A 42,807-nucleotide genomic window follows, 5' to 3' on the forward strand; every position below is an offset into this window, starting at 1 on the left:
GGAGGCCGGCCGATGAGCGCCCGTACCGACAAGCCGCACGAGGTCGTGGAGCGTGCGCTGGAGCTGTCGCGGGCCGACGGCTGTGTCGTGATCGCCGACGAGCGGTCGACCGCCAATCTGCGCTGGGCGGGCAACGCGCTGACCACCAACGGCGTCACGCGCGGGCGCACGCTCACCGTGATCGCGACCGTCGACGGCAAGGAGGGCACCGCCTCCGGGGTGGTGTCGCGGTCCGCGGTGACCGCCGGCGAGCTGGAGCCGCTGGTGCGGGCCGCCGAGGCGGCCGCGCGCGGGGCCGCGCCGGCCGAGGACGCGCAGCCGCTGGTGACGGGTGTGGCGCCGTCGCCGGAGTTCACCGAGGCGCCCGTCGAGACCTCGTCCGCGGTGTTCGCCGACTTCGCGCCGGCGCTGGGTGAGGCGTTCGCCCGCGCGCGTGCGGGCGGGCGGGAGTTGTACGGCTTCGCCAATCACGAGCTGGTGTCGACGTACCTGGGCACGTCGACGGGGCTGCGGCTGCGGCACGACCAACCCAACGGGACGCTGGAGCTGAACGCCAAGTCGCCGGACCGTACGCGTTCGGCGTGGGCGGGCCGCTCGACGCGGGACTTCAAGGACGTCGACCCGGCGGCGATGGACGCCGAGCTGGCCGTACGGCTGGGCTGGGCGGAGCGGCGGATCGAGCTGCCCGCGGGGCGCTACGAGACGCTGCTCCCGCCGACCGCGGTCGCGGACCTGATGATCTACCAGCTGTGGTCGGCGTCGGGCCGGGACGCGGCCGAGGGGCGGACGGTGTTCTCCAAGCCGGGCGGCGGCACGCGTCTCGGCGAGCGGCTGTCCGAGCTGCCGCTGACGCTGCGCAGCGACCCGAACGAGCCGGGCCTGGAGTCGGCGCCGTTCGTCGTGGCGCACTCCTCGGGCGGCGACCAGTCGGTGTTCGACAACGGGCTGGCGGTCCCGGCGACGGAGTGGATCAGCGGCGGCGAACTGAAGCACCTCACCACCAGCCGGCACAGCGCGGCCCTGACCGGCCTGCCGGTGGCTCCCGGCGCCGACAACCTCATCCTGGACGGCGGTTCCGACCGCTCCCTGGACGACATGGTCGCGAGCACCAGGCGCGGGCTGCTGCTGACCTGCCTGTGGTACATCCGCGAGGTGGACCCGGCGACGCTGCTGCTGACCGGGCTGACCCGGGACGGCGTCTATCTCGTCGAGGACGGCGAGGTCGTGGGCGAGGTCACCAACTTCCGGTTCAACGAGTCCCCGGTCGGCCTGCTGGGCCGGGTCACCGAGGCGGGGCGCACGGAGAAGACGCTGCCCAGGGAGTGGAGCGACTGGTTCACCAGGTCCGCGATGCCCGCGCTGCGGGTGCCGGATTTCAATATGAGTTCTGTCAGTCAGGGCGTATAACCTCGTAGCCGGTGGTCGCTCGACCGCCGGAAGATCATCAAGGAGATACGAGAACAGTGACGGACATCGTCGACGAACTGAAGTGGCGTGGGCTGATTGCTCTCTCCACCGACGAGGACGCATTGCGCAAGGCGTTCGCGGACGGTCCTGTCACGTTCTATTGCGGCTTCGACCCGACGGCGCCCAGCCTGCATCTCGGCAACCTCGTGCAGATCCTCACGATGCGCCGGATCCAGCAGGCGGGCAACCGTCCGCTGGGCCTGGTCGGGGGCGCCACCGGTCTGATCGGTGACCCGAAGCCGAACTCCGAGCGCACGCTGAACGCCCCCGAGGTCGTCGCCCAGTGGGTCGAGCGGCTGCGCGCGCAGATCGCCCCGCTGCTGGACTTCGAGGGTCCGAACGCGGCGGTCATGGTCGACAACCTGGACTGGACGCAGGGCCTGTCGGCCATCGAGTTCCTGCGGGACATCGGCAAGCACTTCCGGGTCAACAAGATGATCGCGAAGGAGGCCGTGTCCCGGCGGCTCAACTCCGACGCGGGCATCAGCTACACCGAGTTCAGCTACCAGATCCTTCAGGGCATGGACTACCTGGAGCTGTACCGGCGGTACGGCTGCACGCTGCAGACCGGCGGCAGCGACCAGTGGGGCAACCTCACCTCGGGCACCGAACTGATCCACAAGGTCGAGCCCGACGCCGTGGTGCACGCGCTGGGCACGCCGCTGATCACCAAGGCCGACGGCACCAAGTTCGGCAAGACGGAGTCCGGCACGGTCTGGCTCGACCCCGAGATGACCCCGCCGTACGCCTTCTACCAGTTCTGGCTGAACGCGGACGACCGGGACGCCTCGAAGTTCCTGCGCATCTTCAGTTTCCGCTCGCGCGAGGAGATCGAGGAACTGGAGCGCCAGACCGAGGAGCGCCCGCAGGCCCGTGCCGCGCAGCGCGCGCTGGCCGAGGAGCTGACGACGCTGGTGCACGGTGCCGGTCAGACGGCCGCCGTGACCGCCGCGTCCAAGGCCCTCTTCGGGCAGGGCGAGCTGGCGGAGCTGGACGAGAGGACGCTGGCCGCGTCCCTCTCCGAGGTGCCGCACATCCAGGTCTCCGAGCTGGGTCTCGTGGTCGACCTGCTCGCCGAGGTCGGCCTGGTGGCCAGCAAGTCCGCGGCCCGGCGGACGGTGAAGGAGGGCGGGGCCTACGTGAACAACGTGAAGGTCACCGCCGAGGACGCCGTGCCGGCGGCGGAGGATCTGCTGCACGGGCGCTGGCTGGTGCTGCGGCGGGGCAAGAAGAACCTGGCCGCCGTCGAGGTGACCGGGGCGTAGCCGCACCGAGGGGCGCGGGTCGGCCGCTCGGGCCGCGGGTTCTTGCCGGTCGTGCGTCGGCGCGCGCCCCCTCTGACGCTCAGGTGCGCTGCTTGCGCTTGCCCAGCGTCGCCATGTACAGCATGTCGCCGAAGGCCACGATGATGACCGCGGCGATCAGCTGGAAGATGTGCCGGCTCCAGTCGATCCCATTGGTCTCGTCGACTCCGAATCCCCGGGCGACGGCATTGCCGACGATCGCGCCCAGGATGCCGAAGATGGTGGTCAGCCACAGTGGGCTGTGCTGCTTGCCCGGAATGATCGCCTTCGCGATCAGGCCCAGCACGAATCCCACGATGATCGCCCACAACCAGCCCATGGCTGCCTCCTCGTACGGCTCTTCGCCAACAGTGATCTCAGTGTCGGCCCGGCCTGCGTACGCCGCATGTCGGGTGGCGCCGTACGCGGTACGACGCAGCGCGTTCGCCAGGACCGGTGGCGACCCGGTCTCCAGGGCGGCCCGGCCGCGGCGTACCGTGGAGGACGGGGAGTGTTCGAGCGGGCGGATGGTGGAATGTGATGCGGAAGCAGCACGGCGGCGGCGACGTCCAGGTGTTCCGGATCACCGGGGCACGTCAGAGCCTCCAGGACGATGTGCGGGGCCGGCAGCGGCGGTACGTGATCTCGATGTCGGTGCGGACCGTGGCGGTGATCCTGGCTGCGACGCTGTGGAACGTGGAACGGCATGTTGCGGTGGTGGCGCTGGTCCTCGGCGTGGTCCTGCCGTACGTGGCGGTGGTGATCGCCAATGCCGGGCGGGAGAACGCGCCGGGGCTGCCGTCGACGTTCGTGACCGCTCCCGTGCCACCGATGATCACTCCGCCGCGTGCGGAGGAAGCGGAGGAACGGACGGCGCAAGAGGAGCCCTTCGCGGAATCCGCGCGTCAGGAGCCTTCGTCCGCGCGGATGCGGAGCGAGCCCCAGTCGGGGGACGCGGAGGCCGGTCCGGCCGAGCGGCGGCCATGAGTCGGCCGCACGCCGAACCCGAGAGCCGAGCCCAATAAAAGCTGTAGTTCCAGTGCCGTGGCGCCGGGTCGCCGTGACATACTTCCTACGCGCTCCGCATCCCCCGTCGGAGCGACGGACCGACGCCGGGCAGCTCCCCCCGTGGCTGCTCGGCGTCGCCTTTTTCAGCGCACTTGTGAGAAGAAACCTGTGAGTGACGAGACCCCGGTCTGCTCCGCGAAGAGCTGCCGCAGCGACGCCGTGTGGGTGCTGGCGTGGAACAACCCGAAGCTCCACACGCCGGAACGCCGCAAGACGTGGCTGGCGTGCGAGGAGCACCGGGAGCACCTGTCGCAGTTCCTCGGGGTGCGCGGTTTCCTCAAGGACGTGGTCCTGCTGACGGAGTGGGAGTCCCCCGAGGGATCCACCGGGGGCTCCGGCTCCGCGCCGGGCGGTTCCCGGCAGGGTTAGCCGCCGATAGCCGACATCGGGCGGTCCGGCTGGACGAAGGTCGGGTCGTCGAGGCCCGCTCCGGCCTTCTTGCCCCACATGGCCAGGCGCCAGATGCGCGCTATCTCCTCGTCGGGGGCGCCGGAGCGCAGGGCCGCGCGCAGGTCGGTCTCCTCGCGTGCGAAGAGGCAGGTGCGGACCTGGCCGTCGGCGGTGAGGCGGGTGCGGTCGCAGGCCGAGCAGAACGGGCGGGTGACGGAGGCGATGACGCCGACGCGGTGCGGGCCGCCGTCGACGATCCAGCGTTCGGCCGGGGCCGAGCCGCGCTCGGCCGAACCCTCCTCGGTGAGGTCGAAGCGGGTGCGCAGGGCGGCGAGGATGTCGCCTGCCGTGACCATGCCGTCGCGTTTCCAGCCGTGCTGGGCGTCCAGCGGCATCTGCTCGATGAACCGCAGTTCGTAGTCGTGCTCGACGGCCCAGGCGAGGAGGTCGGGGGCCTCGTCGGCGTTGAGTCCGGGCATCAGGACCGAGTTGACCTTCACCGGGGTCAGGCCCGCGTCGCGGGCTGCCTGGAGGCCCTCGAGGACGTCCTTGTGGCGGTCGCGGCGGGTGAGGGTCTTGAAGACGTCCGGGCGCAGGGTGTCCAGGGAGACGTTGACCCGGTCCAGACCGGCCGCCTTCAGCGCGGTCGCGGTGCGCCTGAGGCCGATGCCGTTGGTCGTCAGGGACATCTGCGGGCGCGGGGCCAGGGCGGCGACCCGCTCGACGATGGAGACCAGGCCGGGGCGCAGCAGGGGTTCGCCGCCGGTGAAGCGGACCTCCTCGATGCCGAGGGAGGTGACGGCTATCCCGATCAGGCGGACGATCTCGTCGTCCGTGAGCAGGTCCGGCTTGGCCAGCCACTGCAGGCCCTCCTCGGGCATGCAGTACGTACAGCGCAGATTGCACCGGTCGGTCAGTGAGACGCGCAGGTCGGTCGCGACCCGGCCATAAGTGTCGATCAGCATGTCCCGTCAGACCGTTCCCGCCCCGTGCCCCGCTGTCTCCGGCACCGCCCCGGAATCGCGGTGGATCGGGCCGCTGACGCGGACGAGGGGCAAGCCACTGCCTCGGCCGGCGTGGGCGATGATCTCCGCGGTGATCGAGATCGCCGTCTCCTCGGGCGTGCGGGCGCCGAGGTCGAGTCCGATCGGGGACCGCAGCCGGGTCAACTGCTCCTCGGTGACGCCGACTTCGCCCAGGCGGCGGAGGCGCTCCTCGTGGGTGCGCCGAGAGCCCATCGCGCCGACGTAGCCGACCGGCAGGTCGAGTGCCAGCCGCAGCAGGGGGATGTCGAACTTGGCGTCGTGGGTGAGCACACAGACGGCGGTACGGGCGTCCACGGCCGTCCGCGCCAGGTAGCGGTGGGGCCAGTCGACGACCACCTCGTCGGCGTGCGGGAAGCGCGCCTCGGTGGCGAAGACGGGACGGGCGTCGCACACGGTGACGTGATAGCCGAGGAACCGGCCGGCCTGGGCGAGGGCGGCGGCGAAGTCGATGGCGCCGAAGATCAGCATGCCGGGACGGGTGGCGGCCGCGTGGACGAGGACGGAGAGCCTCTCGGGGCAGGTGTCGGCGTCTCCACCGAGGACGAGGAGCGCGGTACGTCCGGTGCGCAGCTGGGCGGTGGCCCGGTCCGCCACTGCCCGGCCGGTCGGCCCGTCGCCGAGCGCCATGTCGGCGATCCAACTGTCGCCGAGGACACTCAGCGTGGCCCCGAGCATGCTCTCGGGCCCGTCCACGACCTGGGCGACGGCGGCGGGCCGGCCCCGAACCGCCTCGGCGAGTGCCGCGCCGAGATGGGGCTGGGCGGCCGGATCGACACGCCGCACGAGCACGTCGAGTTCGCCACCGCAGGTCAGGCCCACGGCGAAGGCGTCGTCGTCGGAGTAGCCGAACCGGGCACGCTGGGGAGAGCCCTGCTCCTGGAGCACCTGTCGGCACAGTTCGTACACAGCGCCCTCGACGCAGCCGCCGGAGATGCTGCCGACCGCGGTGCCGTCCTGGTCCACCGCCACCGACGTACCGATGGGCAGGGGCGCGCTGCCGGTGACGTCGACGACGGTGGCCAGGGCGAAGGGGCGTTCCTCGCGGCACCAGCGGTGCAGTGTGTCCGCGATGTTGAGCATGGGGTCTCCAGAGCAGACGGTCGCTGTCACAGAACGTGGGCGGGCCGCCGCCGCGGTCGACGGGGGGCGCATGCGCGGCGGCGGCCCAGGGGAGGGTCCGGCAGTCGTACGGGGGTTCGGCTGCCGGACCCGTCTAAGGAGGCGGTGGTGTCAGAGCAACGCCTCGGCGGTGATGGGAAGTTGGCGGATCCGGCGGCCGGTGGCGTTGAAGACGGCGTTGCCGATCGCCGCTGCCACGCCGACCTGGACGACCTCGCCGAGTCCCTTGACGCCCAGCAGGTTGCCGGCGTTGTCCTCGCCGTCGAGGTAGATCGCCTTGAGGTCGGGGACGTCGGCGTTGACGGGGACGAGGTAGTCGGCGAGGCTGGAGTTGACGATGCGGCCGTCGCGGTGGTCGGTGACCGTGTGCTCCAACAGCGCCTGGCCAATGCCGCCTACGATGCCGCCGAGTGCCTGGCTGTCGGCGAGCTTGGGGCTGATGATCCGCCCCGCGTCGTACACGCCGAGCATCCTGCGCACCCGTACCAGCCCCAGGTCCGCGTCGACCGAGACCTCGGCGAAGGTCGCGCTGTAGGCGAAGTAGGCGGACCGGTCGGAGCCGGGTCCCTCGTAGGAGCCGTTCGCCTCCAGACGGGAGCGGTCGTGGCGGGCCAGCAGGCTCTTGTACGTCTCCCCGCGCGCCGTGTTGTTCCGGTCGTACAGTCGGCCGTTGCGCACGACGACGTCGTCCGCGTTCACCCCGTACAGCGGCGACTCGCGGTCTTCCACGGCCAGCTTGATCGCCTGCCGGCGCACCTTGTTGCAGGCGTCGACGACGGCCGAGCCGACGCTGGCCATGGTCGACGAACCGCCGTGCGGCGCGGTGAACGGATACTCCGAGTCCCCCAGCCGGAACGTGACCGTGCGCATGGTCAGCCCCAGGGCGTCGGCCGCGACCTGGGTCTGGGAGGTGTACGTGCCCGGCCCCATGTCGGTGGTGGCCGCCTCCACGACCGCCGTGCCGTCGGCATCCAGCCGCGCCCTGGCCTGCCCCGGGTACCGCCCGCAGTCGTAGGCCCCGGCGGCCATGCCCAGGCCGATCAGCAGGTTCCCCTCCCGTGTGGAGCGCGGCTCGGGGTTGCGGCGGTCCCAGCCGAACTCGCGGGCGCCGACCGTGTAGCACTCGCTCAGCCGGCGGGTGGAGAACTGCTCGTTCGTCGACTCGTCCTCGGCCGGTTCGTTGCGCCGGCGCAGCTCGATCGGATCGATGCCGAGCTCGGTGGCGAGCTCGTCCATGGCGGACTCGATGACGAACGACGCGGGGGCGAAGCCGGGCCCGCGCATCCAGATCGGGGTGTTCACGTCCAGCGGCACCTGCCGGTACGCCTGGCGGACGTTGGGCATGCTGTACATCATCTGGCCCGCGCCCAGGACGGCCTCGGAGAACGTCTCGTACGACGACGTCTCATGGTCGATGTCGTGGATCGCGGCGTTGAGCCGGCCGCGCCGGTCGCTGCCGAGGCGCAGCCGGTACTCGTACGCGGGCCGGAATCCGGTGCCGAAGTACATCTGCTTGCGCGACAGCACCAGTTTCACCGGGCGCCGGGTCACGCGGGCGGCCAGCGCGGCGACGATGGTATGCGGCCAGCAGCGCAGCCCACTGCCGAATCCGCCGCCGACGAACGGGTTGATGACCCGCACCGCGTCCGCGGGGAGGTCGAAGACCGCGGCGATCTCGTCGTGCGTGCCCATCACCCACTGGGTCTTGTCCCACACGGTGAGCCGGTTGCCGTCCCACTGGGCGACGGTGGCGTGCGGCTCCATCGGGTTGTGGTGGTTGCGGGCCAGCTCGTACTTCAGGTCCAGTCGTACGGCCGAGGAGCTCAGCCCCGCTTCCGCGTCCCCACGCGCATAGGGGGTCGGCTCGCCGGGTTCGGCCTTGGTGATGTCGGTCGAGGGCTTGTCGGCGTCGTAGCGGACCTTGACCAGGCTCGCCCCGTGCTGCGCGGCCTCCAGGGTGCCGGCGACCACGACGGCGACCGGCTGGCCGTGGAAGAACACCCGGTCGTCCTGGAACACCCGAAGCCTGCGCCCCTGCGGGTTGTTGGACCCGGCATTGTCGCGGTACGGGAGCTTCGGCGCGTTGCCGTGGTGGATCACCCGCAGCACACCGGCGTGCTTCTCGGCGGCGCGCGCGTCGATGGCGGTGATACGGCCGCGGCCGATGGCCGCGTCGACGATGACGGCGTGCACGACTCCCTTGAGGTCGTGCTCGGCGGCGTACTCCGCCTGGCCGGTGACCTTGAGTCGGCCGTCCACCCGGGACAGCGGTGCGCCTACGGCTGCCTGCGGCTGAGGGCTCATTCCATCTCTCCTACGGTGCGCAGCTGGCGTTCGACGGTCCGCTTGAGCAGCTCGACCTTGAACCGGTTGTGCTGAAGGGGGCGGGCGCCGTCGGACGCGTGACCGGCCGCCTCGGCCCACAGGCGGTCCGAGGGACGCTCGCCGATCAGCGCCTGCTCGACGGCCGGCAGCTTCCACGGCACCGTCGCCACACCGCCGGCGGCAACCTTCGCCTCCCGGATCACACCGCCCCGGATGTGCAGGGCGACGGCCGCCGAGGCGAGCCCGAACGAGTAGGACTGCCGGTCCCGGAGCTTGAGGTAGGCCGACTTCAGCGGACGCGGATACGCCGGGATCTCGACCGCCGTGATCAACTCGCCCCGCCGGATGTTCTGTTCGCGCTGAGGGGTGCTCCCAGGACGGAGCAGGAAGTCGGCGAAGGGGAGGCTGCGGTCCTTGCCGTCCGGGGCCTGCAGACGGACGGTCGCCTCCAGGGCGGTGAGGGCGACGGCGAAGTCGGAGGCATGGGTGGCCACGCAGTGGTCGGAGCCGCCGAGGATGGCGTGACCGCGGTTGTAGCCGCCCAGGGCGGCGCAGCCGGAGCCGGGCTCGCGCTTGTTGCAGTCGGCGGTCACGTCACGGAAGTACGTGCAGCGGGTGCGCTGCATGATGTTGCCGCCGATGGTGGCCATGTTCCGCAGCTGCGCCGAGGCGCCCCGCAGCGCTTGGGCGGCCACCGGGAAGAGGGAGTTCAGCTTGGGGTCGGCGGTGGCCACGGCCATCGGGACCAGGGCGCCGATGCGGATGCCGCCGCCCGCGATGGCGGTGATCTCGCTCAGGGGCAGGGCACTGATGTCGACGAGCGTCTCGGGCGTTTCGACGGTCTCGCGCATGAGGTCGACCAGCGTGGTACCGCCGGCGATGTAACGACCGCCGCTTCTACCGGCGTCCAGGGCTTCCCGGACGCTGCTGACGCGGGTGTAGGTGAAGGGATGCATCGGGGCCGCTCCTTACTTCCGCGCGGCGGTCTGCTCGACCGCGCGCACGATCTTGACGTAGCAGCCACAGCGGCAGACGTTGCCGCTCATGTACTCGCGGATCTCCTCCGGCGAGTTGGTGTGGCCCTCCTGGATGCAGCCGACGCCGGACATGATCTGCCCCGGAGTGCAGTAGCCGCACTGGAAGGCGTCCTCGTCGACGAAGGCCTGCTGCAGCGGGTGCAGCTTGTCGCCCTTGGCCAGGCCCTCGATGGTGGTGACCTCGGCGCCCTCCAGGCGCACCGCCAGCGTCAGGCAGGAGTTGACCCGCTGCCCGTCGACCAGCACCGTGCACGCCCCGCAGGCCCCGGCGTTGCAGCCCTTCTTCGAGCCGGTCAGCTCAAGGTGCTCGCGCAGCAGATCCAGCAGTGAGGTCCGGTTGTCGACCGTCACCGTCCGCCGGGTGCCGTTCACCGTCAGGGACACACGGCTGGAGGGGGCGGCAACCGTGGCGGCCGCTTCCTCGGCGCCGGCCAGGAATGTTCCGCCGGCCACCATGACCCCGCCCACCGCGGCACCGGTGGCGATGACGGTGCGCCGGCTGGGGCCCGAGGTGGACTCACCGGCTCCGGTGGGCGGAGAAACAGCAGAATCAGAGAGTTCAGAGGACATACATTCGCCTTTGCATGACGGACGGATCAGTCGTGTACACCAGCGGGAGACCAGGCATGAGATCGACGGCGCCGCGGGAAACCGGGTGACCGCTCGCCTCGACGGGGCGGCTGATCACGCGGTGAGTCTTGCACCGCAGGCACCACCCATGGCAGGGAGAGTTTTGTCCCCCCATGCTTTTCCTTGGCTTTTCCTTGGCTCTTTTGCCCGCAGGTAAGCACTGAGTAAAGGAGAAAGAGTGTTCATAGTCCCCTCGCTTCCCCCTACGCTCGACACATGACCGAGAACGAGATCCAGCTCAAGGCCATCGCGGCACTCACGGCCCTGCGCGGTGGCGTCGGGACGGAGTACGCCTCCGACCTGCTCGGCGAGGTCATCCCCACGCAGTTCCTCGTCCCTGACACCGAGGACCCGGCGGAGGTCGGCGTTGCCGTGCTGAACCAGCTCTCCGAGCCGCTGAGCGCCCTGATCAACGGCCTCCTGCTGGCCTTCGAGACTGTCGCGGAGGCGTACGACCGGACCGAGCCCGAGACACCCACCGACGAGATTCTCCAGGCGCTCGCGCTGGACATCGCGCGGAGCACGGGCTGATCCCCGTGTGCCTCTCCGACGCGGCGCCGAACGCGAACTCTGAGGGCGCTCCCGGCACAGCCCCTGCCGGGATACGACGTGTGGGCCAGGGATGTGTTGACGATGAGCGAGCGTGGTCGGGCCAGTCGTCGGGCCGATCACAGGAGGAGAATCCCCGGCGGCCGTGGCCGCCGCGCGTGCGGTGACTGCCGCCGCCTCCTACGAGGTCCGGCGAGCCAGGCGGAACAGGACTCGGGCGTACACGAGGGTCGCCGTCGTGATGATCGTGGGGATGACCGCCAGCGCGAGTATGCCTACCGGGGCGCGGCTGTCTTCGATGCGTTCGAAGCGGCCCCGGTTGTCGTCCATCAGGGACCGGTAGCCGAACCATGCCCACATCGCCAGCGACAGCAGCAACCACCCGAGCGAACACTTCTCGATGTGGTGCCCGTCCTGGCGCAACTGCTCTGCTTCTGCCGTCATTTCTCCCCTGCACCGCTGCTGATCAGCGGTCAGTTCATCACAGCGTGCAGGTGTCGACGGCATGGGGTTCCGGGTCCCCAGGCCTCCGGGGCGTTCCGGGTAGGCGGCTCGGTCAGGCGGGCCTGTGCCCGGACGTGGAGTCGATGGCAGCCTGTACCGCTTCCAGTAGCGCGGCCAGGCCACGGGCCTGCTCCCATTCCGCGGCCGTGTACCTCCAGATGTGGCTCCCGCCTGGGAGTTCCGGCCGGCCATGCGTGATCTGCACGATCCACTTGCCCTTCCGGTCGGGGCCCGTGACGCACAGGTGCAGGTGCCGAATGTGGAAGCGGATAGGGGCACCGCCGAAGATCTCCAGTATCCGACCGTCGAAGGAATAGAAGTCTCTGCCGACCGTGGTCGTGATCTCGTCGTTCATGGGGGAACCCTATGCACGGTGACGAGAGGAGAAGGAGATTGGGCTGGATCGGTGCCGGTGAGGTGGCCGACCCGAAACAGGCGGTCGTACTTGTCGGCGACGACCGGATCGGGCCCCGTCGCCCTCCGGACTCGCCGTCCTGAACCGTGACCCGGACTTCTCGCCTGGAGGGGCCCCGCCTGCGCTGCGGGTGAGGCGGAGCTGGGGGAGTTCCTGGCGGCGCGGGTGTGATCGTCGTCGGGTGACGGTTCTTGTGAGCCCTCGCCGTGTTTCAGAGGGATACCCGCGCTGTTCTGCCAGCGGCAGAAGAGCGGCCGGACCGGGCTCGACGATCACTACGGTCCAGTCTCATGACGGCGATGACGGCGATGACGGCGATGACGACGCGTACGGTCGAGTATCCGGCGGACGGTTTGACGATGATCGGGCACCTGGCGTTACCGGCCGGTGTCGACCGCCGGCCCGCGGTGCTGCTCGGACCGGAGGGCATGGGGCTCAGCGACGTCGAGCGCCGCCGGGCCGATGCTCTCGCCGAGCTGGGATACGTAGCGCTGGCCTTCGACCTTCACGGCGGGCGCTACTTGGGTGACCCCGAGGAGATGCTGGCCCGTTGCCTGCCGCTGCTCGCCGACCCTGACCGGATGCGGGGTATCGGCCATGCGGCGCTCGACGTGTTGCGCGCCGAACCGCGGACCGACCCCGACCGGATCGCCGCCGTCGGCTACGGCACCGGGGGCGCCGTCGGGCTGGAACTCGGGCGCGACGGCGTCGACTTGCGCGCGATCGGGACAGTGCAGCTGAGGCCAGGCGGCACCGGCCGGCGCCCGGCACAGCGACGTCCTCGGCAGCGCAGTGACGCAGTGCCCGGCGCCGGCGTGATCAACGTACGGTGCAGGGCACTTTCTGAGCAGGGGATCGAGCTGCACGGGTGAAGCGCTGCCCCGATGTGCGCCACTCGCACCGGTCGCCCCGACGCCGTCGGCTGCAAGCGACTGGCGAGGTTGCGCCCTCAGGGCCGGCGCTCGCTCGGTTCTTCCTCGCAGGTGATTTCGTCGCGGGGCTTGTAGCGCGTGTGGAACGGCTCCCGCCTCACTTCCCGGCCACCGTCGCTGAAGACCCGTTCGACGGTGACGTCGAAGCCGTCGAGCGGGGTCTGCGGTACGCACTTCTCAGAGGTGCTCACCTTCTCCGCCGACTTCCGCACGCTGGTGCGCGGCCCCTTGACCGATGTGATCTCGTCGTACTTGTCGGTGCCGAGGAAGGTGATGGTCACCGAGGTGTCGGTGGACTCGGCCTGGATGTAGATGGCGTTGCCGGAGTCGTTGCTGAACCTCAGATCGAGACTGCCCCAGGCGACGGTCGCCTCGCGGCCCTCGGGGTAGCGCTCGATGTAGAAGGAGTGAGCGCCGTACTCGACGGGCTTGACGCCGGCGAAGAACATCGCGTTGAAGACGGTCGTGGCCACCGCTGAGACACCGCCGCCGGGAGCCTTGGTGTACTGGTCGTCGAGGATCATGATGCCCTCGACGAAGCCGTTCGCCTCGGTGCGCTGCCCGACGGTCCGGTTGAAGCTCCAGGTCTCGTTCGGCATGACGACGGATCCGTTGATGAGCTCCACGGCCCGGCCGATGTTCGTCGTGCGGTAGGCGGCCGGTTCGAAGTTGACGGTGAAGGAAGACATCTTCTCGGTCAGCCCCAGACGCGCCGCGTTCTCGCGGGTGACCTCCGGCTGGATCTGCCGCGTGGCCACCTTGCCGCTCCGGGCGGCGGCGTCCGACTTGGTGAGCAGGGGCAGGACAGCCTTGCTCAGGGCTTTGCCGGTGACCTCTACGCCGTATCTGGCGTCGGCGGCCACCACGACCTTGTCGCCATCGAGCTCCAGCCGGGCGTTTCGGGGAGTGGTGGGGAGGCCGTTCAGAGCGGCGGTCACGGAGGGGGCGGCGCGCAGGCTCTTGCCGTCGAGTTTCGGGGTGAGCCTGCCCGCGTCGTCCGGCCGCATCGTCAGGGACTCGCCCAGCACGGCCGGGGTGATCGTGAACCGCCTGCCACCCGCGCTGAGTGTGACCGGTGCCGACATGGCAGGCTGCGCGAACTCACGCACCGCCCGTCGTATCTCCGCCGCCGTGACTCTGGGCTTGGTCTCGCGTGCGGGCAGCACCGTGACCGAGTCAGCGTCGCCGCGGAGGAAGGGGGCGCGCAGAGCGCCGATCGCGGCGTCCACGTCCAGCGCGTACCCGGTGCGCGGGGCGGTCCGTACGACGCGGCCTTCGTCGAACGCGACGGCACCGTCACGGACCTTCTCATCGAGGGTCTCCGCCAGTTTCCAGACGGCCGCACGGGCCTTGTCCCTGTCGACCCGCACGACCGGCTCGAGGTCACCGCCCGAGCGGAACAGCCCGCCGATCAAGCTGACCGGATCGGTGCCGGTGGACGTCGCCCGGTCAAGGGTTTCCTCGATGTCGAAGGTGAGCCCCGCCTGCCGCGGATCGATCGCGCCCCTGCGGTCGCCGACCTGTACGGCCAGCTTCCGCGGGCCGGCCGCCGGCAGGTGCTGCTCCAGCTTGCGGGCGGCTTCCGCATGGGTCAGGCCCCCTATGGCCACACCGCGCACCGTCGTACCCGCCTTGATCTCACCGCCGGTGAGGAGCAGCGCGGCGACATACAGGCCGCCGACGCCCAGGGTCAACGCACCGCCCGCCAGAGCGACGGGCGGCAGGGAAACTATGCGAGGGAGGGAGGGTACTCGGGGACGCACAGGTCTCCTGAAGGATCGAGGGAACGTGCACCAGCGCCGCGCCACTGCAGACGAGAGCAGTCGGTCAGGCTACGCACAATCGGGTGCCAATGCGTATATCCCAGGTCACACAGGATGGTCTGTCTCCATTTTCGGTCGGTCTCCCAGTGCGTCCTTGAGTGCTCGTGCCTGTCGGCGCCAGAACTCCCGCGAGACCTCGGCCTTGGGAAACACCAGGTCGAAGCCGTGGAAAGCGCCGGGGACGACGTCGAGGTCGCAGGGGACGCCGCTGTCGCTGAGCCGGCGCGCGTACTCGACGTCTTCGTCGTGGAAGAGATCGAGGGTGCCGACGCCGATCCAGGCCGGAGGGAGACCGGTGAGATCCTCGCGGCGGGCCGCGGCCGAGTACGGGGAGACGTCGGGGCCCGCGACGGCGTCGCCGAGGTAGGACGACCAGCCGTACCGGTTGCTCTTGGGCGTCCAGACGCGCACGTTGCGGGTGTCCAGGTCGCCTCTCGTCGTCGTGCGGTCGTCCAGCATGGGGTAGAGGAGCAGTTGGAACGCCGGGCGGATCTCGCCCCGGTCATGGGCGAGCAGGGCGAGGGCGGCGGCGATTCCGCCGCCTGCGCTGGCACCTCCGATCGCGATGCGTTCGACGTCGATGTGCAGGTCGCTCGCGCGCTCGGCCAGTCCGCGCAGTGCGGCGTAGGCGTCCTCGACCGCGGCGGGCGCGGGATGGTCAGGACCCAGCCGATAACGGACCGCGGCGACGGTGATGCCGAGCTCGCGGGCGAAGGCGATGTTCGTACGGTCGTCCTGCTCGGGTGCGCCGAAGATCAGCCCTCCTCCGTGCACCCAGAGCAGCGCCGGAGCCGCCGCCTGCAGGCCGGTCGGCCGGAAGACGCGCAGCGAGACGGACGGCGCGCCCTTCGGACCGGGCACGACGATCTCCTGGACCGTGACATCCGGCCCCGGATCGGTCGAGCGCCACCTCAGGCTGCGCACGATGCGCGACGACAGACGCCCGTAGGACACATTGGGGATGAAGCGACCTCGTCTGAGATCGGGGTGGAAGGCACTCATGGGTCCTCGTTCTTTCCCCTCACCCGAGGGCGTGTGAAATCGTCTGGCCGGCCGTGTCGGACCGGACCAGCTTCTGCTCGGTACGCGGACGGCGTGTCAGTCGTGGTGCTCGTCGTCCAGCAGCGCGAGGGCGTTGCGGACGCCCTGTTCGAGGAGTTGGTCGGCGAGTTGCCGGTCGGTCAGGGCGCGGGAGAGTTGCAGGGTCCCGGCCAGCATGCCGAGGAGGCCAAGTGCTCTGAGACGCGCCGACGGCGGATCGTGGGGTGCCAGGCGGGCGGCGAAGTCGTCGATGAGGACCAGCGCGCCGTCGGTGTATGCCTGCCGGGTGGGATCGGTGGAGCGTGCGATCTCGTCGAGCAGGGCGGCGTTGGGGCAGCCGTCCTCTGTGTTGTCGCGCTGCTCGGGGGAGAAATACCAGCGCACGATCTGTTCGAGGCCGGCGCGGCCGGGCGCCGCCTGGGCGACGATGCTGGCGTGCTGGGCGCGCATCTGGTCGGCGACCGCGGTGGCGACGAGGTGGTCCTTGGAGGGGAAATAGGCGTAGAAGGTGCCGTTGGTCAGGCCGGCGTCCTTCATGAGGGTCGCGACTCCGGAGCCGTCGATGCCGTTGCGTTTGAGCCGGCGCCCGGCCGTCGTGATGATCCGCTGCCGTGTTTCCTCTTTGTGCTCTTTCGTGTACCGCACGAAGTGTTCCTCCTGGGAGCCGGAGCCGGGCCTGTACCCCGGCTGCCGCCGGTCGGGTCGCGCGGGGCTAGGGCGAGTTTGTGACGATCACCTTGGCGGCGACGGCGGGATCGTCGCCGTCGCCGTCCGCGTCAGTTCGGCATCCGGTTGAATCGGCGGACGATGCGGTCGAAGATCCGGGCCGGAAGGACGCGGTGGAACACGCTGATGCCTGCGGCCGTCGAGCCGGCGGTGCGCCGCAGTTTCGGGTTGCGGTCGGTGGCCGCCGCGACGATCACCTTGGCCACGACGGCGGGATCGTCGCCGCCGCTGGTGTTCTTCGCCAGCACCTCGTCGAAGGTGCGCCGCCCCGACGCGTAGAGCGGCATCGGCGTGTCGCCCTGCACGCTGTGATCCCCGAACGGCGTGTTGATCGGGCCGGGCTCGACGAGCAGGATCCGGACCCCGTGTTCGCGGACCTCGTGGTCCAGCGACCCGGAGTAGCCCTCGACCGCGTGCTTGGTCGAGGTGTAGATGGCCATGAACGGGCTGGGGACGAAGCCGCTGAGGGAGGAGACGTTGATGACGCGCCCGCGCCGTTGCGTGCGCATGTGGGGCAGAACCGCCTTGGTCATCCGCATGACACCGTAGACGTTGACGTCGAAGACCTCCTGCGTCCTGGTGACGGAGAACTCCTCGGCGGCGCCGTTGGCTCCGACGCCGGCATTGTTGACCAGGACGTCGATGCGCCCGAACCGGTCGATCACCTGCTTGACCACGGAGGCGACCGATTCGTCGCTGGTCACGTCGAGGTCGAGGTAGGTCACCCCGGCGGGCGCGGTGACCCGCGCGGTGTTGCGAGCGGTTCCGATCACCTCGAAGCCCGCCGCGGCGAAGGCACGGGCCGTCTCCTTGCCGATCCCCGATGAAGCACCTGTCACAAGCGCCACCGGCCGAGTTGCCGCCATCACGAGCTCCCTTGATTTGGAGTACGTCCGTATGTCTTACGACCACATGTCTTACGTTCGTACGACCATAGGGTGGTCGTCGGCCGATGGCAAGCGGGCGTCCGGCGGTTCGGGAAGGATCCGTGAAACGCGGGGTGCGGTACGGGAAGGACCGCCGGTGGACGGCGAGCCGGAACCGCCGGCCGACCTGAGCGCCCGCTCCCTTTTGCTACACCTTGTGGATTTTCCTCCTCATGTGCCTGCCTGGCTACCGCGCCGACGAAACCTCGCCGTAGGTGAGCGTGGAAGCCCCGCCGACGGCATCGACGACGGTGAACGCCGGGCGTTCGGCGGGGTGTCGGTCGCACAACAGCCATGCCACGTCGAGGGAAGGGGCCGCGAAGGTCGTGGTCAGTTCGGCGACCCGGTCGGCGGCGCTCATGCCTGGTCCTTGCGGTCGATGACCGGCAGGATCAGACGGCTGGGGTGCGCCGGGCCGTGGTGGATGTGGTTGACCGCGGGGATCATCTGCTCCTCGCTCTCGCCGGCGATGACGCCGCCGGTGTTGGTGTTGCGGTCGTAGCGCGGGAAGTTGCTGCTGGAGACGTCCACGCGGATGCGGTGACCGGGAAGGAACACGTTGGAGGTGGCGGTCATGTCTACGGTGATCTCGTAGACCGTGCCGGGCTCCATCAGTTCTTCCGTGGCGAGGCCATGGCGATGGCGGGCGCGCAGGATCCCGTCGCACAGGTTGATCGCTCTGCCGTCGGGGAAGACGTCGACGAGCTTGGCGGTGAAGTCGGTGTCCACCGCCGAGGAGGAGACGAACAGGGTCAGGCTGACCGGACCGGTGACCTCGACGGGCTCCTCCAGCACGGGGCCTGCGTAACACAGGACGTCGTCGCGGCCGGTGACGGTCCGCTGGTCGACCGGGCCGCAGAACCCCGGGGTCGTGGGCATGGACGCCCCGCCGGCCGAGGGAACAGGGCGGCGCGGGTCGTAGAGATAGGTGTCATGCCCGGCGCCGGCCGGTTGCTCGGTCGTCAACGCGCCGTCACCGCCCGCTGTGTTGGCGTGGCCGGCGCTGGTGAGGTGGAAGTCGGTCCACCGTGTGTCGGGCAGTGGCCACTCCTGCTCGTCGCGCCACTGGTCGATGCCCATCACGAAGATCTTCACGGGCGCCACGTCGTCCAGCGCGGTGGTGTCGCCCCGCAGCCAGCGGTCGAAGAACTTCACATGCAGGCCGGTCAGGCCCAGCATCTGGGCACTGGCCGGCGGACCGAAGGAGCGGTCGGGGAAGACGCCACTCGCGGACATGTGATCCCACGGACCGATGATGAGCCGCTGACCCTCGCGTGCCTGCGCACTGCCTGCCTGTCGGCGGGCGGTGGTGTAGGTGCGCAGGGTCTGGCCGATGTAGAGGTCGTACCAGCCACCGATGTTGAGCGCCGGGGCGGTGACGTTCTTCAGCTCGGGCGTGAGCTCCATGGCGTCCCAGTACTCGTCGTGGGAGGGGTGGGCCATCCAGTCGTCCCACCACTTCCCGTACGCGGCCAGGACCGGAACCGCACCCGTCGGCAGCACATCGTTGAGAAGCTCGGGGAACAGCGCCGCCTGACCGAGCTGCTGCAGCTGGGACACCGTGCCCTCGCCGACCGGCAGGGCGCGCTGCGCGTCGGCCGTGTACATCATGGCGTTCCACATCGTGACCAGGCTCAGTGACAGCGCACCGCCCGCGGAGAACCAGGGCGCCTCGTAGTTGTCGATCGAGGTCAAGGCCGGCGCGATCGCCTTGAGAGCGGGGGCGCCGGTCACCGCGGTCTCCCACTGGACCATGCCCAGGTAGGACGGCCCGAACATACCCACCGTGCCGTCCGACCACGGCTGCTCGGCGATCCAGGCGACAGTGTCCTCGCCGTCGGCCCGGTCGGCCATATGAGGAACGAACTCTCCCTCCGAGCGGTGAGTGCCCCGGCAGTCCTGTATCACCAGTGCGTACCCGGCCTCCACCAGAGCCAGGAGGTCCGGGAAGGCCGACTGGCCGAAGCCCATCACGTCCTTGCCGTACGGCAGGCGCACGAGCAGCGTCGGAGCCTCACCCTCGGCGGGATGCCACACGTTGGCGGCGAGGGCCACGCCGTCACGCATCGGGACCTGGACGTCTATGTCGTACAGATGCTGCATCGGTGCTCCTCATTGAGCTGACGGCTTCCCCCGAATGTGGGTACGTTGAGAGGTACTCTCGTACCCTGTCAATTACCTGGACGAGGGTCGAGCTGCCCCGACTCGCCTGCGATGCCGGGGGTGGCTGCCGCCCGTCACCGGCGCCGCGTGAGCCGTCGCCGGCCGCTTCTTGACGGTGGTCGAGGACCTGGCCGCGAGGTTCGACCGGTTCAACACGGCCGCCACGTCGCGGCCATGTGGACAGGGAAATCGCAACTTCGACATGGCCCGCGGAGGCGGCTACCTTCACCTCGTCTTCGGCGATCGCCCACGGTCGCGCGGGAGTTCCTCCAGGCCGGGCCACCCACGACGGTATGAGTCGGCCGTGCCCCACCAACCCCCGCCCCGTGCGCAAGCCACCGAACCGGGTCCACGCCAGGCAGCCGCCGGCCCCAACCAGGGAGAGACGCATGTCCCATCTTGCTCTGTACACATTCGGCGTCCTGAAGTCACCCCTCGCCGATCCCGCACCTCTCACGCGGGAGTTCTACGACATCGGTGAGGCCGTCTACCGCAGGATCGGTCAGCATCCCGGATACCTCGCGCATGCTGAAGCGGCAGACGGCGACCGGGGCGCGCTCTTCGAGGCGGACTGGGGTGCGTGGGGAGACTTCGCCGTACCGACTTGGTACGGCAAGGGCCATACGGTGGAGACCACCGCCCTGGCCGCGACCCTCTCGCTCTGGACCGACCTGCGCTCCGCCTTCGATGCGATCTACACCGGTCTGCACCGTGAGGCGCTGCACCGGCGTGCCGACTGGTTCGAGAGGACAGGACACGCGCATTACGTGTTCTGGTGGGTCTCCGACGGGGTGATACCCACCTGGCGGGACGGGGTTTCCCGGCTGGAGCACCTCGACGACCACGGCTCCGCGCCGCACGCCTTCACCTTCCACGACTCGTTCACGCCGGACGGAACTCCGACCAGATCAAGCGCGAAGGCGGCGGGATCGTGGACTCCGGGTCGTCTCGGGCGGTGAACTCGCGCGTCCGCGGCTGCATGGTGCTGGTGCGGCAGGGGGTGAGGCGGCCCACGGCCTCGATCCGGACGCCGCCCCATCGGACCCGTCCGAGTCGCGGCGGGACCGGTGCCCTGCCGCACAGCGGCCACGACGCGCTGGGGGTTCACCGGCAGCGCGGACTCGTTCGCCCCGGCGCACGGTCCCGGACCAGCCGCACCGCCCGGCCCGCGACCTGCACCACCGGCGCCGGCCATTGCGGCTCCGCGCATCGCGCGACGATCCGCAGGCCTATGACCTGTACCTTCACCTGCCGCGGTTCCCGCGGACCGGCAAGGCCGACCGGCCGGGTCCTCGGTCCCTGGGTATCGGTGGACCTTTCGCCTCGCCTGCGGCGCATGCCCGTGGTGCGATGAAACAGGGGGTCGGGAAGGAGAGAACGATGACCCCACCGGCAGGCGAGCACAGGAGTGGCGCGGCCCCGGTATCCGTAAGCCCGCTGGGTGCGGCGGACCTGGATCGGGCCGACGAGATCTTCCGGGTTGCCTTCGGGACGTTCCTCGGGGCTCCCGAGCCGAAGACGTTCTTCGGGGCCGCCGACTACGTCCGCACCCGCTGGGCGGCCGATCCGCAGGCGGCGTTCGCGGCGACGGTCGAGGGCGAGGTGGTGGGCTCGAACTTCGCCGCCAACTGGGGCAGCGTCGGGTACTTCGGCCCGCTGACCGTGCGTCCGGACCTGTGGGACCAGGGCGTCGGCAGGCGCCTCATGGAGCCGGTCATGGACTGCTTCGGCACCTGGGAGAACCGCCACCTGGGCCTGTTCACCTTCGCGCACAGTCCCAAGCACCTCGAGCTCTACCGCCGGTACGGATTCTGGCCCCGATTCCTCACAGCCATCATGAAGAAGCAGGTGGCAGGCAGTGCCGCGGTCCCCGGCCGAGCGCTGTACGGCCAGTTGCCCGCCGCCGAGCAGCCCGCCGCCCTGAGCCTGTGTCGCGAACTGACCGGAGCCGTGTACGAGGGCCTGAGCGTGGAACGCGACATCGTGGCCACGCACGCTCAGGGACTCGGTGACACCATCCTGCTCCAGGGCGCCGGCTCCGAGCTGGACGGCCTGGCCGTCTGCCACTGCGGAGCGGGGTCGGAGGCCGGCGCGGACGTGTGCTTCGTCAAATTCGGCGCCGTACGCCCCGGCCCGGAGGCCACCAACCGGTTCGAACGACTGCTCGACGCGTGCGAGCAACTGGCCGCCGAGCGCGGACTGGGGCAACTCGACGCCGGGATGAACCTGGGCCGCCAGGATGCCTACCGGCGCATGATCGACCGCGGCTTCCGCACCTGGTTGCAGGGCGTGACCATGCACAGGCCCAACGAACCCGGCTACAGCCACCCCGACGCCTACGTGATCGACGACTGGCGCTGAGCCCCGCCGCACGGCCGGCTCGGTCGGGGCGCCCCAGGGGCGGGGCCGCGGCCCGCGCCGCGGCCCCGCCTCCAGCGGTCAGCTCTGACGCTCGGTCCGAGTCCGCTGCGCCTCGGTGGGCTGCCGGCCGGCCTGGTCGACGACGGCGTGCTCCAGCTCGGCCACGCTGGACAGCAGGGTCCCGGCCTTTCCGTATGGGGCGTCCTTGGTCAGGTAGCTGCGGGAGCCCAGGAAGGAGAAGTCCGTCTCGTCGAAGACCCACTCGGTCCGGATGCCGTACCGCGTGTCGTCGCGGGCGATACCGAGGCCCTTGCGGCCGATCGCGTCGCGGGCCCGAGGGGCCGGGGTGACACCCGGGATCTTCGCCGCGGCCCGGTAGAGGGCGGCGGCCGTACGGGGCGGCATCACCCCGCCGAGCAACGATCCGATCTGCTCGAACACCGCCTGATCACGTTCCCGTCCATCGGCCTGCGGGGTCGTGGAGTACAGATAGGTCAGCAGCTTGTCGGTGTCGGTGGGCAGCGCGCTGAGCCAGCGGTAGGTGGGTCGGTTGATACCGGCGGGTGTGCCCTCGGTGTCACCGAGTTCGGCGTTGATGGGCAACGTCTCACCGTCCTCCCGGATCAGGCCCAGCTTCCGCAGGGGTCCCGGCTCCTGAGCGGCCCACACCTCACGGTCCATCAGCGGGCCGAGGACGGCTTTCCCACTGGTCAGGTCGGCGCCGCGGGCCTTCTGCCTCGTGTAAAGGAACTGGTCGTCGCGCACCGTGCGGCCGGCGCGTGTCTCCGTGGCGTCGGAGATCCGGTCCAGGAGCGCGGCGGCGGGCTGCATGTCCGTGGCCGCACCGTGCGACGCGGTGCCGGCGGGCGCCGGGTCCCCGCCGGTCAGCGCGATCCCCACGGTCACCGCGCAGGCCAGGGCCAGAGCGGTCGCGGGTGCCAGGACCGCAGGCCGCAGCAGTCGGCGCGTGGGCCGGGTACGGGCGACCTGGTCGTGGTCGATGTCGTGGTCGATGTGGTGCATCAGCAGGTCCCTGTGACGAAGGTGCTGCTCGTGCGGAAGGTCCCATTCGGCCGGGGCAGGGAGCAGGCGGGCGATCTCCTCGCGGTCGCCGTGCCGCTCCGGGGAAGCGCCGGTGGTGTCGTCGTTCATGTGAGCTCCTCCCGTACGGGCAGGGCCGCGATCGCGGCCGCACTTGTCATCTCTCCGCGGGCGGTCGGTGGTTCCCGGTCTTCCTCCGCGAGGTGAGCGAGCTTCTTGCGGGCACGCGAAAGGCGGGACCGTACGGTTCCGACGGCGATGCCCAGCGCTTCGGCCGTCTGCTGGTAGTCCAGGCCGGACCACACGCACAGGGCCAGCACCTCCCGCTCCTGGCGCCGCAGCCGTCCCAGCGCGGTCTGCACGGCACGCAAGTACCGTGCGTCGTCGATGCGCCCGATCGTCCGAGGCGCGAAGTCCTCCTCCACACGTGGTTGCGGCTGACGCGCCAGGAACAACTGCCGTCTGCGCACTCCACGGCGGGCGTTGTCCGCCTTGTGGGTGGCGATGCCCAGCAGCCAGGGCAGCAGGGAGCCGCCGTCCTCCTGCACGCGCAGGCGGGTCCGCCACGCGGTCAGGAAGGTGTCGGACATGATCTCTTCGGCTGTCGACCAGTCGCCCGTCAATCGCAGCCCGTGGTTGTAGACGGCGCGGGCGAACTGCTCGTACAGCAGGGCGAACGCCTCTCGGTCCCCCTCGCGCACACGGCGACGTACATCGTCTTCTGAGTCCCTCACGACTACTTCTCTCCGCGACACGGGAGGAGTTCCAGTGGCCTGTGTCACCTACTGGTGCCAGCGCAACGCCGTAGAAGTCCGGAGGCACATCGTGGAAGGGGGCGCCAGGGGCCCTCGGCGCGGTGCTGGTACGACCGGTGGGGCGGCGGACGCTGACCGGCTCGCGGTGCCGGCGCGGGCCTGACGCGCAGGACAGACCATGCCGGGACTTCGTTCCTGCCTTCGCCCGCGTCTGCGGTGTCACCGGCAGCGCCGCGCCGCAGGTATGGGCACACCGTGCCCGTTCGCACGCCGCACGGGACGGCGATCGGTGTCCGCGAACGCTGGTCATGCGGGAATGGGAACGAGAAGCCACGCTGGGGCGGATTCGCCCGTACCCCGTGAGCAGACTGGAGAACCCGCGGCGCGTTCACCCTCTCGATGCCGACCGCCGTGCTGCGCGTCCGCGAGCTGTGCAGCAGCACGTCGACCGGGGCTTGAGCCGGTGCGATCCCTCTCCGGTGAATGCCCGCCGGATGCGCGGCAGTTGTCGTCGGCAGCCGTCGGCGAGCCTTCGTCATCCGGCTGCTTCCGGGCCGGGCGGATGTGTGCGGTTGACGGCCTGGTCGCCGTGGGGGCCGAACAGGTGCAGGATCTCCACCGCTTCGGCGTGGGCGGGGCCGAACCAGTGCGGTGTGCCGGTGTCGAACTCGGCCACCTCGCCCGGCCGGAGGATCGTGTCGCTCGTCCCGAGGACGAGACGCAGCTCGCCGGCGAGGACGTAGAGCCATTCGTAGCCGGAGTGGGTCACCAGCTTCGGTTCGCGGTGTGCGAGTACCTGTTTGAAGACCTGGACGCGGCCCGGGTACTGCGTGAGCGGGACGAGGATGCTTCCCCGTTCCCGGCTGCGGGGGGTGAGGTGGACGCGGGGATCGCCGGTGGCCGGCGCCGCCACCAACTGGTCCAGTGCGACGCGATGGGCGCGGGCGAGCGGGATGAGGAGGTCGAGCGTCGGGCGCCGCCGGCCCGATTCGAGACGCGAGAGCGTGCTCACGGAGATACCGGTGTCCTCCGCGAGAGCCTCGAGGGTGAGGCCCCGGCCGCGCCGCAGCGTGCGCAGCCGTGGCCCGATGCTGTCGAGGAGTTCGGCGAGTTCGGCGTCCATACGGCCATTTTGCGGTCTCCGCAAAACTTCTGGGCCTGGGCCCGCTCCCGCACCGAGTCTGAGCGCAGCCGATCCGCAGAGAAAGGGCCCCTCCCGTGCTCAGAACGTCCCTGGCCGCTCCGCCCTCCCCACCCGACGCACGCCGGCGCTGGTCGATCCTGGCCGTCTGTGCGCTCAGCATGTTCCTGGTGGGCGTGGACACCACCATCGTCAACGTCGGCCTGCCGGAGATCGGACACGGCCTCGCAGTGGGCACCCACGGCCTGGAATGGGTCGTCGACGCGTACACCGTGGTCCTGGCCAGCCTCCTCGTCGTCTCCGGCGCGCTCGCGGACCGGTGGGGTCGCCGCCGGGTGTTCCGGTGCGGACTGCTCGTCTTCGGCCTGGCCTCTCTCGCGTGCGCCCTGGCCCCGTCGCTGGGCGTCCTCGTCGCAGCAAGGGCCGTACAGGGCATCGGAGCGTCGATGCTCAGTCCGGTGGCCCTGGCGATCGTGGTGAACGCGATGCCCGACCCGCGGGAGAGGGCACGGGCGATCGGCGTATGGGCGTCCGTCTTCGGGCTGAGCATGGCGGCGGGCCCGGTCACCGGCGGTGCGCTGATCGCCGCCTTCGGCTGGCGTTCGGTGTTCTGGATCAACGTGCCGGTCGTCGTCATGGCCCTCGTCCTGGTGGCCGTGTTCGTGCCGGAGTCCCGTGCGGCGCGCGCCTGGCGGCTCGACCTTCCCGGCCAGGTGCTCCTCACCGCGCTGATCTGCCTCGTCGTCGGCGTTCTCATCGAAGGCCCCCGTATCGGTTGGACCTCGCCCGCGGCCCTCGCCGGCTACGCCCTGGTCACGGCCGCGGCGACCGGATTCGTCCTGGTCGAGCCGCGGCGCGAGGACCCCCTGATGGACCTCGGCCTCTTCCGCCGGCCACCCTTCGCCACGGCGGTGCTCGGAGCCACGGCGGTATTCGTCGCGCTGAACGTCAGTCTGCTGCTCAACACCCTCTACCTTCAGCACACCCGAGGCTGGACCCCGCTCGAGTCCGGTGCCGCCACCCTGCCCATGGCAGTCGGCGCCACCCTGTGCGCGCCCTGGTCCGGCAGTCTGGTGGCGCGTCTCGGACCGCGACGCCCGCTGATCCTCGCGGGCGCGTTCACGACGGCCGGCGGACTGTGCCTGACGAACCTGGGCCAGCACACGAGCGTGCCGCTGATCCTCCTCGCCCACCTGCTGATCGGCGTCGGGTTCGGCTTCGCCAACGCGCCCCTCACCAATACGGCGGTCAGCGGTCTGCCGTCGTCCCGTGCCGGTGTGGCAGGGGCGATCACCTCCACCGCCCGCCAAGTCGGTGCGGCGGTCGGCATCGCCGTGGCGGGGGGACTGGTCGCGGGCACCGACCCTTCCGGCTTCGCCGCCGCGTCGCGTCCGGGCTGGCTGCTCGTGTCGGGATGCGGGGTCTTCCTCTTCGTCGTGGCCCGCGCCTCACAGCCCGCGCCCGCCGTCACCTCCCATGACGTACCGGGCCGATCACGTGACTGAACGAGCGTCTGACGGGTTGTCCGCGGTGGGCGCGGGGACGAGATGTCCTCCCCACCGGCCGAGTTCGACCGCCGCACGTGTCGGGACGCCGCACACGGCGCAGCGGAGCCGAACCCAGCAGCCCATCCACCTCGGCTCAGCCCTGCCCGCAGCGATCGAGCGCGGCGCGCACCTGGTGGAGCCCCTCCGCTCTCCAGTGATCCCGGTCAGGCATCTGGTCACCTCGGCGCCAGCGCCAGGCCGAGAACATGGCCCAGTTCAGGGCGCGGCACCGGTGAAGCAGGCCGTCGTCGGCACCCGCGTAGTGTTTTCCGACTTCTTCGGGCGCATGGGCGAGGTCGAACTCGACCGGCCCACGGCAGCACGTGGCGAGGTCGACGAACAGCGGCCCTCTCCTGGTGTTGAGGAGGTTGCCCGGATGCGGCTCGCCGTGCAACAACTGGTCGTTGGCTCTGCTTGTACTGATCGCGGCGCTCAGGCCACCCAGTGTGTCAATGAGGAGTGCCCGGTCAGGGTCGGGCAGCTCGGGGGACCGCTCCCGGTCGTTCACCTCTCTCAACGCCACGGCGGCCCGGTCGGTGAAGTGCGGTGCCTGCACATCGATCCGCCGCAAGGCGGCATGCTGCCGCAGGAGTACGTCCGCGTAGTCGGCCGGCGCGATCTCCGCACCCACGGACTCGTAGTAGGTCCAGAGCGAGACGGCGAAGGCATCGCGCACATGGACTCGGGACCCGGCCCGGGGGTCCGGCTCGGCCACAGGAGCGCCGACGTCCACGAGACGGTGAGCAACCTCGACCTCGAACTCGGAGTCGGCCACCTGCCCCACAGGTGCCACCCGAGCCAGAACACCGCAAGGAATCAGGCGCAGTGCGACGCGGTCAGAGTTGTGGACAACGACCACATCGTCGACCTGGAGCCCCAGTTCCGAAGCGGTCGCACGTCCTGCCTCGACCGCACGGCGGAGTTCCGACGGTTCCATAGCGCTCTCCCTCATCGGCGAGTACACCTACAACGCGGGGCCATGGCGGGCTCGGACGTCACCGCGCAAGCCTGTCACGCCCACCCTGCGTCCGGGCAACCGCATTTGCGTCGGCCGTGTCGCGCGTCACGCGCCGTCCCGCGCCGCCGCCGTCGTGTCGTCGTCGACGGTGACACCGAGCCGGCCGGCCATGGTGGTGAGGGCCGTTCCCAGTGGGAGCGCGACCCGGGTGACGGCGTGCGGGTCGCCCCGGGTCGGGTCGCGGTTGACGATCAGCACCGGCTTTCCGGCTTCGGCGGCCTGGCGGACGAACCGGAGTCCGGACATCACCGTCAGCGAGGAGCCCAGGACGAGCAGCGAGGCTGCCTCCCGGACCAGCTCACGGCATCGCTCGACCCGCTGCGGCGGGACGGCCTCGCCGAAGAACACCACGTCGGGCTTGAGGATGCCGTCACAGACCGTGCAGGAGACCACGGCGAAGTCCCCGACCTGTTCGTCCGTGAGGTCGGCGTCACCGTCCGGGTTGATTCCGGCGGCCACCGGTTCGAAGCCCGCGTTGGCCTCCTCCAGCCGCCGTGCCAGTTCGCCGCGTGAGGTGACGGCACCGCAGGAGAGGCAGACGACCCGGGCCAGGCTGCCGTGCAGGTCGACGACGCCCTCGCTGCCTGCGGCGTCGTGCAGGCCGTCGACGTTCTGGGTGATCACGCCCGAGAGCAGGCCGTGCCGCCCGAACGCGGCCACCGCCCGGTGCCCGGCGTTGGGGCGGGCGCGGCCGAAGGTGCGCCAGCCGAGGTGGCTGCGCGCCCAGTACCGGCGCCGGGCCTGGGGGCCGGCGGTGAAGTCCTGGTAGGTCATCGGAGTGTGCCGGCTCAGGCTTCCGCCCTCGCCCCGGTAGTCGGGGATGCCCGACTCCGTGGAGATGCCCGCCCCGCTGAGCACCAGCACGCCGCCCGTGCTCAGGGCATCGACGACCGGCCCCAGGTCCGTGGTGCCCGGCGGCAGATCATCGGCGGGGGTCCAGCTCAGAGTGGGGCGCATGCGCATGCCACCAGGGTACGGAACCGTCGGCCGAGGCCTCTGCCAGCCGCGGAGCCGGGCGGCGCCGGCAGCGGGATGCCCCGGCTTCCGGTCCCTACGTGGGAAGGCTCCGTCCGCCCCACTGGCCGTTCACGAGAGCGCCGCACTCCACCGATCCTCGGTCGTCGGCGTCCGGGATCACCGACCGCGCAACAGGCCCGGCCGGAAAGGTGAGTTGACCTGCCTGGCCCATTGCGGCGATGGACAGCCCGACGGGACGCCGGTTGCGGCCCGGCCGGCGTCGAGGACTTTGACCGCATCGATGACAAAGTATGGACATGACAAGCGGAAGCCCCTTAGCTTTGCGGCGGAACCCGCAGCCCATACCGCGGAAGACCGGAGCGACATCCGGCACGGTCCGGTCCCCAGTGCAGGAGGACCAATGCGCCAACGCCTGTTCCCCCGGGCCCGAAGACACCTCATCCCGCTGCTGACGTCGGCCGCCTTCGCCGCCGGCGCCCTGGGCGCCCCGACGGCGACCGCCACCGTGCCCACCGCCGTGCCGACCGCAACCGTGCCCGCCGCCACCGCTCCCGCTGCCACCATGCCCACCACCGCCTCCGCCGACATCCCCGCACAGGAGCCCGGAGTCACGCTGCGCGTGTATGACGTGCAGACACCGCTCAACGAGCTCTGCACCCTCAAACCGGGACAGACTCCCAACCACGACAAACTCATGCCGACGATCGACTGGTCCACGACCACCGACTTCGGAGGCTTCGACGACCACTTCGTCACGGAGGCCACCGGATACCTGGTCGCCCCGGTCGACGGGTCCTACACGCTCCGGCTCACCAGCGACGACGGCTCACGGCTGGCCCTCGACAGCGCCACCGTGATCGACCACGACGGACTCCACGGCGCCGAACCGAAGGACGGCACCGTCCACCTCGCCGCCGGTCCGCACCCCCTGAAGATCGACCACTTCGAGCGCGACGGCGGCCAGCAACTGCGGCTCTCCTGGAAGCCGCCGGGCGCCGACGGCTTCACCGCCGTACCGCGCGAGGCCCTCAGCACCGACGCCGGTGTCGTCCGGGTGACGGCGCCGGGGCGCAAGGACTGCGAGGCGAGCGGCGACACCCCGGGCGACGGGCTCCCGCTCACCTCCGTACGCCCCGACCTCACCCTCACCGACCTGCGGCCCGAGGGTTTCCAGCCGCAGGTCAGCGGCATGGACTGGCTGCCCGACGGGCGTCTCGCCATCAGCACGTGGGGTGGCAGCGACAAGGTGGCCGGAGAGGTCTACCTGCTCGATCACGTCACCGGCGCGACCAGCCGCGACCAGGTCACCGTGAAGAAGGTGGCGAGCGGGCTGCGCGAACCGATGGGCATCAAGTACGTCGACGGCGCCCTGTACGTCTCGCAGAAGCACGAACTGACCCGGCTGGTCGACCGGGACGGCGACGAGGTGACCGACGAGTACCGTACGGTCGCCACCTGGCCCTACGGAGGGAACTTCCACGAGTTCGCGTTCGGCCTCCTCCACCGCGACGGCTACTTCTACGTGAACCTCTCCGTCGCCATCGACCTCGGCGGCGCGACCACCACACCGCAGCCGGCACCCGGCCGAGGAACCACGTACAAGGTGAACGCGAAGACGGGCCGGATCAGCCCCGTCGCCGGAGGCCTCCGCACCCCCAACGGGATCGGCTGGGGTCCGGGCGGCGGTCTGTTCACCACCGACAACCAGGGCGGATGGCTGCCCTCCTCCAAGCTGGTCCAGATCAAGCAGGACCGCTTCTTCAACCACTACACCGAGCCCTCCGGCCCCTTCGAGGACACCCCCGTCACCCAGCCGGTGCTGTGGCTCCCGCAGAACGAGATCGCCAACTCACCCTCCACCCCCCTGTACCTGACGGAGGGCCGGTTCGCCGGCCAGATGCTCATCGGTGACGTCACCTACGGAGGGCTGCAACGCGCCTACCTGGAGAAGGTCAAGGGCGAGTACCAGGGCGCCGTCTTCCGCTACACACAGGGCCTGGAGGCCGGGGTCAACCGCCTCTCCATGGGGCCGGACGGGGCGATCTACGCCGGCGGCCTGGGCGCCGACGGCAACTGGGGCCAGGAGGGCAAGCTCAGGTTCGGCCTGCAGAAGCTGGCCCCCAACGGCGGCGACACCTTCGACATCCAGACCATGCGAGCCGTACCGGACGGCTTCGACCTGACGTACACCCAGCCGCTGTCCGCCGAGACCGCCACGGATCTCGCCGGCCGCTACCGGGCCGAGCAGTGGCGCTACACGCCGACGGCCGACTACGGCGGACCCAAGATCGCCGAACAGCGGCTCGCCGTACGCGCTGCGACCCTCTCCGAGGACGGCCGGACCGTCCGGCTCCGCCTGGACGGCCTGAAGGCCGGCCACGTGGTCCATCTGCGCTCGCCGCGGCCCTTCGCCGCCGCCTCCGGCGAGACGCTGTGGAGCACCGAAGCCTGGTACACGCTCAACGCCATGCCCGGCAAGCAGCCGCCTCCCGCGACGCTCTACGAGGCGGAGGAAGCCCGCCTCACCGGCAGGGCGGGCATCAACACCGACCACATCGGCTACTCCGGCAGCGGCTTCGTCGACCGCTACGCGACCGAGGGCAAGGCGGGCACGACGTTCGACGTCACGGTCCCCAAGGCGGGCACCTACGACGTGAACCTGCGCTACTCCAACGGCCCGAACCCGTTCCAGGGAACCAAGTCCCTCTCCCTCCACGCCAACGGGGAGAAGGTGCGGCAGACGCAGCTCCCCTCCACCGGGGACTGGGACACCTGGTCGACCCGGACGGAACGCCTGACCCTGCGAGCCGGCCCCAACACGGTCTCCTACCGCTACGACCCCGGCGACACCGGACACGTCAACCTCGACCTGATCACCGTGCACCCCCAGGGCGCCGCCGTCACCCTCTTCGACGGCACCGCCGCCTCGCAGGCCCAGTGGCAGCACACGGACGGACGGCGAGCGGCCTGGCCGCTCACCGAAGAGGCCTCGATGGAGGTGTGCTGCGGCGACCTCCGCACCAAGGACGCCTACCAGGACTTCGCCCTGCACGTCGAGTTCCGTGTCCCGCTCCTGCCTCCGGACGTGACCGGACAGGACCGCGGCAACAGCGGCATCTTCCTCCAGGACCGCTACGAGCTGCAGATCCTCGACTCCTACGGTGACACCTCCCCGGACACCAACGAGGCCGGGGCGGTCTACCTGAAGAAGCCGCCCGACGTGAACGCGGCAGCGCCCCCGGAGACCTGGCAGACGTACGACATCGTCTTCCGCGCCGCCCGCTACGACGGCGAAGGCCGCAAGACCGCCGACGCCCGGCTGACGGTCGTGTGGAACGGCACGAAGGTGCACGACGACATCGCCCTCGACGGACCCACCGCCTCGGGCCGGTCCGAGACCCCTGCGGCGGGCGCGATCCGTTTGCAGGACCACGGCAACAAGGTGCGATTCCGCAACATCCACATCCGGCCACTGACATGAACCGCCGGTAGGCGCCGGCGGAAACGGTGACGCGGCCGACGGCCGGTCGGTGCCACGACCGGCCGCCGGCCGTGGCACCGCATCGCCGACGGGTCGAGGGGCCGACGGGCCGACGGGTCGGCGGGTCGACCGGTGTGCGTGGGCACCGACTCGCCGTGGGCGCTGCTTCGACTTGATAGGCAAGTGAATGGTTGCCTATGCTGGAGTGGTGGCCGACGACGTGTTCAAAGCCTTGGCCGACCCCACCCGCCGGACCATCCTCGACGAGCTGACGGAGAAATCCGGGCAGACCCTCTTCGAGATCTGCTCACGGCTGAGCATGAAGCATCAGCTGGGCATCTCGCGCCAGGGCGTCTCCCAGCACCTCGCCGTGCTGGAGGCCGCCGGGCTCGTCGAGACCAGGCGAGAGGGCCGCTACAAATTCCACGACCTCAACACGGCCCCGCTCCGCCAGATCGCCGAGCGCTGGCACGTGCCCCACGCATCCGGACCGCAGGAGAGCACCCCATGAAGATCCACCTGACCAGCGTCTTCGTCGACGACCAGGCCAAGGCCGAGCACTTCTACACCGAGATCCTCGGCTTCGTGAAGAAGCACGACGTGCCGGTGGGGGAGAAGGACCGGTGGCTGACCGTCGTATCGCCCGACGAGCCCGACGGCACCGAACTCCTGCTCGAACCCGCCGGTCACCCGGCCGTCAAGGCCTACCGTGACGCGCTCGCCGGTGACGGCATCCCGCTCGCCCAGTTCGCCGTCGACGACGTGACGGCGGAATACGAGCGGCTGCGTGGCCTCGGCGTCCGCTTCATCCAGGAGCCCCTGGAGATGGGCCCCGTCACCACCGCCGTCTTCGACGACACCTGCGGAAACCTGATCCAGATCGCGACCAAGCCGCAGTAGGGCGGCAGCCGGAGCGAGCGACCGAAAGAGGATCGCGACCGATGAGTTTCACGGCGCTCCGCGGTCAGAGATCACGACTGGTGCGCGAGAGCCGCGAGAGCGGACCGATCCCGCACCTGCCGAACTGCTGAGAACCTGTCACGAGATCACGAGATACCGAGGAACCCGAGATGCGCACCCTGATCAGCACCGCATTCGTCTCACTCGACGGCGTCGTGGAGGCCCCGGGCGGCGAGCCCGGTTACCGGAACTCCGGATGGACCTTCAAGGACATCGAGTTCCTCCCCGAGGCGTTCGACATCAAGGGCCGGGAGCAGAAGGAAGCCACCGCGATGTTGCTGGGCCGGACCAGCTATCAGGCGTTCAGCCCGGTGTGGCCGGACATGGAGGACTTCGCCGACTACAAGGTGATGCCGAAGTACGTCGTCTCCACCACCCTCACCGAGGACGACCTGGTGGCGAACTGGGGCGAGACCACGATCCTGCGCTCCCTCGACGACGTCGCCGCGTTGAAGGAGACCGAGGGCGGCCCGATCATCGTCCACGGCAGCGCCGCCCTGAACCAGGGCCTCTCCGACGCCGGCCTGATCGACCGTTACCACCTGCTCGTCTTCCCGCTCCTGCTGGGCGCGGGCAAGCGCCTGTTCAGCACGTCGGACAAGGACACCCAGAAGCTCAAGCTGGTCGAGCACGAGGCCTACGCCAACGGCCTCCAGAAGAACGTCTTCGACGTCGTCCGCTGACGAGACGCCACACCCTCGCACCGCTCCCGGATCGGCGGAGGCTCGGGACCGTCCCGAGTCGCCGCGGGGCAGGGGCGGAGCCGAGGGCGGTCCGGGTCCTTGGGCGCAACGCGAGGGCGCGTACGTCGTTTGTCTCTCTGCGAGGCGTCGATCGTTTCGGGCACGCCGCTCGGCGGCGCTTCCAGGAGGGACAGGTCCCATGGTGAGCGATGTCCTGCGGCGCTGGCTGCACCGCGTTGTGGTGTTCACCGCCGCGGCTGCGGTCTGCTTCTCGCCCGCGTACGCCGGGACGGCCGTGAGCGGGCCGGTTCTGGACACGAACTTCCCTGATCCGGACGTGGTGAGCGCGCAGGGCGTGTTCCACGCCTATGCCACCAGCGGGAACGGCAAGCACGTGCAGCGGGCCACATCGAGGGATCTGGTGCGCTGGTCGGCTGCCACCCGCGACGCACTGCCGGTGCCGGGTGCATGGGTCGATCCGGCCGAGCCGCGGGTATGGGCGCCGGAAGTGTTCGACAACGGCCCCGGCTTCACCCTGTATTACACGGCGCGTCACCGCGCCGGCGGACGGCAGTGCATCGGCGTCGCCCTGTCGAGCGCGCCGCAGGGTCCGTTTCGACCCGTGGGTGAGGGGCCCCTGATCTGTCCCCTCGAGCAGGGAGGCGCCATCGACGCGGCGAGTTACAGCGAGGACGGGCGTCGGTACGTGGTGTGGAAGAACGACGGGAACTGTTGCGGCGTCCGGACCTGGCTGCACCTGCAGTCCGTCTCCGCGGACGGCACCCGTCTGGAGGGCGAGCCGGTACGGCTGTTGACGCAGGATCGCGAGTGGGAAGGCGACGTGGTGGAGGCACCCACGCTGATCAAACGCGGTCGGCAGTATGTGCTGCTGTACTCGGGCGGGCCGTACCACACGGATGCCTACGGCATCGGGTACGCGGTGGCGGACCACCTCACGGGCCCGTACATCAAGGCGCCCGCACCGTTGATGACGACGGACACCCTCTCGGGGAGTGTGCGCGGACCCGGCGGTCAGGACGTGGTCACCGGTGCGGACGGCCGGGACAGGATCGTCTTCCACGGCTGGAGCGCCGACCGCTCCCGGCGCATGATGTACACGGCGGATCTGTCCTTCAGCGGCGGTCGGTTGACTGTCGGAGCAGGTCCGGCATCGCAGTGATCGCCAGACCGGCTGTCTTACGTGCGTGCCGCGGACTCAGACATGCGGCGTGGGCCGGTAGGTGAGTTCCTGGATGTGACCGTCGAGGGTGTGGTGCTCGATCAGCTCGAGGTCGAAATCGGCCGCACCCTGGAAGATCGGGTCCAGTCCCGTCCGACCGGTGATCACGGGGAACAGCGTCACCTGGACGCGGTCGACGAGACCGGCGGCCATCAGCGCCCGGTTCATCGACAGGCTGCCGTGCGAGCGCAACGGTACGTCGGACTCCTCCTTGAGCCGAGCCACGACGTCCACGGCATCGCCGCTCACGACCTTCGCATCCGGCCAGTCGAGGGGTTCTTCCAGCGTGCTCGACACGACCGTCGCCGGCAGACTCCTCATCCGCGTGACCCAGGCATCACGCACCTCGGACTCCTCGGTGCTCGACGCCAGCATCCGGGCGAACGCCCGATACGTATTGGCCCCGAGGACCATCCGCTGCGCCTCCCGGTACAGGGCGAGGCGGTGGTCGAGGAGTTCGGGGCCCTGCTTGCCCCAGTAGCCGGTCCAGTCGCCGCCGACGGCGCCGAATCCGTCGAGGCTGGAGAAGACGTCGAAGGTGTAGGTGGCGGTCATGAGGCTCTCCTCAATGTGAAATGTGAGGTGGATCGGGTGATGGAAGTACAGACCGGCGACCGTGCCAGGACTCATCGCTCTCGGACCGGCTCGGCGCGGGCCTCTGTCCCGGCCCCACGGTCACCGCTACCCCCACTTGTGCCGGTCGGTGTCCTTGCACGGAGCGGCGCGCAATCCGGAGGTGCTGTCCTCCAGGCAGGACCCGGTCGCTTCGTTGGAGAGTGATGCCGACTCGTCGGCCAAAGTCCTGACGCTCCACTTGCCTGAGGTCGTGCTGTCACAGGCGCCCGTGCGCACCTTGGTGCCCTGGTCGTGCAGGCAGGCTCCGGTGGCATGGTTTCTCAGGTGGTGGGTGCCGTCGGGCAGCGCCTGCACCGTCCACCGCTGATAGCTCAGGCCGTTGCACGCGAAGGTGCGCAGTCCGTGATCCAGGCTGTGGTCCAGGCAGCGCCCCGTGGCCCTGTTGATGAACGGCTGAACGAGATCCGACCGTCCGGGCCGGTTGCCGGGCCCCGACGCCCCGGTCTCTGACGCCCGTTGCGCGGGAGCGGATCCAGGAACCCCGACGAGCACGGTGAGCAGCGAGCCGGCGACGCCACCCACCAGTACGCCCGCCAGGGCGAAAGCCCAGCGGCTGCGCATCCACGCCGCTGGCTTTCGGACCCCGGAGACATCACTGCTGGCTGGTGCTGGTGCTGGTGCTGGTGCTGGTGCTGGTGTCGGTTCCGGTTCCGAGAGGCGTGACCCGGTTCCGGCGGGCTCTGGCGCTGCTGCGGAAGATGCCCCGGCAGTCTGCGGCGCCGCTACGAGTGGCGTTCTGTCGCTGAAAGCGGGCTGGGACCGGTCAGCGGCCTCCCACAGCGTCCGGTACTGGACCGGGTCGGCTCCCAGTACGTGGCACAGCTGGGCGACCACGGCCCACGGCGGCACGGTGATCCCTTGGAAGTAGCGCGACAGCGAGGAGTCACTGATCCGGACCTGGGTCTCCAGGCTGCGCAGTGTGCGCCCCGACTGCTGCTGCAGGCTGCGCAGCGCGTCTCCCAGCTTCCGTGCTGCCGGATCGTGGTCCGGTCGTTGGCCGGTCATCGCGAGACACCTCTCTGCAGGGCGGGGGCAGCCGCGTCCCGTCGGCTGTCCCATGTCCCGGGACGGGCACGTCCCAGCAGGTCAGGACTGTATTTATCCCGACATCGGTGAAGCAAGCGGGATCTGGTTGTACATGCCCACCTTCCTGCGCAAACTCGGCGTACCGGCTGAACAGATCACCCCCCAGGGTGAGCGCACCGGTGGTCGTGACCGTGTCTGCAGAATCCGCGGCGGCCGACCTTCCCACTCCTACCGAAAGGATTTTCACCATGCGTGTACGCACCGCACTGTCCGCTCTCGCGGCGATCGCCGTGGTCGGGCTCGGCCTGGGCGCGACGGCACCTGCCGTCGCGGTACCCGGCGCGGCATCCCTCCAGGCGGCCGTGGTTCAGGCCGCCGACAGCCTCGATGTCCACCGCGGCAAGTTCATGACCCTGGGCGGCTGCCAGACGGCCGGCCAGCAGGGCATCGAGCGCGGGCACTGGGACCGCTACCAGTGTGCCGAGGGCTCCCTGTGGCCCTGGATCTGGAACCTGTGGACCAACCGCTGAGAAACACCGCACTGTCGGTGGCCTCCGTTCACGTAGGAGGAGGCCACCGACGGTCGTTCGGCCGGGCGGCTCTCCAGTTGCCCAGCCGTCCACCGGCCCGACGCAGACCCGCCGGCGGCATGCCCGTCGCCTCGCGCGCGGACGAACGACTCGCCCGCCCGGACACCACGCCCTGAGCACGGTCGGAAGGCGGTGACGGATCGGATGACCGCGGCCCGCCCTCGCCAGGGCCGAGCCGCCCGCTGGCGGACAACACCCGATGCGCGAGCGGGCTTCCGGCCCCGCACGGCTTGTCAGCAGCGACACATGCCGCTCGCGGCACCCACCGCCACCTGAGGCAGGGCGCCGGCCCAGCGACGCACGACCACACCGTCGTCGCCCGTCGCCCCGTCAGGAAACCCCACCAGCACCCCGAAGAAAGGGGAACTCCATGTCCAACGACCCCCACCGCACGTCTCTGTCCTCCCCTCCGCGCACCGCCCTGTCATGCCGGTTCCTGCCGGCGCTCGCCCTGGCCTGTCTTGCCGCAGGCGGCGGCATGGCGGTGCCCGCCCATGCGACGACCACCGGGGCGGCCCTCGCGCACGCCGTGACGACGCGGGTTCAGCCGGTCCCCACGCAGGCAGCCGCCTCCTTCCCCACCTGGGGGACACGCTGGGTCGTACACGCCACGTCGGACATCGACTCGCCCGCCGTGGGCATGATCAACCAGGCCTCGCCCGGCCAGGACCGCATCACGGCCGACTACCAGGTCGACACCGGGCGCCGGGTGTGCGAGGGCAGTGCCTGCTCCACCTTCATGGCCCACATCACCCAGCCCGTCACCGGCTTCCTCACCGTCGTCGCGGTGGACATCCCCGAGGACCGGCTGCCGGGCGTCCCCGTACAGGACGGGTCCCCCGACCCGCAGCCCGGTGCACGGCAGCAGACCCTGCACCGAGCCGCGACCTGGCTCACCGCCCACAACGGACGCCCAGTGCCCTACAGCCAGGGCTCGTACTGGCGCGACGGCTACCGGCAGGACTGCTCCGGCTACGCCTCCATGGCGCTGGGCCTGCCCACACCCGGCACCACCACCGTGGGGCTCGCCCACCACACGCTCACCCGCCCCATTCCCATGAGCGAACTCCAGCCCGGTGACCTCGTCATCGACGCCATCGGCAACAGCAACACCCGCCACGTCGTCATCTTCGAGAAGTGGAACGACGACGCCCACCGCTCGTACACCGCCTACGAACAGCGAGGTGTGTACGGAACCACCCACCGCTCGCTGACCTACGGGCTGGCGGCGGGCAGCGAGTACAAGGCCCACCGCCCACTCCAGTACGGGAACTGACACTCGACGGCGCGCTACGGCCGCGTGCCCCGCCCCCCTCCCGCGGGGCACGCGGTGCCGGGACGACAGGGGCCCTCCGGGGCCCCGTTGTCAGTGCGGGATGACACCATCCGGTCATGAGTGGCGAGTCTTTCAACTGGCACGAGTTCCTCGGACGTTGGCAGGAGGAGTGGGTCCCCCGCGCAGACGAGGACGAGGACGAGGCGGAGGCGGAGGCGGAGGACGAGGGGGGTTCCGGGGACGGCGGGCAGGCCGTTGTCCGTGTGGGCAGGCCCGCGGCGAAGGAGGCGGCCATCGCCGCGGCCGAGGAGCGGCTGGGACGGCGACTGCCGCCCTCGTACCGGGAGTTCCTGGCCGTGAGTGACGGGTGGCGGGTCGACCAGATGGCCGGGGTCTATCAACTCGGCGGCGTCGCGGACATCGACTGGTTCCGGGATCCGTTCGGCATGACGGCGATGTACGAGGAGAACCTGGGCGGCAACCCGCGTCAGGAGGACGTCCTGCTGGCCGGGATGTGGCAGCGGGCGCTGCGGCTGGAGACGGACTCCGACATGTCGTACGCCCTGCTCGACCCCGGCGACACCGACCAGAACGGCGAGTGGGCGCTCTACGTCTACAAGGGTTGGAGCGGTGAATTCCCGGACCGTTACCCGTCGTTCCGCGCGTACATGGAGGCCATGTACCGAGGCTTCCACCGCGACCGGGTGGAGAGACCCGACTTCGTGAACGCGACCACGCGCGCCCAGGACGCCCAGGTCGAGGAGGCCCGCCTGCTGGCCCTGCGCGGACGGTACGAGGAGGCCCTGCCCCTTCTCGAGGAAGCGGCGTCCTTCGGACGGCCACGGAGCGCGGTCCTGCTGAACCAGCTCCGGCATCTGCTGGCTCCGCACGGCTCCCAGGAGTACGGCAGCCTGGTGGCCGACCCGCGCTATCTGCCCGAGATTCTGCCGGTGCAGGCCATGGCGCCGGCCCGCGGCGAATGGCGGCTGGGCGGGGACGACCACTGGCTGGGCATGATGGCCGCCCGCGGGGCCGCCCGTGAGACCGTCGAGGCCGTACTGAGCGGGATGCGGGACGGCACGTACCGTTACGCGCCTCCCGGTCCATGGGGCCGGGCCGTCGCCGCGGCCAGGGAGTCGGCCCGCTGGGGAGCGACCGATGCCGCGTGGCGGGTGCTGAGGGACGCGCTTTCGTCGTGGGAGGCTCCCGGCCCCTCGCTGATCGCCCCGATCGGCCTGCTCGCCGATCCGGTGCTGGGTGCGTTGATCACGCCGGAGCGCGGGCGGGAGATCCTCGCGACACCGAGGGCGGGGGAGAGCGGGCCTTCTCCGGAGCCGGTGCCCGATCTCGACCCGCCGGGCCTCGCATGGCTGGCGGAGCCTGCGGCGAACCGGGGGTCGCGCGAGGGTTACCGCTGTGTCTGGGTGGAGGGGACCGACCCCGCCGGCCTGCCCGCCCTGATCGGAGAGGAAGGCGCCGCACTCGGCGCGCCCGTGGATCAGCGACTGGCGTCCTGGCATGCATCCAGGCCTCACGAGCGGGAGGGTGTGGAACGCTGGGAGGACCGGGCCGTGGTCGCCGTCGGGCGCACCGCCGAAGGATGGGCCTTCGCCTTCGACGGCCGGCCCCGTCACCTGAACGAGCGGTACCTCTCTCCGGCCGTGGCAGCCTCCCCGTCCGGCCGCGCGGTGGTGGTGTGGCGCGACCCGGACTTCTCGGGCGACCACCCGCCCGCGTTCCACCTGTCGGTGGCCGAACGAGGCGAGGAGCTCTACGCGTTCACCGTGCGGGGTACGGATGTCCAGCGCTCCGGCGCGCTACCCGAGGCCGTCGACCCCGCACGGCTCTTCCGCCCGCAGGACACCGAACTCGACCGCGAACTACGTGTGTTGAAGGCCCTGCATACCGAACTCGGCCTCTCGCTGCCCCGCTTCGCGCTGACCCACGGCAGACTGCACACCTTCACGACCCGCTCCTGGACGAGGGCACCACGCGACGGCGAGACCTACGCCTACATCACCTTCGGTCGCCACCGGCCGTGAATCCGGGCAGGCCCGCCTCCCCCGAGGGGAAGCGGGCCTGCCGGCGGCGACGAGCCGTGGCCCGGCCCAGGCGGATCGCATGCACGCCGGCCGCCCCCGGTCCCGGCGCACCCGACTCGTGTGCGCCGGAATCACCGGCCTGGTCGTCACGGCGCCCTCGCCCTGCGCACCAGGTCGGCGGCCTGTTGCTGGAGTTCCCCAGCCCCAGCCCCAGCCGCAGCCCCAGCCGCAGCCGCAGCCGCAGCCGCAGCCGCCGCTGAAATGCGGCGGCCCCGAAATCATCTCGCCGGTGCTCGCCTCGTCCGGTACGGTCGCGGGGTTCTCGCCGTCGGGGGGCCATGCGGTTCGTGTGACTTCCTGGCGGTTCCCGGGCTGAAAGGTTTCGTCATGGCATGTCGCATCAGTGAACTCGTCCTCGGTTGCCGGGATCCTGAGGCGCTGGCGCGGTTCTGGTGCGAGGTTCTTGACTTCGTCGTGCTCGACCGGGAGGGGGACGACTGCTTCGAGATCGGGCCGCGTGAAGGGTTCGGCGGTCCCCAGCCGACGATCATCCTCAGTCGCAGGGACGAGCCGGAGCCGGGGAAGTCCCGGCTGCACATCGACGTCAACGCCACCGACCGCGATCAGGACGCCGAACTCGAACGCCTCCTGAAGCTCGGCGCGCGCCCTGCCGACATCGGCCAGACGGGGGAGGAGCAGTGGCATGTCCTGTCCGACCCCGAGGGCAATGAGTTCTGCCTGCTCAAGGCCCGCCTGAACCCGCTCTGAGCCGACAGCGGGCCGAGGCGGGGCCGGAGGGGGTGCAGGGCCCGACCCGGGTTCGGCCTCAGCGGCCCGGCTCGGCCCCGCTCGCGGCCGGTGACCGCGGTCGGACGTCGTCGGCCACCTGGGTTCACCCTCGATGAAGCCTCGTCAGTGTCCGGTCGCCGATGATTCCCGCTGGTCCTTGAGGCGCTTGGCGCTCTCAGGGCGCCGGGTGAGCACCAGCGGACCCGTCTCGGTGATGGCGACCGTGTGCTCGGAGTGGGCGGTGCGTGAGCCGTCGGCCGAGCGGATCGTCCAGCCGTCCGGATCGAAGGCGATCTTGTCGGTGCCTGCGGCGAACCAGGGCTCGATGGCGATCGTCAGGCCGGGACGCAGCTTCCAACCCCGGCCGGGACGACCGTCGTTGGGAATGTGCAGATCCTCGTGCATCGTGCGGCCGATACCGTGGCCGCCGAATTCCAGGTTCACCGGGTAGCCGTACTCGGCGGCGACCGCGCCGATGGCCGCCGAGATGTCGCCCAGCCGGTTGCCCGGCTGGGCGACCTTGATCGCGGCTTCCAGCGCGACCTCGGTGGCCTCGATCAGCCGCAGGTCCTCGGCGGTCGGGGTGCCGACGACGACGGAGTGGGCGGAGTCCGCTGCCCAGCCGTCGATGGTCACGGCCATGTCCATGCTCAGCAGGTCCCCGTCACGCAGCTTGTAGCTGTGAGGCAGGCCGTGCAGCACGGCATCGTTGACCGAGAGGCACACCACGTTGCGGAACGGGCCCTTGCCGAACGAGGGCGCGTAGTCCCAGTAGCACGACTCGGCGCCGCGTTCCTTGACCCGGCGGCGAGCGTGATGTTCCAAATCCATCAGGTCGACCCCCACGGCGGCGAGGTCGGCGAGTTCAGCCAGCACCTGGCCGACGAACCGTCCAGTGACGTGCATGCGCTCGATGTCTTCGGGAGACTTGTGCTCGATCACTGCGATCCTCGATTCCCGGGAGTGGCTGGCAGGTATATTTATACCAGGGAAGTGGTTGCCGCCGACCACCTGCGGCTCTAGCATGTGCGGATGGTTCGCTATCCGCTCGCCCCCGAACAGATCGAGGCGGGCCGACGTCTCGGAGCCGCGTTGCGCTCGGCCCGAGCCGGACGCAACCCCGTCGAAGTGGCCCTTGCCGCAGGGATCTCGCCCGAGACCCTCCGCAAGATCGAGACCGGCCGGCTGCCGACGCCTGCGTTCGGCACGATCGTCCGGCTCAGTGAGGCGCTCGGCGTACCGCTGTCCGAACTGGCCACCGTCTGGCGCACCGACCCTGCCCTGAGCAAGGCCTCCTAGCGACAAGCCGAACGCACGCCCACCGCGCATGACCCGCGGACTTGGCCGTTCGGGCGGCGCGACCCGCACCGGCAGGGGCCTCACTCCGGATCCGGCAGGTTCATCAGCGCGAGCTTGGCCGGGTCGATCACGACCGTGATGCCGGTGATCCGGCCGTCGACGACGGTGAACGCGAGGACCGAGACCGGCGTGCCGTCCTCGCCCCAGGAAACCATCCCCGGGAGGCCGTTGACGAGCACCGCGCGCCCCCGCGTCGCCGCGCCGGCGGACAGCTGCGCGCCGGCTGCCACCCGGGTGGCGCCGAGGGTGACGACCAGGCCGGACGGGGTGTCGACAGTCAGTTCCACCTCGGGGTCGAGTACCCGCAGCAACTCCGCGAAGTCACCGCGGCGAGCCGCCGCCAGGAAGGCCTGGACCACCTCGCGCCGCTCCCGTCCGGCCGCGGTCGGCCGCTCGGCCGTCCGCACCTTCCCGCGGGCGCGGCTGGCGAGCATCTTGGT

General features: G+C 70.4%; 41 protein-coding genes and 1 pseudogene. 19 read left to right on the plus strand and 23 right to left on the minus strand.

Annotated features, from left to right (window positions below; translation table 11 throughout):
* The first annotated feature begins 12 nt into the window (after window positions 1–12).
* Both BZL64_RS13185 and tyrS read left to right on the plus strand, forming a co-directional pair.
* Window positions 13–1,407, plus strand: a complete 1,395-nt coding sequence (locus tag BZL64_RS13185; RefSeq protein WP_086769324.1) for a metallopeptidase TldD-related protein — start codon at window positions 13–15, stop codon at window positions 1,405–1,407.
* Between the two features lie 56 nt (window positions 1,408–1,463).
* Window positions 1,464–2,732, plus strand: a complete 1,269-nt coding sequence (gene tyrS, locus BZL64_RS13190) for a tyrosine--tRNA ligase (RefSeq protein WP_086769326.1) — start codon at window positions 1,464–1,466, stop codon at window positions 2,730–2,732.
* Between the two features lie 79 nt (window positions 2,733–2,811).
* Here the strand turns inward: tyrS and BZL64_RS13195 are convergent, their stop codons facing one another.
* The gene (locus tag BZL64_RS13195; RefSeq protein ID WP_086769327.1) at window positions 2,812–3,090 is read right to left on the minus strand and encodes a GlsB/YeaQ/YmgE family stress response membrane protein; all 279 of its coding nucleotides are present in this window, start codon (window positions 3,088–3,090) and stop codon (window positions 2,812–2,814) included.
* A gap of 200 nt (window positions 3,091–3,290) precedes the next feature.
* On the opposite strand from BZL64_RS13195, the gene BZL64_RS13200 reads away from it, so the two are divergent.
* Window positions 3,291–3,737: a DUF3099 domain-containing protein gene (locus BZL64_RS13200; RefSeq protein WP_086769329.1), complete on the plus strand. Its 447-nt coding sequence runs from the start codon at window positions 3,291–3,293 to the stop codon at window positions 3,735–3,737.
* Between the two features lie 189 nt (window positions 3,738–3,926).
* The gene (locus BZL64_RS13205) at window positions 3,927–4,187 is read left to right on the plus strand and encodes a hypothetical protein (RefSeq protein WP_086769331.1); all 261 of its coding nucleotides are present in this window, start codon (window positions 3,927–3,929) and stop codon (window positions 4,185–4,187) included.
* Here the strand turns inward: BZL64_RS13205 and moaA are convergent.
* From moaA to BZL64_RS13230, 5 genes are all read right to left on the minus strand, one after another.
* Window positions 4,184–5,173, minus strand: a complete 990-nt coding sequence (gene moaA / locus BZL64_RS13210; RefSeq protein WP_086769333.1) for a GTP 3',8-cyclase MoaA — start codon at window positions 5,171–5,173, stop codon at window positions 4,184–4,186. The two genes, BZL64_RS13205 and moaA, sit on opposite strands and share 4 nt — an antisense overlap.
* 6 nt (window positions 5,174–5,179) lie before the next feature.
* The gene (locus tag BZL64_RS13215) at window positions 5,180–6,334 is read right to left on the minus strand and encodes an XdhC family protein (protein ID WP_086769335.1); all 1,155 of its coding nucleotides are present in this window, start codon (window positions 6,332–6,334) and stop codon (window positions 5,180–5,182) included.
* A 150-nt stretch (window positions 6,335–6,484) separates the two neighbouring features.
* Complete coding sequence (locus BZL64_RS13220) at window positions 6,485–8,677, minus strand: xanthine dehydrogenase family protein molybdopterin-binding subunit (protein ID WP_086769338.1); 2,193 nt, start codon at window positions 8,675–8,677, stop codon at window positions 6,485–6,487.
* Entirely contained in the window at window positions 8,674–9,654 is a 981-nt protein-coding gene (locus BZL64_RS13225) for an FAD binding domain-containing protein (RefSeq protein ID WP_086769340.1), read from the minus strand. The genes BZL64_RS13220 and BZL64_RS13225 overlap by 4 nt, the downstream gene beginning before the upstream one ends.
* A gap of 12 nt (window positions 9,655–9,666) precedes the next feature.
* Window positions 9,667–10,305, minus strand: coding sequence for a (2Fe-2S)-binding protein (locus BZL64_RS13230; RefSeq protein ID WP_086769342.1), 639 nt, complete (start codon window positions 10,303–10,305; stop codon window positions 9,667–9,669).
* A gap of 276 nt (window positions 10,306–10,581) precedes the next feature.
* Between BZL64_RS13230 and BZL64_RS13235 the strand changes: the two genes are divergently transcribed.
* Entirely contained in the window at window positions 10,582–10,896 is a 315-nt protein-coding gene (locus BZL64_RS13235) for a hypothetical protein (protein ID WP_086769344.1), read from the plus strand.
* Between the two features lie 198 nt (window positions 10,897–11,094).
* On the opposite strand, the gene BZL64_RS13240 is transcribed toward BZL64_RS13235, so the two are convergent.
* Together BZL64_RS13240 and BZL64_RS13245 are read right to left on the minus strand one after the other, a co-directional pair.
* Window positions 11,095–11,358: a hypothetical protein gene (locus BZL64_RS13240; RefSeq protein WP_086769346.1), complete on the minus strand. Its 264-nt coding sequence runs from the start codon at window positions 11,356–11,358 to the stop codon at window positions 11,095–11,097.
* 112 nt (window positions 11,359–11,470) lie between these two features.
* Window positions 11,471–11,773 carry a hypothetical protein gene (locus BZL64_RS13245; protein WP_086769348.1) on the minus strand — a complete coding sequence of 101 codons (303 nt, stop codon included), beginning with the start codon at window positions 11,771–11,773 and terminating at the stop codon, window positions 11,471–11,473.
* Between the two features lie 368 nt (window positions 11,774–12,141).
* Here BZL64_RS13245 and BZL64_RS13250 point away from each other — a divergent pair.
* Window positions 12,142–12,594, plus strand: a pseudogene (locus BZL64_RS13250) (dienelactone hydrolase family protein); the annotation flags it as partial.
* 188 nt (window positions 12,595–12,782) lie between these two features.
* Here the strand turns inward: BZL64_RS13250 and BZL64_RS13255 are convergent.
* The 6 genes from BZL64_RS13255 to BZL64_RS13275 all read right to left on the minus strand — a co-directional run bounded on the left by BZL64_RS13255 (window position 12,783) and on the right by BZL64_RS13275 (window position 19,384).
* Window positions 12,783–14,528: a VanW family protein gene (locus BZL64_RS13255; RefSeq protein ID WP_086769350.1), complete on the minus strand. Its 1,746-nt coding sequence runs from the start codon at window positions 14,526–14,528 to the stop codon at window positions 12,783–12,785.
* Between the two features lie 105 nt (window positions 14,529–14,633).
* Window positions 14,634–15,590 (minus strand): alpha/beta hydrolase, encoded by a 957-nt coding sequence (locus BZL64_RS13260; protein WP_086769352.1) that lies wholly within the window; start codon window positions 15,588–15,590, stop codon window positions 14,634–14,636.
* Between the two features lie 96 nt (window positions 15,591–15,686).
* Window positions 15,687–16,274: a TetR/AcrR family transcriptional regulator gene (locus BZL64_RS13265; protein ID WP_086769353.1), complete on the minus strand. Its 588-nt coding sequence runs from the start codon at window positions 16,272–16,274 to the stop codon at window positions 15,687–15,689.
* Window positions 16,275–16,405: 131 nt separating this feature from the next.
* A complete protein-coding gene (locus tag BZL64_RS13270; RefSeq protein ID WP_086769355.1) occupies window positions 16,406–17,221 on the minus strand; it encodes an oxidoreductase in 816 nt (271 codons plus the stop codon).
* Window positions 17,222–17,468: 247 nt separating this feature from the next.
* Entirely contained in the window at window positions 17,469–17,642 is a 174-nt protein-coding gene (locus BZL64_RS39030; protein ID WP_208639431.1) for a hypothetical protein, read from the minus strand.
* Window positions 17,639–19,384 carry a CocE/NonD family hydrolase gene (locus tag BZL64_RS13275; protein WP_208639432.1) on the minus strand — a complete coding sequence of 582 codons (1,746 nt, stop codon included), beginning with the start codon at window positions 19,382–19,384 and terminating at the stop codon, window positions 17,639–17,641. Before BZL64_RS13275 ends, BZL64_RS39030 begins: the two co-directional genes overlap by 4 nt.
* A 449-nt stretch (window positions 19,385–19,833) precedes the next feature.
* Between BZL64_RS13275 and BZL64_RS13280 the strand changes: the two genes are divergently transcribed.
* Together BZL64_RS13280 and BZL64_RS13285 are read left to right on the plus strand one after the other, a co-directional pair.
* Window positions 19,834–20,403, plus strand: coding sequence for a DUF3291 domain-containing protein (locus tag BZL64_RS13280; protein ID WP_086769357.1), 570 nt, complete (start codon window positions 19,834–19,836; stop codon window positions 20,401–20,403).
* Between the two features lie 421 nt (window positions 20,404–20,824).
* Window positions 20,825–21,805: a GNAT family N-acetyltransferase gene (locus tag BZL64_RS13285; RefSeq protein ID WP_086769359.1), complete on the plus strand. Its 981-nt coding sequence runs from the start codon at window positions 20,825–20,827 to the stop codon at window positions 21,803–21,805.
* Between the two features lie 78 nt (window positions 21,806–21,883).
* Here the strand turns inward: BZL64_RS13285 and BZL64_RS13290 are convergent, their stop codons facing one another.
* From BZL64_RS13290 to BZL64_RS13300, 3 genes are all read right to left on the minus strand, one after another.
* On the minus strand, window positions 21,884–22,957 hold the full coding sequence (locus BZL64_RS13290; protein WP_086769361.1) for a CU044_5270 family protein: 1,074 nt from the start codon (window positions 22,955–22,957) through the stop codon (window positions 21,884–21,886).
* Window positions 22,954–23,580: an RNA polymerase sigma factor gene (locus BZL64_RS13295; protein ID WP_086769363.1), complete on the minus strand. Its 627-nt coding sequence runs from the start codon at window positions 23,578–23,580 to the stop codon at window positions 22,954–22,956. Before BZL64_RS13295 ends, BZL64_RS13290 begins: the two co-directional genes overlap by 4 nt.
* Before the next feature lie 556 nt (window positions 23,581–24,136).
* Complete coding sequence (locus tag BZL64_RS13300; protein ID WP_086769365.1) at window positions 24,137–24,724, minus strand: helix-turn-helix domain-containing protein; 588 nt, start codon at window positions 24,722–24,724, stop codon at window positions 24,137–24,139.
* 95 nt (window positions 24,725–24,819) lie between these two features.
* Here BZL64_RS13300 and BZL64_RS13305 point away from each other — a divergent pair, with 95 nt between their 5' ends.
* Window positions 24,820–26,247, plus strand: a complete 1,428-nt coding sequence (locus tag BZL64_RS13305; RefSeq protein ID WP_143663118.1) for an MFS transporter — start codon at window positions 24,820–24,822, stop codon at window positions 26,245–26,247.
* Window positions 26,248–26,383: 136 nt separating this feature from the next.
* On the opposite strand, the gene BZL64_RS13310 is transcribed toward BZL64_RS13305, so the two are convergent.
* Together BZL64_RS13310 and BZL64_RS13315 are read right to left on the minus strand one after the other, a co-directional pair.
* A complete protein-coding gene (locus BZL64_RS13310) occupies window positions 26,384–27,226 on the minus strand; it encodes a phosphotransferase (RefSeq protein ID WP_086769399.1) in 843 nt (280 codons plus the stop codon).
* Window positions 27,227–27,352: 126 nt separating this feature from the next.
* Window positions 27,353–28,270 carry an NAD-dependent protein deacetylase gene (locus BZL64_RS13315; RefSeq protein WP_086769367.1) on the minus strand — a complete coding sequence of 306 codons (918 nt, stop codon included), beginning with the start codon at window positions 28,268–28,270 and terminating at the stop codon, window positions 27,353–27,355.
* A gap of 415 nt (window positions 28,271–28,685) precedes the next feature.
* Here BZL64_RS13315 and BZL64_RS13320 point away from each other — a divergent pair, with 415 nt between their 5' ends.
* The 5 genes from BZL64_RS13320 (at window position 28,686) to BZL64_RS13340 (ending at window position 34,589) form a co-directional block, all read left to right on the plus strand.
* Window positions 28,686–31,766 (plus strand): 3-keto-alpha-glucoside-1,2-lyase-like domain-containing protein, encoded by a 3,081-nt coding sequence (locus BZL64_RS13320; protein ID WP_086769368.1) that lies wholly within the window; start codon window positions 28,686–28,688, stop codon window positions 31,764–31,766.
* Between the two features lie 208 nt (window positions 31,767–31,974).
* Window positions 31,975–32,277 carry an ArsR/SmtB family transcription factor gene (locus BZL64_RS13325; RefSeq protein ID WP_208639433.1) on the plus strand — a complete coding sequence of 101 codons (303 nt, stop codon included), beginning with the start codon at window positions 31,975–31,977 and terminating at the stop codon, window positions 32,275–32,277.
* Window positions 32,274–32,666: a VOC family protein gene (locus tag BZL64_RS13330; RefSeq protein ID WP_086769372.1), complete on the plus strand. Its 393-nt coding sequence runs from the start codon at window positions 32,274–32,276 to the stop codon at window positions 32,664–32,666. Before BZL64_RS13325 ends, BZL64_RS13330 begins: the two co-directional genes overlap by 4 nt.
* A gap of 170 nt (window positions 32,667–32,836) precedes the next feature.
* Complete coding sequence (locus BZL64_RS13335) at window positions 32,837–33,409, plus strand: dihydrofolate reductase family protein (protein ID WP_086769374.1); 573 nt, start codon at window positions 32,837–32,839, stop codon at window positions 33,407–33,409.
* Window positions 33,410–33,608: 199 nt separating this feature from the next.
* A complete protein-coding gene (locus BZL64_RS13340) occupies window positions 33,609–34,589 on the plus strand; it encodes a glycoside hydrolase family 43 protein (RefSeq protein ID WP_086769376.1) in 981 nt (326 codons plus the stop codon).
* Between the two features lie 36 nt (window positions 34,590–34,625).
* Here the strand turns inward: BZL64_RS13340 and BZL64_RS13345 are convergent, their stop codons facing one another.
* Window positions 34,626–35,204, minus strand: a complete 579-nt coding sequence (locus BZL64_RS13345; RefSeq protein WP_086769378.1) for a dihydrofolate reductase family protein — start codon at window positions 35,202–35,204, stop codon at window positions 34,626–34,628.
* Between the two features lie 126 nt (window positions 35,205–35,330).
* Entirely contained in the window at window positions 35,331–36,290 is a 960-nt protein-coding gene (locus tag BZL64_RS13350; protein WP_086769380.1) for a helix-turn-helix domain-containing protein, read from the minus strand.
* A gap of 269 nt (window positions 36,291–36,559) precedes the next feature.
* Here BZL64_RS13350 and BZL64_RS13355 point away from each other — a divergent pair, with 269 nt between their 5' ends.
* From BZL64_RS13355 to BZL64_RS13375, 4 genes are all read left to right on the plus strand, one after another.
* On the plus strand, window positions 36,560–36,841 hold the full coding sequence (locus BZL64_RS13355) for a hypothetical protein (protein WP_086769383.1): 282 nt from the start codon (window positions 36,560–36,562) through the stop codon (window positions 36,839–36,841).
* Window positions 36,842–37,271: 430 nt separating this feature from the next.
* Entirely contained in the window at window positions 37,272–38,177 is a 906-nt protein-coding gene (locus BZL64_RS13360; RefSeq protein ID WP_086769385.1) for a C40 family peptidase, read from the plus strand.
* Between the two features lie 116 nt (window positions 38,178–38,293).
* Window positions 38,294–40,219: an SMI1/KNR4 family protein gene (locus tag BZL64_RS13365; protein ID WP_086769387.1), complete on the plus strand. Its 1,926-nt coding sequence runs from the start codon at window positions 38,294–38,296 to the stop codon at window positions 40,217–40,219.
* 387 nt (window positions 40,220–40,606) lie between these two features.
* Window positions 40,607–40,987 carry a VOC family protein gene (locus tag BZL64_RS13375; RefSeq protein WP_086769391.1) on the plus strand — a complete coding sequence of 127 codons (381 nt, stop codon included), beginning with the start codon at window positions 40,607–40,609 and terminating at the stop codon, window positions 40,985–40,987.
* A gap of 144 nt (window positions 40,988–41,131) precedes the next feature.
* Here the strand turns inward: BZL64_RS13375 and map are convergent, their stop codons facing one another.
* Complete coding sequence (map, locus tag BZL64_RS13380) at window positions 41,132–41,950, minus strand: type I methionyl aminopeptidase (RefSeq protein WP_086769393.1); 819 nt, start codon at window positions 41,948–41,950, stop codon at window positions 41,132–41,134.
* Between the two features lie 90 nt (window positions 41,951–42,040).
* On the opposite strand from map, the gene BZL64_RS13385 reads away from it, so the two are divergent.
* Window positions 42,041–42,307, plus strand: coding sequence for a helix-turn-helix domain-containing protein (locus BZL64_RS13385; RefSeq protein ID WP_086769401.1), 267 nt, complete (start codon window positions 42,041–42,043; stop codon window positions 42,305–42,307).
* An 80-nt stretch (window positions 42,308–42,387) separates the two neighbouring features.
* Here the strand turns inward: BZL64_RS13385 and BZL64_RS13390 are convergent.
* On the minus strand, window positions 42,388–42,807 hold a 420-nt coding region (locus BZL64_RS13390; RefSeq protein ID WP_483025099.1), incomplete at its 5' end, for a sigma-70 family RNA polymerase sigma factor family protein.

This window comes from Streptomyces bobili (assembly GCF_002154575.1).
GTDB lineage: Bacteria > Actinomycetota > Actinomycetes > Streptomycetales > Streptomycetaceae > Streptomyces > Streptomyces bobili.

What these genes read in the sequence shown, in the direction of transcription:
- BZL64_RS13310 (WP_086769399.1), bottom strand. Translation starts at nt 27,226, where the DNA reads ATGGAACCGTCGGAACTCCGCCGTGCGGTCGAGGCAGGACGTGCGACC.
- BZL64_RS13245 (WP_086769348.1), bottom strand. Translation starts at nt 11,773, where the DNA reads ATGAACGACGAGATCACGACCACGGTCGGCAGAGACTTCTATTCCTTC.
- BZL64_RS13285 (WP_086769359.1), top strand. Translation starts at nt 20,825, where the DNA reads ATGACCCCACCGGCAGGCGAGCACAGGAGTGGCGCGGCCCCGGTATCC.
- BZL64_RS13350 (WP_086769380.1), bottom strand. Translation starts at nt 36,290, where the DNA reads ATGACCGGCCAACGACCGGACCACGATCCGGCAGCACGGAAGCTGGGA.
- BZL64_RS13330 (WP_086769372.1), top strand. Translation starts at nt 32,274, where the DNA reads ATGAAGATCCACCTGACCAGCGTCTTCGTCGACGACCAGGCCAAGGCC.
- BZL64_RS13200 (WP_086769329.1), top strand. Translation starts at nt 3,291, where the DNA reads ATGCGGAAGCAGCACGGCGGCGGCGACGTCCAGGTGTTCCGGATCACC.
- BZL64_RS13320 (WP_086769368.1), top strand. Translation starts at nt 28,686, where the DNA reads ATGCGCCAACGCCTGTTCCCCCGGGCCCGAAGACACCTCATCCCGCTG.
- BZL64_RS13355 (WP_086769383.1), top strand. Translation starts at nt 36,560, where the DNA reads ATGCGTGTACGCACCGCACTGTCCGCTCTCGCGGCGATCGCCGTGGTC.
- BZL64_RS13345 (WP_086769378.1), bottom strand. Translation starts at nt 35,204, where the DNA reads ATGACCGCCACCTACACCTTCGACGTCTTCTCCAGCCTCGACGGATTC.
- BZL64_RS13360 (WP_086769385.1), top strand. Translation starts at nt 37,272, where the DNA reads ATGTCCAACGACCCCCACCGCACGTCTCTGTCCTCCCCTCCGCGCACC.
- BZL64_RS13275 (WP_208639432.1), bottom strand. Translation starts at nt 19,384, where the DNA reads ATGCAGCATCTGTACGACATAGACGTCCAGGTCCCGATGCGTGACGGC.
- BZL64_RS13280 (WP_086769357.1), top strand. Translation starts at nt 19,834, where the DNA reads ATGTCCCATCTTGCTCTGTACACATTCGGCGTCCTGAAGTCACCCCTC.
- BZL64_RS13195 (WP_086769327.1), bottom strand. Translation starts at nt 3,090, where the DNA reads ATGGGCTGGTTGTGGGCGATCATCGTGGGATTCGTGCTGGGCCTGATC.
- BZL64_RS13290 (WP_086769361.1), bottom strand. Translation starts at nt 22,957, where the DNA reads ATGAACGACGACACCACCGGCGCTTCCCCGGAGCGGCACGGCGACCGC.
- moaA (WP_086769333.1), bottom strand. Translation starts at nt 5,173, where the DNA reads ATGCTGATCGACACTTATGGCCGGGTCGCGACCGACCTGCGCGTCTCA.
- BZL64_RS39030 (WP_208639431.1), bottom strand. Translation starts at nt 17,642, where the DNA reads ATGAGCGCCGCCGACCGGGTCGCCGAACTGACCACGACCTTCGCGGCC.
- BZL64_RS13260 (WP_086769352.1), bottom strand. Translation starts at nt 15,590, where the DNA reads ATGAGTGCCTTCCACCCCGATCTCAGACGAGGTCGCTTCATCCCCAAT.
- BZL64_RS13385 (WP_086769401.1), top strand. Translation starts at nt 42,041, where the DNA reads ATGGTTCGCTATCCGCTCGCCCCCGAACAGATCGAGGCGGGCCGACGT.
- BZL64_RS13225 (WP_086769340.1), bottom strand. Translation starts at nt 9,654, where the DNA reads ATGCATCCCTTCACCTACACCCGCGTCAGCAGCGTCCGGGAAGCCCTG.
- BZL64_RS13270 (WP_086769355.1), bottom strand. Translation starts at nt 17,221, where the DNA reads ATGGCGGCAACTCGGCCGGTGGCGCTTGTGACAGGTGCTTCATCGGGG.
- BZL64_RS13215 (WP_086769335.1), bottom strand. Translation starts at nt 6,334, where the DNA reads ATGCTCAACATCGCGGACACACTGCACCGCTGGTGCCGCGAGGAACGC.
- BZL64_RS13315 (WP_086769367.1), bottom strand. Translation starts at nt 28,270, where the DNA reads ATGCGCATGCGCCCCACTCTGAGCTGGACCCCCGCCGATGATCTGCCG.
- BZL64_RS13220 (WP_086769338.1), bottom strand. Translation starts at nt 8,677, where the DNA reads ATGAGCCCTCAGCCGCAGGCAGCCGTAGGCGCACCGCTGTCCCGGGTG.
- BZL64_RS13340 (WP_086769376.1), top strand. Translation starts at nt 33,609, where the DNA reads ATGGTGAGCGATGTCCTGCGGCGCTGGCTGCACCGCGTTGTGGTGTTC.
- BZL64_RS13185 (WP_086769324.1), top strand. Translation starts at nt 13, where the DNA reads ATGAGCGCCCGTACCGACAAGCCGCACGAGGTCGTGGAGCGTGCGCTG.
- BZL64_RS13240 (WP_086769346.1), bottom strand. Translation starts at nt 11,358, where the DNA reads ATGACGGCAGAAGCAGAGCAGTTGCGCCAGGACGGGCACCACATCGAG.
- BZL64_RS13235 (WP_086769344.1), top strand. Translation starts at nt 10,582, where the DNA reads ATGACCGAGAACGAGATCCAGCTCAAGGCCATCGCGGCACTCACGGCC.
- BZL64_RS13365 (WP_086769387.1), top strand. Translation starts at nt 38,294, where the DNA reads ATGAGTGGCGAGTCTTTCAACTGGCACGAGTTCCTCGGACGTTGGCAG.
- BZL64_RS13375 (WP_086769391.1), top strand. Translation starts at nt 40,607, where the DNA reads ATGGCATGTCGCATCAGTGAACTCGTCCTCGGTTGCCGGGATCCTGAG.
- BZL64_RS13230 (WP_086769342.1), bottom strand. Translation starts at nt 10,305, where the DNA reads ATGTCCTCTGAACTCTCTGATTCTGCTGTTTCTCCGCCCACCGGAGCC.
- BZL64_RS13300 (WP_086769365.1), bottom strand. Translation starts at nt 24,724, where the DNA reads ATGGACGCCGAACTCGCCGAACTCCTCGACAGCATCGGGCCACGGCTG.
- BZL64_RS13335 (WP_086769374.1), top strand. Translation starts at nt 32,837, where the DNA reads ATGCGCACCCTGATCAGCACCGCATTCGTCTCACTCGACGGCGTCGTG.